Annotated in this window: 48 protein-coding genes (2 of these 48 cut by a window edge); 16 read left to right on the top strand and 32 right to left on the bottom strand. The window is 58.5% G+C overall.

Translation table 11 applies throughout. From position 1 onward, the window contains the following. Window positions 1-6 carry the beginning of an ABC transporter ATP-binding protein gene (locus LQ231_RS22435; protein WP_230174074.1) on the bottom strand. 804 nt of this gene lie to the left of the window's left edge, so only the first 6 of its 810 coding nucleotides appear in the window; it begins with the start codon at window positions 4-6; its stop codon lies off the left edge, out of view. A gap of 90 nt (window positions 7-96) precedes the next feature. Between LQ231_RS22435 and LQ231_RS22430 the strand changes: the two genes are divergently transcribed. The 7 genes from LQ231_RS22430 to LQ231_RS22400 all read left to right on the top strand — a co-directional run bounded on the left by LQ231_RS22430 (window position 97) and on the right by LQ231_RS22400 (window position 4,564). After that, entirely contained in the window at window positions 97-831 is a 735-nt protein-coding gene (locus tag LQ231_RS22430) for a GntR family transcriptional regulator (RefSeq protein ID WP_230174072.1), read from the top strand. A gap of 10 nt (window positions 832-841) precedes the next feature. Beyond that, window positions 842-1,195, top strand: a complete 354-nt coding sequence (locus LQ231_RS22425; protein ID WP_230174070.1) for a TIGR04076 family protein — start codon at window positions 842-844, stop codon at window positions 1,193-1,195. 2 nt (window positions 1,196-1,197) lie between these two features. Next, window positions 1,198-2,244 carry an aldo/keto reductase gene (locus LQ231_RS22420; protein WP_230174068.1) on the top strand — a complete coding sequence of 349 codons (1,047 nt, stop codon included), beginning with the start codon at window positions 1,198-1,200 and terminating at the stop codon, window positions 2,242-2,244. A gap of 19 nt (window positions 2,245-2,263) precedes the next feature. Beyond that, on the top strand, window positions 2,264-3,529 hold the full coding sequence (locus LQ231_RS22415; protein ID WP_230174066.1) for an ABC transporter substrate-binding protein: 1,266 nt from the start codon (window positions 2,264-2,266) through the stop codon (window positions 3,527-3,529). A gap of 259 nt (window positions 3,530-3,788) precedes the next feature. Beyond that, window positions 3,789-4,058, top strand: a complete 270-nt coding sequence (locus tag LQ231_RS22410; RefSeq protein WP_113140086.1) for a hypothetical protein — start codon at window positions 3,789-3,791, stop codon at window positions 4,056-4,058. A 140-nt stretch (window positions 4,059-4,198) separates the two neighbouring features. Beyond that, window positions 4,199-4,366, top strand: coding sequence for a hypothetical protein (locus LQ231_RS22405; RefSeq protein ID WP_230174064.1), 168 nt, complete (start codon window positions 4,199-4,201; stop codon window positions 4,364-4,366). A 45-nt stretch (window positions 4,367-4,411) separates the two neighbouring features. Further along, a complete protein-coding gene (locus tag LQ231_RS22400; RefSeq protein ID WP_230174063.1) occupies window positions 4,412-4,564 on the top strand; it encodes a hypothetical protein in 153 nt (50 codons plus the stop codon). A 97-nt stretch (window positions 4,565-4,661) separates the two neighbouring features. On the opposite strand, the gene LQ231_RS22395 is transcribed toward LQ231_RS22400, so the two are convergent. The 9 genes from LQ231_RS22395 to LQ231_RS22355 form a co-directional block, all read right to left on the bottom strand. Next, a complete protein-coding gene (locus tag LQ231_RS22395; protein WP_230174062.1) occupies window positions 4,662-5,765 on the bottom strand; it encodes an RHE_PE00001 family protein in 1,104 nt (367 codons plus the stop codon). A 151-nt stretch (window positions 5,766-5,916) separates the two neighbouring features. Continuing rightward, window positions 5,917-7,179, bottom strand: a complete 1,263-nt coding sequence (locus LQ231_RS22390) for a glycerate kinase (protein WP_230174061.1) — start codon at window positions 7,177-7,179, stop codon at window positions 5,917-5,919. A 185-nt stretch (window positions 7,180-7,364) separates the two neighbouring features. After that, a complete protein-coding gene (locus LQ231_RS22385; protein WP_230174060.1) occupies window positions 7,365-9,020 on the bottom strand; it encodes a GMC family oxidoreductase N-terminal domain-containing protein in 1,656 nt (551 codons plus the stop codon). A gap of 14 nt (window positions 9,021-9,034) precedes the next feature. Continuing rightward, window positions 9,035-9,814, bottom strand: coding sequence for a 3-ketoacyl-ACP reductase (locus LQ231_RS22380; protein ID WP_230174059.1), 780 nt, complete (start codon window positions 9,812-9,814; stop codon window positions 9,035-9,037). Then, window positions 9,811-11,319: a GMC family oxidoreductase gene (locus LQ231_RS22375; RefSeq protein WP_230174058.1), complete on the bottom strand. Its 1,509-nt coding sequence runs from the start codon at window positions 11,317-11,319 to the stop codon at window positions 9,811-9,813. Before LQ231_RS22375 ends, LQ231_RS22380 begins: the two co-directional genes overlap by 4 nt. 20 nt (window positions 11,320-11,339) lie before the next feature. Continuing rightward, window positions 11,340-12,455 (bottom strand): ABC transporter ATP-binding protein, encoded by a 1,116-nt coding sequence (locus LQ231_RS22370; protein WP_230174057.1) that lies wholly within the window; start codon window positions 12,453-12,455, stop codon window positions 11,340-11,342. A 4-nt stretch (window positions 12,456-12,459) separates the two neighbouring features. Then, window positions 12,460-13,344, bottom strand: a complete 885-nt coding sequence (locus LQ231_RS22365) for a carbohydrate ABC transporter permease (protein ID WP_230174055.1) — start codon at window positions 13,342-13,344, stop codon at window positions 12,460-12,462. Next, complete coding sequence (locus LQ231_RS22360; protein WP_230174053.1) at window positions 13,344-14,222, bottom strand: sugar ABC transporter permease; 879 nt, start codon at window positions 14,220-14,222, stop codon at window positions 13,344-13,346. Before LQ231_RS22360 ends, LQ231_RS22365 begins: the two co-directional genes overlap by 1 nt. A 183-nt stretch (window positions 14,223-14,405) precedes the next feature. After that, a complete protein-coding gene (locus LQ231_RS22355) occupies window positions 14,406-15,656 on the bottom strand; it encodes an ABC transporter substrate-binding protein (protein WP_230174052.1) in 1,251 nt (416 codons plus the stop codon). Between the two features lie 325 nt (window positions 15,657-15,981). On the opposite strand from LQ231_RS22355, the gene LQ231_RS22350 reads away from it, so the two are divergent. Beyond that, window positions 15,982-17,040, top strand: coding sequence for a LacI family transcriptional regulator (locus LQ231_RS22350; protein ID WP_230174051.1), 1,059 nt, complete (start codon window positions 15,982-15,984; stop codon window positions 17,038-17,040). A 64-nt stretch (window positions 17,041-17,104) separates the two neighbouring features. Here LQ231_RS22350 and LQ231_RS22345 read toward each other — a convergent pair whose 3' ends face one another. The 5 genes from LQ231_RS22345 to LQ231_RS22325 are packed head-to-tail and all read right to left on the bottom strand — an operon-like array spanning window position 17,105 to window position 23,057. Then, window positions 17,105-18,613 carry an aldehyde dehydrogenase family protein gene (locus LQ231_RS22345; protein WP_230174050.1) on the bottom strand — a complete coding sequence of 503 codons (1,509 nt, stop codon included), beginning with the start codon at window positions 18,611-18,613 and terminating at the stop codon, window positions 17,105-17,107. After that, window positions 18,613-19,392, bottom strand: coding sequence for an enoyl-CoA hydratase/isomerase family protein (locus tag LQ231_RS22340; protein ID WP_230174049.1), 780 nt, complete (start codon window positions 19,390-19,392; stop codon window positions 18,613-18,615). The genes LQ231_RS22345 and LQ231_RS22340 overlap by 1 nt, the downstream gene beginning before the upstream one ends. Then, on the bottom strand, window positions 19,385-20,998 hold the full coding sequence (locus tag LQ231_RS22335; protein ID WP_230174048.1) for an acyl CoA:acetate/3-ketoacid CoA transferase: 1,614 nt from the start codon (window positions 20,996-20,998) through the stop codon (window positions 19,385-19,387). The genes LQ231_RS22340 and LQ231_RS22335 overlap by 8 nt, the downstream gene beginning before the upstream one ends. An 11-nt stretch (window positions 20,999-21,009) precedes the next feature. Beyond that, the gene (locus LQ231_RS22330) at window positions 21,010-22,014 is read right to left on the bottom strand and encodes a Gfo/Idh/MocA family oxidoreductase (protein ID WP_230174047.1); all 1,005 of its coding nucleotides are present in this window, start codon (window positions 22,012-22,014) and stop codon (window positions 21,010-21,012) included. After that, window positions 22,011-23,057, bottom strand: coding sequence for a LacI family DNA-binding transcriptional regulator (locus LQ231_RS22325; RefSeq protein ID WP_230174045.1), 1,047 nt, complete (start codon window positions 23,055-23,057; stop codon window positions 22,011-22,013). Before LQ231_RS22325 ends, LQ231_RS22330 begins: the two co-directional genes overlap by 4 nt. 258 nt (window positions 23,058-23,315) lie before the next feature. Here LQ231_RS22325 and LQ231_RS22320 point away from each other — a divergent pair, with 258 nt between their 5' ends. Continuing rightward, window positions 23,316-24,482 carry a dihydrodipicolinate synthase family protein gene (locus tag LQ231_RS22320; protein ID WP_230174043.1) on the top strand — a complete coding sequence of 389 codons (1,167 nt, stop codon included), beginning with the start codon at window positions 23,316-23,318 and terminating at the stop codon, window positions 24,480-24,482. Window positions 24,483-24,973: 491 nt separating this feature from the next. On the opposite strand, the gene LQ231_RS22315 is transcribed toward LQ231_RS22320, so the two are convergent. Continuing rightward, window positions 24,974-25,120, bottom strand: a complete 147-nt coding sequence (locus tag LQ231_RS22315; protein WP_113140012.1) for a DUF1127 domain-containing protein — start codon at window positions 25,118-25,120, stop codon at window positions 24,974-24,976. A 431-nt stretch (window positions 25,121-25,551) separates the two neighbouring features. Between LQ231_RS22315 and LQ231_RS22310 the strand changes: the two genes are divergently transcribed. The 3 genes from LQ231_RS22310 to LQ231_RS22300 all read left to right on the top strand — a co-directional run bounded on the left by LQ231_RS22310 (window position 25,552) and on the right by LQ231_RS22300 (window position 27,872). After that, window positions 25,552-26,328, top strand: a complete 777-nt coding sequence (locus LQ231_RS22310; protein ID WP_230174041.1) for an amino acid ABC transporter substrate-binding protein — start codon at window positions 25,552-25,554, stop codon at window positions 26,326-26,328. A 105-nt stretch (window positions 26,329-26,433) separates the two neighbouring features. Beyond that, a complete protein-coding gene (locus tag LQ231_RS22305; protein ID WP_230174039.1) occupies window positions 26,434-27,114 on the top strand; it encodes an amino acid ABC transporter permease in 681 nt (226 codons plus the stop codon). After that, window positions 27,111-27,872 carry an amino acid ABC transporter ATP-binding protein gene (locus LQ231_RS22300; RefSeq protein WP_113140067.1) on the top strand — a complete coding sequence of 254 codons (762 nt, stop codon included), beginning with the start codon at window positions 27,111-27,113 and terminating at the stop codon, window positions 27,870-27,872. Before LQ231_RS22305 ends, LQ231_RS22300 begins: the two co-directional genes overlap by 4 nt. 76 nt (window positions 27,873-27,948) lie before the next feature. Here LQ231_RS22300 and LQ231_RS22295 read toward each other — a convergent pair whose 3' ends face one another. From LQ231_RS22295 to LQ231_RS22265, 7 genes are all read right to left on the bottom strand, one after another. Beyond that, entirely contained in the window at window positions 27,949-29,568 is a 1,620-nt protein-coding gene (locus LQ231_RS22295) for a dihydroxyacetone kinase subunit DhaK (RefSeq protein WP_230174037.1), read from the bottom strand. Between the two features lie 12 nt (window positions 29,569-29,580). Next, window positions 29,581-30,573: an ABC transporter ATP-binding protein gene (locus tag LQ231_RS22290; RefSeq protein WP_230174035.1), complete on the bottom strand. Its 993-nt coding sequence runs from the start codon at window positions 30,571-30,573 to the stop codon at window positions 29,581-29,583. Continuing rightward, entirely contained in the window at window positions 30,566-31,663 is a 1,098-nt protein-coding gene (locus LQ231_RS22285; protein WP_230174034.1) for an ABC transporter ATP-binding protein, read from the bottom strand. The genes LQ231_RS22290 and LQ231_RS22285 overlap by 8 nt, the downstream gene beginning before the upstream one ends. Window positions 31,664-31,666: 3 nt before the next feature. Further along, window positions 31,667-31,855, bottom strand: a complete 189-nt coding sequence (locus LQ231_RS22280) for a hypothetical protein (RefSeq protein WP_113140063.1) — start codon at window positions 31,853-31,855, stop codon at window positions 31,667-31,669. Beyond that, on the bottom strand, window positions 31,852-32,793 hold the full coding sequence (locus tag LQ231_RS22275) for a carbohydrate ABC transporter permease (protein WP_113140062.1): 942 nt from the start codon (window positions 32,791-32,793) through the stop codon (window positions 31,852-31,854). Before LQ231_RS22275 ends, LQ231_RS22280 begins: the two co-directional genes overlap by 4 nt. Then, window positions 32,790-33,737, bottom strand: a complete 948-nt coding sequence (locus tag LQ231_RS22270) for a sugar ABC transporter permease (protein ID WP_230174033.1) — start codon at window positions 33,735-33,737, stop codon at window positions 32,790-32,792. The genes LQ231_RS22275 and LQ231_RS22270 overlap by 4 nt, the downstream gene beginning before the upstream one ends. A 90-nt stretch (window positions 33,738-33,827) precedes the next feature. Beyond that, on the bottom strand, window positions 33,828-35,162 hold the full coding sequence (locus LQ231_RS22265) for an ABC transporter substrate-binding protein (protein ID WP_113140060.1): 1,335 nt from the start codon (window positions 35,160-35,162) through the stop codon (window positions 33,828-33,830). Window positions 35,163-35,458: 296 nt separating this feature from the next. On the opposite strand from LQ231_RS22265, the gene LQ231_RS22260 reads away from it, so the two are divergent. Continuing rightward, window positions 35,459-36,481: a LacI family DNA-binding transcriptional regulator gene (locus tag LQ231_RS22260; RefSeq protein ID WP_230174032.1), complete on the top strand. Its 1,023-nt coding sequence runs from the start codon at window positions 35,459-35,461 to the stop codon at window positions 36,479-36,481. Between the two features lie 255 nt (window positions 36,482-36,736). Here LQ231_RS22260 and LQ231_RS22255 read toward each other — a convergent pair whose 3' ends face one another. The 8 genes from LQ231_RS22255 to LQ231_RS22220 form a co-directional block, all read right to left on the bottom strand. Beyond that, window positions 36,737-37,378, bottom strand: a complete 642-nt coding sequence (locus LQ231_RS22255) for a carbon monoxide dehydrogenase subunit G (protein WP_230174031.1) — start codon at window positions 37,376-37,378, stop codon at window positions 36,737-36,739. 39 nt (window positions 37,379-37,417) lie between these two features. Then, the gene (locus LQ231_RS22250) at window positions 37,418-38,242 is read right to left on the bottom strand and encodes an XdhC/CoxI family protein (protein ID WP_230174030.1); all 825 of its coding nucleotides are present in this window, start codon (window positions 38,240-38,242) and stop codon (window positions 37,418-37,420) included. A 2-nt stretch (window positions 38,243-38,244) separates the two neighbouring features. Beyond that, a complete protein-coding gene (locus LQ231_RS22245; RefSeq protein WP_230174029.1) occupies window positions 38,245-39,432 on the bottom strand; it encodes a VWA domain-containing protein in 1,188 nt (395 codons plus the stop codon). Window position 39,433: 1 nt separating this feature from the next. After that, window positions 39,434-40,315 (bottom strand): MoxR family ATPase, encoded by an 882-nt coding sequence (locus tag LQ231_RS22240; protein ID WP_230174027.1) that lies wholly within the window; start codon window positions 40,313-40,315, stop codon window positions 39,434-39,436. Between the two features lie 13 nt (window positions 40,316-40,328). After that, entirely contained in the window at window positions 40,329-42,758 is a 2,430-nt protein-coding gene (locus LQ231_RS22235) for an aerobic carbon-monoxide dehydrogenase large subunit (RefSeq protein ID WP_230174025.1), read from the bottom strand. Next, complete coding sequence (locus LQ231_RS22230) at window positions 42,755-43,255, bottom strand: (2Fe-2S)-binding protein (RefSeq protein ID WP_230174024.1); 501 nt, start codon at window positions 43,253-43,255, stop codon at window positions 42,755-42,757. Before LQ231_RS22230 ends, LQ231_RS22235 begins: the two co-directional genes overlap by 4 nt. 10 nt (window positions 43,256-43,265) lie before the next feature. Next, the gene (locus LQ231_RS22225) at window positions 43,266-44,132 is read right to left on the bottom strand and encodes a xanthine dehydrogenase family protein subunit M (RefSeq protein ID WP_230174023.1); all 867 of its coding nucleotides are present in this window, start codon (window positions 44,130-44,132) and stop codon (window positions 43,266-43,268) included. Window positions 44,133-44,345: 213 nt separating this feature from the next. Further along, window positions 44,346-45,554: an MHYT domain-containing protein gene (locus LQ231_RS22220; RefSeq protein WP_230174022.1), complete on the bottom strand. Its 1,209-nt coding sequence runs from the start codon at window positions 45,552-45,554 to the stop codon at window positions 44,346-44,348. A 175-nt stretch (window positions 45,555-45,729) separates the two neighbouring features. On the opposite strand from LQ231_RS22220, the gene LQ231_RS22215 reads away from it, so the two are divergent. Both LQ231_RS22215 and LQ231_RS22210 read left to right on the top strand, forming a co-directional pair. Then, on the top strand, window positions 45,730-45,969 hold the full coding sequence (locus tag LQ231_RS22215) for a hypothetical protein (RefSeq protein WP_230174021.1): 240 nt from the start codon (window positions 45,730-45,732) through the stop codon (window positions 45,967-45,969). Window positions 45,970-46,268: 299 nt separating this feature from the next. Beyond that, complete coding sequence (locus tag LQ231_RS22210) at window positions 46,269-46,961, top strand: response regulator transcription factor (protein WP_230174020.1); 693 nt, start codon at window positions 46,269-46,271, stop codon at window positions 46,959-46,961. Here the strand turns inward: LQ231_RS22210 and LQ231_RS22205 are convergent. Next, complete coding sequence (locus LQ231_RS22205) at window positions 46,951-48,405, bottom strand: histidine kinase (protein WP_230174019.1); 1,455 nt, start codon at window positions 48,403-48,405, stop codon at window positions 46,951-46,953. The two genes, LQ231_RS22210 and LQ231_RS22205, sit on opposite strands and share 11 nt — an antisense overlap. 297 nt (window positions 48,406-48,702) lie before the next feature. On the opposite strand from LQ231_RS22205, the gene LQ231_RS22200 reads away from it, so the two are divergent. Continuing rightward, on the top strand, window positions 48,703-57,671 hold the 5' portion of the coding sequence (locus LQ231_RS22200) for a peroxidase family protein (protein WP_230174017.1). It continues 451 nt past the right edge of the window; only the first 8,969 of its 9,420 coding nucleotides appear in the window; its start codon is at window positions 48,703-48,705; its stop codon lies off the right edge, out of view.

The following is a 57,671-nucleotide window of genomic DNA, read 5'->3' as shown; positions in this document are numbered from 1 at the left end:
GATCATCGTGAAAAAGAGGCCTTGATTTGATTGGTGATGTTTGATCAAACTTTACACGTGAACGAAAATCAACCGATATTTCCTTGAAGGCACGCGATGGCAGGAATTACGGAAACGGTCGGCCCTGTAGATGCCCCCCTTACCCCCGGCCTGATACCCGTAGAGCGTGAGACGGTTCAGGACCGCGTTTATGGACAGCTACGCCGCACATTGATCAATGGCGGCTTTGCTGCCGGAGACATGCTGCGTATCGTCGATTTGGCGGATCGGCTGAAGACAAGCACCATGCCGGTGCGTGAGGCGCTCGGTCGGCTTGTCTCTGAACAGGCTCTGGAAGCTCTCCCGAACCGCTCCGTTCGCGTGCCTCTGATCACACGGGAAAGACTTGACGATCTTGAGCGGGCTCGCATCCTGATCGAAGGACGCCTTGCGGCATTGGCCTGCAAGCAGTTAACGGCAGCCGATCTCGAAGGCTTGAAGCAGACCAACAGGGACTGCGAGGCCGCCTTTGAACGACACGGCCAGGACGTCGGTCCGGTCACCTCAGAAATCAACCAGCGGTTCCATTTCCAGATTTACCGGGCTGCCTGTTCGCGGGTACTGATCCCCATGGTGGAAAGCCTCTGGCTCCAGTCGGGCCCGGTTGTGCGCGCAGCCGCCCATATCCACGACGAGCAAGGTGGACTGGCCGCAACCAATCACCACTGGTCGATCGTCGAGGCGCTCGAAGCGCGCGACGAGCAGGCAGCGGTCATCGCACTGGCCAACGACATCGGCCGTTCCTTTGACCTTGTGCGCGGGCGTCTCGATGCCGGCGAAGAGGCGGCGTAAGGAACCTGTCATGGGCGAAGTTGACGATATTTTCGAGCTTTTCGATCTCAGGGTCGACGTCGTGGTGCCGGACGGCGGCACCGTTTACTGCGGCGCAAAGCCGGGCGACTATTTCGAACTCCACGGCGAGATGCTGTATCTGCCGCCCGGACAGGGGATATCCATCTATTCGCTGGCTTCGGTCATGCCGCTTCTGGCGGCAAAGCAACGCCCGACCCATGCCCATGACTGGATGACCACGGACAGCGATATCGCCTGCCCCGATCCTAACTGCTCGACACGACTGAGGATCCGGCGCACCGGGCTCCGCCGCTTCAGCCATGCCGCAACCACGGCTGTACCCCTGGAAAAAGGAGAACCGTGACCATGCAACGCATCACCGTCGCCCCTGGCTATGAAATTTCGCGCGTCATTCGCGGCGGCTGGCAGCTGGCTGGCGGCCATGGTGCAGTGGATGAGGAGGTGGCGATCGACGACATGGTGGCCTTTGCCGATGCCGGCATCACCACCTTCGACTGCGCCGATATCTATACCGGCGTCGAAGACCTGATCGGCCGCTTTCGACTGCGCTACCGAGACCTACGTGGGCAGGCGGCCCTTGATCGCGTGCGCGTGCACACCAAGTTCGTGCCGGACCTCGGCGTGCTGCCGACCATCACCAAGGCCTATGTCGAAAGTGTCGTCGACACCTCGCGCAAGCGCCTCAATCTTGACCGGCTGGATCTCGTGCAATTCCACTGGTGGGACTACGAGATGCCGGCCTGGCTCGACACGCTCGGCTGGTTGAAGGAACTGCAGGCCGAGGGCCGGATCGACAAGATCAGCGGCACCAATTTCGACAGCGACCATGTCGACGCCATCATCGATGCCGGCATTCCCTTCACCTCGCTGCAGCTGCAATATTCGCTGCTCGACCGACGCCCGGAAAAACAGATGGTAACGCTGGCGAAACGACACGACTTTTCGCTGTTCTGCTATGGCACCGTCGCGGGAGGTTTTCTCTCCGATCGCTGGCTCGGCAAGCCTGAGCCCGAGCATCCGCTGGAAAACCGCTCGCTGACAAAATACAAGCTGATCATCGATGATCTCGGCGGCTGGGAGCTTTTCCAGACACTACTCTCGGCATTACGCAAGATCGCAGACCGCCATTCAGCCGATATTGCCACGATTGCCAGTGCCGCGATGCTGCGCAAGCCTGGTGTGTCGGCGGTCATCGTCGGCGCACGCAATCGCGAACATCTCGGCGCCAACCTGGCCATTGCCAGCGTCGAGCTGTCGGCCGCCGATCTTGCCGAGATCGATGCCGCGCTCGTCGGATCTGCGGAACTGGAAGGCGATGTCTACACGCTCGAGCGCGACCGGGCGGGGCGTCACGGCAGCATCATGAAATACAATCTCAACAAAGGGGAATGACATGAACAAGGGGAAAAACATGAAAAATCTTGTACTCGCATCGACAATGCTGACGGGCCTAGCGCTCAGCACATCGTCCGCACTGTCGCAGGACTGCGACATCACCGTCGGCGTCGTGATGGAATTGACAGGACCGGCCGGCGAATACGGCAAGGCAGGCGCAAAATCCGTCGAAATGGCCTTCCGCGATTTCAATGAAGCAGGTGGTGTCGGCGGCTGTAAACTCGTGATGGATACGCGCGACAGCCAGAGCCAGGGCAATGTCGCGGTCGACCAGGCGACCCAGCTCGTCAACATCAAGAAGGTGCCGGTGATCATCGGCGGCATCATTTCGTCAGTCTCGATCCCAATCCTCACCTCCGTTACCGCACCGGCGGGCGTGGTACAGGTTTCGCCCGCCTCTTCCTCACCGACCCTGACCGCACTCGGTCGCGACGGCAAGACCAATGGAGTCTTCTTCCGCACCATTACTTCGGACGCGTTGCAGGGCACTGCGGCCGCCAAATATGCGCTCGACCAGGGCATGAAGAAGATCGCGATCGTTCACGTCAACAACGACTTCGGCAACAATCTGATGGGCGAGTTCACCGCCGCCTTCACCAAGCTCGGCGGCACGATCACCTCGACCACGCCTTACAACGAAAAGCAGGCAAGCTATTCGTCCGAGGCCTCCGCTGCCATGACCGGCGAACCGGACGCGCTCTATCTCGTCTCCACCCCCGTCGACGGCGCGACGATTGCACGCGCCTGGATTTCCGGCGGCGGCGTGCAGAAATTCCTGTTCAATGACGGCATGAACTCCAAGGACTTCATCGCAAGTGTCGGCGCCCAGTATCTCAACGAAGCCTATGGCACGTCGTCCGGCACGACACCGACGGCCTCCACCGAATACTTCAACACCAATTACGAGCAGTTCTCCGGCGGCATTGCTCCTTCAGCACCCGCGGCCGACCGGTCCTATGACGCCGGCGCAATCGTGGCACTGGCGATTGCCAAAGCCGGAAAGCCGGACAAGGTCGCCATCAAGGCCGCCATCGCCGAGGTCACCGCGCCAGGCGGCACGCCGATCCATGCCGGCAAGGCGGAATTTGAAAAGGCGCTCGCTCTCCTCAAGGACGGCAAGCCGATCAAGTATGAAGGTGTCATCGGCCCGGTGAGCTTCGACCAGTATGGAGATATCACCGGTCCGTTCCGCCTGTGGAAGATCACCGATGGAGAAGTGACAACGGTCGGTGAAATGCCGTCCGACGACGTCTCCAAAATCAAGGCCGAGCTCGGCAAATAAGCCGTCACAGCCAATCCTTCCAGCGGGCAGCAGAAAGCTGCCCGCCTCCGATGGCGCTAAACAGACAGCAAACACTTGCAATCGAATATGTCCGGCCAAGGCTCACGCATTTCCCCGTGCATCGCAAATGGCCAGGTTTCAAAATACGCTAGCCAAAAGGAAGTATTCGCCTTACCTTTGGGGGCAGCATTACGTGAAACCCAATTATCAATGCCACTGAATCCAAAGCGTCCCGGCAGACGCGAAAAGGAGGCGTAGTATGATGATGCAATTCGAGTCCGAGCGCCCATTGGTCGACATTGGCCAGAAGGCAATATTCTTCGCGGAACACTTCCAAAAAATACCGACATTGTTCCAGCTTGACTACATTCCCACCCAAGTCACGCTGGCGAAATGGAGCAACATGCCGGAGATCGAGGCGGAGGTGTCCCGTTGCGGCTATACTTGGGGCATTGAAGCCACTGGGTTGCCGAAGAAAGGCATGAAGCCGCGCGGGTGTTACCTCAAAATCATGAGCGATCACGACTGAGCAGCCTCCACGGTTGCCGCATGATGCCTCGCACGCAAGGGCTTTGCGGACAGAGATCGTTGCACGATATCGCATGAGTCACCTGGCAGATTGGAACATTCTCTTGTTGATCGGCATTGCCCATCTCAAGGAGATCAGCCATGTCCAAAAAACCCAGCAAGTCGCCGTCGCCTCCAACTCCGAGCGCAAGCGATCCGCATCCAGGTAGCGTTTCCGACGGCACCCGCCGCGATGCGGGCGAAACCAACGGCACCAATGCCGGAGGAGGTGCCGAGAAGTCAGGAAAACGCGCACCGCCCTCAGCGTAAGTCACGTTCCTGGGCTTGAGCGGTACATTAATGGAGCAATTGAACATGGACGATGATCGTTCGGCGCGCGGCGAAGGATGGTGGGAAGCCATGGTGGGCGACAGCGGGACCAATATTGGCCTCGTGCGCATGCTGGTCTTAATTTTCGCATTCATCGTCATGCTTGGCATTACACTATGGGCGATCTGGCCAACATAGCGGACCCAGCGTGCGGGCTTAAGGTTGGCGATCCGTCTCACTATCTACTTTGAGACCATGGACAGTCACCGTTCCGCCAGGGACACCGTTTACGGTATCAAAGCACACCCCACGCACGAAACCTGCCTCGTCCGGTGAGCTCACGCAGATTGAGTTCAGCCGCAATCTTGAGCGCACCCTGTGGCGTAACGCGCAGTTCTTCTGCAATCATGCCCGCCGATACCATCGGCTTCGCAAGAACAAGCTCAATCAGTTGCGGCAATTTTGAAGAGGCGCGCCGACCGGCAAGCCGATGCTGCATCTGCTGACGCGCCAACAGCAGTCGGTCGTGATCCTTCATCCCCAGTTCGGCTGAAGCCTTCAAGGCATCGACGAATGCGGACAGCCTTGTATCGCGATCACGGCTGGCACGCCGTTCCCGCTGAACCTGCTTCATGCCAAGATTGACGGCAACCAAATGCGACGAGCTCACGCCTGTTTCGCGCAGCACCGCGCCAGCCAACAATCTGCCAAGCCAGGGTGCGTGCTGCAGCACCTGCAACTGGTGCCAGGCATCAAGCAGAAGCACAGCTCGCAAAACAGGCGGCAGTGCTTCGGTTTCCGTCAATACCGCACGCCATTCCTGCAACCGACTGTCTTCATCCCAGTCAGGCTCATAGACAAACGGATTGCGATCACGGCTTGCCGTGCGGGCCGGTTGGCTCGCGCCCGAAATCAAGGCTTCGCTGCGTGCAAGCACCGCATCCATCTCGGCCAGTTGCTTTGCAAGGGGATCATCGGCGTCATCCTCATCATTGTCCGGATCGACCACTCTCTGATATTCGGGCACCGTTGGGCCAGTATCGGCCGAACAATCCCCTGTGCTACGTCCACGAAGCACTCCGTCAGCACTGAGCGCCCACGCCGGTTCATGAAGAAGGATACGCCGTCGCGTCCGCAATACGTCGTGCGCAATGGTCAGTTCATGCGTCGGCGCACGCACGCCCATGCTGGCATCATGAAGGACAAGGTCTTCGAGATGGACCAGCTCGCCATCCACCCATAACGAGGCGACCGCATCGCTGAAATGCGACCGCGCGATCCAGCCTTCACGCAATGGGGAACGGGCAACGCGCTCATCAAGCCGCGTCAGCGCCGCCGTTGCCGCCGTGACGGGCGCAAACATTGTCGAGACGGGGAGCTTGGAAAGATCGTATCGCATGGAGCCGACCGTAAGTGACTCGCGCAACGAAAGCGAGAAGCCAGTTTTGTTTCGCTCGCACGAGGACGACATCACCGGGCCAATGGACTTCCCTCAGGACCGGCCGAACGGAATTCGCCGGCGCAGTGTATTTCTGTAGCTCAGAATGCCCTCATGTGATCAGAAACGCCCTGAAATCGTTGACATTGGTGCCCGTCGGGCCGGTTACAAACAAATCGCCAATGAGATCGAAGGCAGACCAGGCGTCATGACCGGCAAGAAAACTGCGCCCGTCACCACCTGCAGCGCGGATCCTGTCGGCGGTCGTCCCATCGCAGAAAGCGCCGGCGTTGTTTTCTGAACCATCGATGCCATCAGTATCGGCAGCAAGGCCCGTGACCTGCGCCAGGCCCTGCAAGTCGAGCGCGGCAGACAAAAGAAACTCGGAGTTGCGTCCACCCTTGCCAGGTCCCGAATTGCCGATCGTGACAGTGGTCTCGCCACCGGACAAAAGGACAAGGGGCTTGGCGAATGGCTTAGAACTGAGGGCGAACTCCCGCGCCAGTGCAGCATGCATGCGCCCGATATCCTTCGCCTCGCCTTCAATGGAGTCCGACAGGATCAAAATGTCGGCGCCGGATAGGCGGGCCTTGTCAGCCGCAGCAAGCAAGGAGACCCGGGCCGAGGCGATCACATGCACCTCGTTTCGCTCGAAAACCGGATCCGATGGATCAGGCGCCCTTTCACGCCCGATTGCATCAATGACCCGTTGCGGCAGGTCTATGCGATAGTCACGGATCAGTCCCATTGCCTCCTCCGCATCAGAGGCGTCCGGCACAGTCGGCCCCGAAGCAACCAACGCCGGGTGATCGCCTGGCACATCAGAGACAATGAGCGTGACGACCTTGGCCGGATGTGCGAGCGCGGCAAGCCGCCCCCCTTTGATGCGAGAAAAATGCTTGCGAAGCACATTCATGGCTGAAATCGGCGCACCGGACGCAAGCAACGCTTCGTTCAACCTGATTTCGTCCGACAGTTGAAACCCTTGTGGCGGGGCCGGCAAGAGAGCGGAACCGCCGCCGGAAATCAAGGCGACGACAAGATCGTCCTCGCACAAACCATGGACGTGATCCATCAGCGCTTGTGCCGCCTGCAAACCGGCAAGATCAGGCACTGGATGAGCCGCTTGCAGGATCCTTGTGTGCCGGCAGACCTCAATCGGGCCGTGGCGATCAACCACCAGCCCTTCGAACGGACCGTCCCAGGCTTTTTCGAAAGCCGCCGCCATCTTGGCCGCCGCCTTACCAGTACCGATGACGACGGTCCGGCCCTTCGGCTTTGGCGGCAGATGTCGGACGATGGCATCATAGGGATCGGCGGCCAATACGGCGGCCTGAAAGAGGGAGGCCAGAAAAGGCCTTTTGTCGGCTATCAACTCATTCTCCGTCTATCGCGCGATCATGGCGGCAATCCCGTTGCTCATTCGAAAACCGTAGAGAACGCCTATGCTCCAATCCAGTTCCACAGCCGCAAGCAAGGCAAATATTAAGCGCAGATGCACCGGTCGGCAGGTCTATCTGAATAAATATGAGGGTAACACATCGCGGTCCTATGTCCTGTTCACCTAATCTCTGTCCGCGCCCGCGGACGCGTGTCGTTGCGCTCATGGGAAAAGATCGTGCGGGACAAGGCAGGCAGATCACGGATCATGTCCGCCGCCTTTTCGCCGACCATGATTGTCGGGGCATTGGTATTGCAGGAAGGCACGCGCGGCATGACCGAACTGTCGCAAACCCTCAGGCCCTCCAGCCCGTGGACCTTCAGGTCAAGGCCGACGACCGCATCCGCCCCCCTGCCCATCTTGCAGGTTCCGACAGGATGATGGTCGGTCTTGGCGTTCGCGCAGCCGTATTCGAACAGTTCCGCCTCGGTCTGAACCTTTGCTCCGGGCAGACGCTCGGCGAGAATATAGGGTTTTAGGGCAGCCTGCTGGAAGATCTCGCGGGCAATCCGCAATCCCTCCAGCGACATCGTGCGATCATGCGGATCAGACCAGTAATTCGGGTCGATCAAGGGAGCTGAAGTCGGATCGGCAGATGAAAGCCTGACCGTGCCGCGCGATCGCGGATGCAGATACGCCGAATTCAACGTCACGCCGGCATTCCTCAACTTCTCGACGCCCGCCTCGATACCTGACCCCAGCCCCAGATGAAACTGGATATCCGGCGAACGCGCTTGCGGGTCGGCGTACCAGAAGCCGCCGGTCTCGAAGAGTGACGATGCAACCGGGCCCGATCTGAACAGCAAGTATTCCAAACCCGCCCAGAGCGTGCGATGCAATTTTGCCACGCCATCATAGGTATGATCGCCGGTGCATTCGGCAATGACAAAGAGATCAAGATGATCCTGCAGATTACCGCCCACGCCGGCGAGATCATGTTTGACATCGACACCCACCGCACGCAGATGATCGGCAGGACCGATGCCGGATTGCAGCAGCAGCTTCGGCGAACCAATTGCTCCGGAGGTGACCAGCACTTCGCGCTCGGCTCGGACGAGCTCAACACCCTTTGGGGTGACGATCTCAACGCCGACGGCGCGGCTACCCTCAAGAATGATCCGGGCCACCCTCGCACCGGTTCGGATCACCAGGTTCTGGCGGTCGCTGATCGGAGAGAGATAGGCAAGCGATGCCGACGAGCGACGGCGGTTGCGCTGCGTCAACTGATAGAAGCCGACACCGGCCTGTTGGCGACCGTTGAAGTCATGATTGTAGGGAATACCAAGCTCCTGGCCCGCCCGAATATAGGCATCGCAGATCGGCAGGGCCGACACCGGCATTGAAACGCCAAGCGGGCCGCCATAGGCATGGTAATCGTCGGCAAAACGCTGGTTGTCCTCAGCGCGCTTGAAATAAGGCAGGATCGAGCGATAGTCCCAGCCTTCGCAGCCGTCTTCGCTCGCCCATAGATCGTAATCTGCGGCATTGCCGCGCGTGTAGAGCTGGGCATTGATCGAAGAACCGCCACCAATGACCTTTGCCTGGGTATATCGCAGTACCCGGCCGTTCATGTGCTTCTGCGGCACCGTTTGCCACCCCCAACTCGCCACGCCCTTGGTCATCTTGGCAAAGCCCGCCGGCATGTGGAACAAAGGGTTCCAATCACCGCCGCCAGCCTCCAGCAACAGGATATTGACATCGGGATCCTCGCTCAGGCGGTTGGCTAGCACGCAGCCAGCCGGCCCGGCGCCTGTGATGATGTAGTCGAAACGCATCTTGGTCTGTCCTGTTACAAACGCGGGATCGAAAGGCCGCCATCGGCGTCGATCACGCTGCCCGTTGCAAATGCGAAACTGCCGGAGGCCAAAGCCGCGCAGATGTCGCCAATATCTTCCGCCTGGCCCCAGCGCCGCATCGGAACCAGGCCATTGTCAATCAAGGCATCGTATTTTGAGGTAACGGCGGCGGTCATATCGGTGCGAATAATCCCGGGGCGGACTTCGAAGACGGCGATACCTGATTGAGCAAGCCGCAAGGCAAGTCCCTGCGAGAAGGCGGCAAGCCCTGCCTTGCTGATGCAATAATCAAGGCGTTCGGGGGAGCTCGCCTGGGCCGATACCGACGTGATGTTGATGATCGACCTTGCGTGCTGCGGCTCGGCCACTGTCAGCATCGCTTTCACGACAGACTGGGTGAAGAATACGGTGCCTCTCAGATTTGTATCCATGATCGTGTCGAAATTCGCAGGCTCAAGCGCGAGAAAATCGCCTCGCACCACCGAAGCCATACCGGCATTGTTGACCAGACAGTCAATTCTGCCGAACCGCTCGATGACCGTCTTTACCGTTGCCTGATGGCCATCGACATCGGCCACGTCACCATGGACATAGATGGCGTCCCCGCCGAGCGAAGCCAGGAAAGACAGAGCCTCCTGTGCCGTCGAGGCATCGCCTATCCCGGTGATTGCCACGTCGTAACCGGCTTTGGCCAACGCGGTTGCGATCCCAAGGCCGATACCCCGGCGACCACCGGTCACCACAGCCACCGGTCTTTTCGTTTGATCGGTCATGATGCCAAATCCTTCGATGCAATATGATCCGCCACACGCAGTGCCTGGGCGGCGACGGTGAGCGCTGGATTGACAGCAGCTGACGTCGGCAAGAGGCTCGCATCTACGACAAACAGGTTTGCATGGTCGAACGCGCGGCAATACACATCAAGCGGTGACGTTGCAGGATCCTTGCCAATCCGGACCGTGCCGCATTGATGCGAGGGCGTTCGCTTGTCAAAGGGCCGCGACAGCACGATCGGGAAGCCCGCTTTCTTCAGCACAGACTTCAGCTTCTTGACGAGATCGAGATGCGCGTCCCAATTGGTCCGGTGCCACTTCAGGATGATCCGCTCGCCGTCCACCATGACGCGGCTTTCCGGATGCGGCACGTCCTCGCTCATCGCGTAGAAATCAACGGCATGGGCTGAGATCTGGTTGAGGAGCCACTCGGGCACCTGCGGCAGATTTGCCTTCAGGATTGCACCGGAAATTCGACCAAGCAGCTGGATATTGCCAAGCGGCGGCCCGCCATTGCCGTCGGACAGATAGAAGTCGTTAAAGCCGAGCGTCTTCTGATAGATGGAATCGTTGCGAAACGACGGCGAGATTGCCAGCACGGCGCTGGAATTGTGGTTCATGAAATTGCGACCGACCTGATCCGAACTGTTGGCCAGGCCTTTCGGAAAACGCGCATCGGTCGAACGCAAAAGCAGGACTGCGGATTGCACAGCGCCTGCTGCCAGGATCACGAGTTTTGGCGAGACCGATCGTACCTCTCCGTTTTGCCTGTAGTGGACGGTGTGGATGGTCTTGCCATCCGCTGCGGCCTCAAGGCGAACCACAGGCGAATTCGTCTGAAGCCTGACATTTGCATGCTGCAGGGCCTTCGCCAATGGCGCTGTCTCCGCATCCAACTTTCCATCGTCGGCGTTGGGATGCGCGTCCCATGGCGTGCGAGCCTTTCTCAACCATCTGTCGATGTCGATTGCGAGTGGCAGGGAAAAGGGGTGCATCCCGGCCGCCTCAAGGCGGGCGCGAACCTTGGCGATTGCCGGTTCGTCGGGAACCGGAGCAAATGCGTAGGGCTCCGAATGTCTGGGCTCCGTTGGGTCCTGGCTATCGTCACCGCGCACCTGGAAAAGCTTTTCGGCGCGGCTATACCAGGGTTCGAGTTCCTCATAAGCAAAAGGCCATGCTGGCGAAACGCCTTCACGATGCTGCATCTCGGCGAAGTCTTCCCGACGATAGCGCACCAGCACAGCGCCATAGAACTTCGAATTGCCGCCGACATAATAATAGTTGCCCGGATTAAATGCGGAGCCGCCATGCTCGTACCACATCTCCTTCGGTCGAAAGTGACCACGTTGGAAGATGGCTCGCGGGTCGCGGTTTTCCGGGCGGTCCGGCAGATGTTCGCCGGCCTCCAGGATCAGGATTCCCGCCCCGGTTGCTGCCAATCCGGCCGCTATCGTCGCACCACCAATACCAGAGCCGATGATCACGATGTCAGGTGACTTTGTCATTTCAATACACCTGCCCTCGATTACGCGATCCGCAATTGTGTCTTCGGATCGAAGAACACAGCCTTGTCGAGGTTGAACGCAAGCCTTGCCATCTGCCCGGCATGAATGCTGGCATCGGCGCGGAGGCGGGCAACCACTTCCTTGCCGCCAAGTTTGGTGACAGCAAATGTGTCCGAACCCGCCGGCTCCACCACTTCGATCAGGCATTCCCCTTCGGCCAACGACTTGGCATTGCGGTCGGCGCCATCTGGATCGGTCAGTGCTTCGGGCCGGATTCCGAAGATGATCTGTTGCCCGGCATGTGCCTCGAGCTGTCCCCTACCGCCGGCGACCGGGAGGCGGATGGGATTGCCATTTGGCCGCGACAGCGACACGGAGAGGCCAGAAGCATCCTTTTCGAGCGTGCAGGACAGGAGGTTCATCGCCGGCGAGCCCATGAAATCGGCGACGAACATATTGGCAGGATTGTTATAGATCTCCGCCGGCGAACCGAACTGCTGCAGCACGCCGTCCTTGAGAACCGCGATCTTCGACGCCAGCGTCATCGCTTCGATTTGGTCATGCGTCACATAGACGATCGTCGTCTTCAAGCGTTGGTGCAGACGCTTGATTTCGGTTCGCATGTCGACCCGCAGCTTGGCATCGAGGTTGGACAGCGGCTCGTCGAAAAGGAAGACTTGCGGGTTGCGCACCAGAGCACGGCCCATGGCGACACGCTGACGCTGGCCGCCGGACAGCTGGCTTGGCTTGCGATCGAGAAGATGACCGATCTGGAGAATGTCCGAGACTTCCTTGATCGCCTTATCGCGCTCGTCCTTCGTCACTTTGCGGATTTCCATGCCAAACGCGATGTTGCCGGCCACCGTCATGTTCGGATAGAGCGCGTAGGACTGGAAGACCATCGCGATGTCTCGCTGAGAAGGAGGAAGATCTGCAACATTGCGGCCATTGATAGCGATCTCGCCGGAGCTGATCGGCTCCAACCCGGCAATGGTATTCAGAAGCGTAGACTTGCCGCACCCGGACGGGCCGACCAGCACCAGGAAGCCACCTTCCTCAATCTCGATATTGATGTCCTTCAGAATCTCCAGCGCGCCATAGGATTTGCGCAGATGGGATATTTTCAGGAATGACATGATCTTATCCTTTCACAGCACCGGACATCAGGCCGCGCACGAAGTAGCGACCAGAGACGATGTAGACGATCAGGGTTGGCAGGGCAGCGAGGATCGCGCCCGCGAAATGCACGTTGTATTCTTTGACACCGGTGGAGGAGGAAACGAGATTGTTGAGTGCCACCGTCATCGGCGTCGAGCCTGCACCGGAAAACGAAGCACCGAACAGGAAGTCGTTCCAGATATTGGTGAATTGCCAGATGACCGACACAACGATGATCGGTGCCGAAGACGGCAGCAGGATGCGCCGGAAGATCTGGAAAAAGCTCGCCCCATCGATTTGTGCGGCACGCACCAACTCGGTCGGGAACGCCTCATAGTAATTGCGAAAATAGAGTGTCGTGAAACCGAGACCGTAGATCACATGGACGAGGATCAGGCCCCAGATGGAACCCGCCAGTCCGAGCATGCCGAGAATACGGGCCATCGGTATCAGCACGATCTGAAACGGGATGAAGCAGGACAGAAGCAACATTCCGAAGAAGATGTTTGATCCGCGGAACTGCCACTTGGTCAGCACGTAGCCATTCAGCGCGCCGACGATGGTCGAAATGGCAACCGCCGGGATGACCATCAGGATTGAATTGATGAAGTAGGGCTTCAGACCAGTGGGCGAGACGCCTATCTGCGCCGCAGACCAAGCTTGGGTCCAGGGTTCCGTCGTCCACACTTCAGGCAGGTTTAGCATGCCGCCTTGGCGGATTTCTTCGAGCGGCTTCAGTGAATTGACCACCATGATATAGAGGGGAAGCAGATAGTAGATCGCAAAAATGATCAGGGCCGTGTAGATCAGCACTCTGGTGAGCAGACCATGCGAGATTGCATTTTGGGGATTTGCTGCGCCGCTCATCAGCGGTTACCTCCGCGAACTTCCGAATAAAGATAAGGGATGATGATCGAGAAAATCATGATCATCATGATGATCGCCGACGACGCGCCGATGCCCATCTGGTTGCGGGTGAAGGTGTAGGAATACATGAAGGTCGCCGGCAGCTGTGTCGCCTGTCCTGGGCCGCCGCCCGTCAGGGCAATGACAAGGTCATAGGCCTTGATGGCCAGATGGGCGAGCACGACAAATGCCGACAGGAAGACCGGACGCATCAGGGGAATGATGATGCGCCGATAGATGGTGAAGGTCGAGGCCCCATCCATCTGTGCGGCCTTGATCATCTCGTTGTCGACGCCACGCAGGCCGGCCAGAAACATGGCCATGACAAACCCCGACGATTGCCAGACAGCGGCGATGACGACGCAGTAGATCGCCATCGTATTGTCCTTGATCCAGGTGAACGAAAAGCTCTCCCAGCCCCAGAGATGCATGGTATTTTGCAGCCCGATGCCCGGATCGAGGAACCATTTCCACGCCGTGCCCGTGACGATGAAGGACAGCGCCATCGGATAGAGGTAGATCGGCCGCAAAAACCCCTCGCCCCTAATCTTCTGGTCCAGCAGGATCGCCAGAAACAGTCCAAGCACCGAGCAGATCAGAATGTAGAGCGAGGCGAAGATTGCCAGATTGGAAATCGACCGCCACCAGTGGGGCAACGCCCAGAGCTTGGAATAATTGCTCAAGCCGACGAAATTGTAGGACGGCAGCATCTTGCTGTCCGTCAGCGACAGGAAACCCGTATAGGCGATGAACCCATATACGAAGATAACGATGACAACGAAGCTCGGCGCCAGGACAAGCTTGGGCAAAAACTCCTGAAGTCTGTCACGACCTTGCATCGATCTATCCACCCTTATTAATTCAATCAGTGAGACGGCGGATCCCGGATCCGCGCATTGTCGATCCGCAGATAGACAGGATCCATGCGTCGGCAAATGTGCCGACCGTCACCATTCCGTTGAGATTTTGTTGCTTGAAACTGCCGTGGGAGAATTTGCCTCCCACGGCGTTTGTCTGCATGCTTACTTCGCAGCCTCGACTGCAGAGACAAGTTCCTTGACGGCATCCTCTGAGGATAGCTCGCCGTTGAACTGACGGGTCACCACGTCATAGATCGCGTTCTTAACCGATGCCGGGTTCGCATGACCGTGTGCCATGGAGCCATACAGCGTACCGGCCGTGTTTGCCTCGGCAAGATCCTTGATTGCTTTCTTGCCGCAATCATCAAAGGCCTCGTCAGACACATCGGTGCGCGCCGGCGCAGATCCCTTGACCACGTTGAACGCAGACTGGAAAGCCGGGCTTTCGATGGCGGTTGCCATTTCGAGCTGCGACGGGATCTTGGCTTCAGCAACCTTGAACATCGCGAACTGGTCGGAGTTGAAGGTCACCATGCCCTGGGTGCCGGGGAAACGCATGCAGACGAAATCGGTACCCGGCTTCTTGTTCGCTTTGATGAATTCGCCCTTGGCCCAGTCGCCCATGAACTGCAGCCCGGCCTTGTTCTCGATGACCATGGCGGAAGCGAGGTTCCAGTCACGGCCCGAGAAATTGTCATCCACGTAGGAACGCAATTTCGTCATGCGATCGAAGGCTTCCTTCATCTTGTCTCCACCGAGCGCTGCCGGGTCGAGATCGATGAAGGCCTGCTTGTAGAAATCGTTACCAAGCGAGAGCACGACAGCATCGAAGATCGTCGCATCCTGCCAGGGCTGGCCACCATGGGCGACCGGGGTAATGCCCTGTTCCTTGAACTTGTCGAGAAGCGCGACAAGCTCGTCCCAGTTGGCAGGCTCCTTGCCGCCAGCCTTGTCGAGCGCTGCCTTGTTGATCCAGACCCAGTTGGTCGAGTGTACGTTGACCGGTGCAGCGATCCAATGGCCATCATATTTCGAGAACTGCTGGAGTGCCGTCGGGATGACCTTGTCCCAGCCTTCCTTGGCGGCAATGTCGTCGAGATTGCCGAGTGCGCCTTCCTTGGCCCAGTCGAGAATATCGAATCCAAGCATCTGCACGGCGGTCGGTGCATTGCCGGCCGTCACACGGGCACGCAATACGGTCATCGCTTCGGTACCGCCTCCGCCGGCGACCGGCATATCGGTCCAGCCGATCCCCTTGCCTTCCAGATCCTTTTTCAGAACGTCGAGTGCCGCAGCCTCGCCGCCCGATGTCCACCAATGCAGCACCTCGACGCCTTCGGCAGCGCGAGCCACCCCTTGCGTCACTCCCAGTGCCAATGCCATCGCTGCCGTCGTCATCAAAAACTTGCGCATCGTATCCTCCCGTTTGCAAGTCAACATTGCGGGGCAACTACCCCGCGTTCCCAAGCCGCCTGCCCAAGCGGACAGTTGGCAACTCCTCCCACGGCATACTGCCGATACCCAATTTAAAACGTTACAAATCCAGTTGAGTCAAGATACCGAGCCGGCTCAAAATTCACTGTATAAACGAACTAAAATTGCGGCAACGCAGCAATTTTGCGCCCTATTCCATCAGCGCCCTGAATTGGAAACGTTTTAAATTTTCTGTGCGAGCATTGTCCGCACACTTCCGTCGCGCTATCTTCGCGTCAGATTTCACACCAAAAGCAGTAACCGCGTGCCGAAAGAACAAATCCCCTCGCCGAGCAAGCAAACCACGACTCGAAAACGGTCGGGAAAGCCGACGCTTCGAACGATTGCCGAGCTCACCGGCCTTGCGGTGACCACGATTTCGCGGGCGCTGGCCGACGACCCTTTGATCAACCACGAGACCCGCAAGCGTGTGCGCGAAACGGCGATCAGCATCGGCTATTCGCCGGACCGGGCCGCCCAACGCCTGAAGACGGGACGTACCAATGTGATCGGCGTCCTGCTCGACCCGCATGAAGAAATCCTCGGCTTCGGCACCTCGCTGCTCTACGGCCTGACCAAGGCCTTGCAAGGCACTGCCTATCACCTGATCGTCATGCCCAATTTCGTCGACACCTCGAACATCGAGGCTGTAGAATATATTGTCCGCAACAACCTCGCCGATGGGTTGATCTTTACCCGCACAGAACCACTCGACGCACGCGTCCGCCTGCTGATTGAAGCCAACTATCCGTTTGTCAGCCATGGACGCACAGAGTTTTCCACGCCGCATCCTTATGTCGACTACGACAACTATGCCTTCGCCTACGAGGCGGCGCGTCGATTGATCGCCAAGGGTCGGCAAAAGCTCACGATCATCCTGCCCTCGCGCCGGCTCACCTTCAGCCAGCATATGTTGCATGGTTTCATGACCGCCGTTCGCGAAGCGGGCATTGCGCATGAACTTCCGGAAACCGTCACGCTCGATTCTGCCGCAGGAGAAGTGCGCGACTTCTTCCGCCTTCGCGCGCGTCAGCCAGCACCGCCTGACGGGCTGATCTGTCCTGGCGAAGTGTCTGCCATGGCGTCCATCACCGGGCTCGGCGAATCCGGTTGGGCACTTGGCAATCAGTATGACATTGTCGCCAAGCAGACCTCGCGCCTGCTTTCCGACATCCAGCCCGGCGTGGAAACCATCTACGAGGATCTTACGGCAGCCGGCGAACAGCTGGGGCGCCTTTTGATCCGTCGCATCGCCGATGAACAGGCGAGCGGCATGCAATTGCTCATGCCGCCTCAGATCGGTTTTGCCACCCCCAGTCATTGATCGGCTCCTTTCCCGACGATTTCGCATAGATGCTCCAGCCATGGCCAAACCTATATAAGGCGCCTCAGGCGCGCGGCATCCACCAATTGGTGCGGCCTCCAATATGCATGTTCAACGTCTTGGTCTCGGTATAGTCCTCGACGGCATGTCGGCCGAGTTCCCGACCGAGGCCCGACTGTTTGTACCCGCCAAAGGGCAGTTCCGAGGCGCCGTCCATGAAGGTGTTCATCCAGACCGTTCCAGCACGCACCTTCCGGCCGACCATCAGGCATGTGTCGAAATCCCGGCTCCACACCCCAGCCGAAAGGCCATAGTCGATGGAGTTGGCGATTTCGATCGCCTCCGCCGTCGTCTCAAATGTCAGAACCGACAGGACAGGCCCGAAGACTTCTTCGCGCGCGACCGCCATGCCGGATGTCACGCCAGTCAGGATCGTCGGCGCCATGTACTGGCCCATGCCAAGGTCAAGCACGTCGCCGCCATGAGCGATCGATGCCCCGCTACCAGTGGCGCCGGTGACATAGCCGGAGATCTTATCAAGATGCTGCGGCGTGATGATCGCGCCGACTTGGGTGGTTGGATCGAGAGGGTCGCCCACCCGCACCCGCTTAGACAATTCCGCAACGCGGCTGATCACGTCGCCGGCAATGCTCTTGTGCAGGATAAGCCTAGAGCCGGCGTTGCAGCATTCACCGGCATTGAAATAAGCGCCGAACACGGCGGCATCCACAAAAGCTTCAAGATCCGCATCCGGGAAGACAATCTGAGGGTTCTTTCCGCCGAGCTCCAGCGAAACCTTCTTCAGCGTCTGGGCCGCGTTTTTCATCGTCAGCTTGCCTACCCCGGTCGATCCCGTAAACGAGATCATGTCGACATCGGGATGTGATGTCAGAACCGCGCCCACCTCTGGCCCGGTTCCCGTCACGATATTGACGACGCCTGCCGGCACACCCGCCTCCTGAAGGATTTCTCCCAAGACGAGCGTCGATCCGGACGTCAGCTCCGACGGCTTGACCACCGTCGTGCAACCGGCGGCCAATGCGAAAGGGAGCTTCTGGCCCACGATTAGGAAAGGGAAATTCCAGGGTGTGATAATGGAAACGACACCGATCGCCTCGCGAAGCACGACGCCGAGCGTGCCGTCACCCAACGTATTATAGCTCTCGCCATGAAGGTCGCGGGCAAGGGCTGCCGCATAGCGCCATATATCGATGGAGCCAGCAATTTCACCGCGAACCTGGCTGATAGGCTTGCCGGCCTCAATCGCATCGAGATAGGCGAGTTCTTCCGCACGTGCAGCAATCAGGTCGGCCGCCTTTAGCAGGATTCCTGAGCGTTCGGATGCGGTCATGCGCGGCCAAGGGCCATTGTCGAATGCCTTGCGAGCCGCAGAAATGGCGCGCTCCGCATCGACCTTGGTTCCTGCCTGGAAGCGGCTGACCACGATGCCATGGCTCGGTGCCACGCGCTCGATCAGCGGAGCTGTGCCCTCAAGCCATTGTCCATCGACCAACATCTTGAAGTCGCGCGCAGTCGTATCATTCAGCGCTTTCGGGCTTACCAGAACCGTCATTACCACTCTCCCTTGAATTGCGCCGGGCGCTTCTCGCTAAACGCGGACACGCCTTCTTTTAGGTCACCAGTCTTTGCCGCAAGGATCGAACCAAGCGCCTCGACCGCCGCGCCGTTGTCTTCGCCGCTCGCAGCCGCGATCATCAGCTTGACGATTTCGACCGCGGAGGGTCCGCGCGCGACAACCCGCTGCGCATATTCCCTGGCCACGGCAAGCGCGGCTCCGGTTGACGTCACGACATCGACAATACCGAGCGCACGGGCCTCCTGCGCCGTGAAGATTTCACCGCCGAGCGCCATGCGCCGCACGACCTGCGAGCCGAAACGTTTGACCAGCCGCTGCGTACCCGACCAGCCCGGCACCATGCCAAGGCCAGTCTCGGGCAGACCAACCCGGATCTGCTCATCTGCGATGCGGATATCGGCGATACCGGCAAGTTCCAGCCCACCACCCAGCGCATCGCCGTTGATGGCAGCGATCAGCGGCATGCGCAGTGTTGCCAGACGTTCGAACACGCGGTGCCCGTAACGCACCCAGGCATGGCCGAACTCATCCGGCCGCATGCCGCCCCAAGCCTTGATGTCGCCGCCGGCGCAAAAGCCGCGGCCATCGCCGGTCAGGATGGCCGCACGCACTTGGCCATTTGCCTCCACTTCGTCGGAAGCATCGATAAGCGCCCTAAGCATGCCGAGGTCGAGCGCATTGCGCTTTTCCGGCCGCGAAACCGTCAGGATTGCAACATGGTTCTCGATATCGATCCGGACAGTGCCACTAGTCATGGAAACGCCCCTCCAGAACACGAGGGGACTTGCCCGGTAGATCGAGGCCGATAAGGCCCTCACCAAAGAGGATTGCGTCCATGACCTGCAGGTCTGGCGAAACGATCAGCGGGAATTCCGACTGGTCGAGAATATGCGTTTGCAGGTCTATACCTGGTGCGATCTCGGTGAGCACGATACCGGCGGACGTCAACTTCATCACGCAACGCTCGGTGACATAGGTGATATCCTGGCCTTGCTCGACTGCACGTTTTCCGGAGAAAGTGACGTGCTCGACCTCATTGACAAGCTTTTTCAGCTTGCCTTCCTTCTCGATCACCAGCTTGCCGGCTTCAATGGCTAGCTTTGCACCGGCGTTGAACATGCCGGAAAAAACAATCTTCTTGGCCCTGGCGGTGATGTCTACGAAACCGCCTGCGCCGGCCGTCACATGCGGGCGAAACGAGAGCTTCGAGACGTTAACCGAACCGTCCTTGCCGATCTCCAGAAAAGAAAGCAGCGACGCATCGAATCCGCCACCTTGAAAATAGGTGAACTGATAAGGCGACGGCATATAGGCATCGGCATTCGACGCGCAGCCGAATGCGAAATCAAGAAGCGGCACGCCGCCGACGGCGCCCTGTTCGATTACCCAGGTTACCGCGCCGTGCAAGCCTTCTTCCATCAGGATGCGCGGCACATTGGCGGAAATGCCAAACCCGAGATTGACGCAACTGTTGGCTTGCAGGTCCTGCGCTACGCGCCGGGCAATCACCTTCTGGATGTTGAATTCTGGCACGCTGAACGTTTCCAGCGGTCGGAAGATCTCGCCCGAGATCGCCGGATCATAGGGGGTCTGCGTCGTCTGCTTCTGGTCGGGATCCACGATGATGTAGTCGACCAGCATGCCGGGCACGCGCACATCATGCGGCTTCAGTGAGCCCTGCTTGGTGATGCGCTTCACCTGGGCGATGATGATGCCGCCGTTGTTGCGGGCGGCGAGAGCCTGATCGAGACCGCCGAGATAGGCGCCTTCATGTTCATAGGTCAGGTTCCCGTGCTCGTCGGCAGTCGTTGCCCGGATAATCGTCACCTGTGGGACCACAGACGGGAAAAACAGCCATTCCTCGCCCTCGAAAGCAACGCGCTTCACGACCGGCTCACTTTCGGCGGCCGCATTCATGGCGCAACCTTGACGCCTTGGGTCGACAAAGGTGTCCAACCCGATCTTTGTCAGAACGCCGGGGCGCTTGGCAGCAGCCTCACGATGCATGTCGAAAAGTATGCCCGAGGGAATATTGTAGGCCGGGATCTCATTGCCGGTGATCATCTGCCAGATCAGCGGTGGCTCGGCGGTCGACGGGCCCGACGGATAGGAGCCCCCCAGAATGCACTTCAGCAGACCTTTCTTGGCAATGTGATCGACACCCTTGATGCCGCTCATGTCTCCGGCTGCGATCGGGTGCAGGGTCGTGATATCGCGCGGGTGACCGGTCGCGTCAAAGCGTTCGCCGATCGCCTTTAACATCAGGTCCGGACAACCAAGACCGCTGGATGATGATACAGAGACGACAGCCCCGTCAGGGATCAGAGCGGCAGCTTCTGCAGGGGTGATGTGCTTGTGCATGGCAGTTATACTCAAAGCCCGGTTTCAATGTTAATGGCACGGCCCGTTCTTGCCGCTTCGATGACGGCCAAGCCCGTGGCCAGTGACCAGACGCCGTCCTCACCCGATGCCGAAGGCCTCCCTTTGCCCGCGATTGCCGCATGAAAGCTTTCGAGGCCCGCTTCATAGAGATTGCGCGTGCCAAGCTTCAGAGCCTGTTCGCCATCGGCATTGTGAAGCATGACCGTTCCGACGGAACGTTGCGTCATGACATTGCGCGCCACAAGAGAACCTTCCGTGCCGTGGACCTCGAAACCGGTCTCGGCGAATCTGGTGGTGAAACCGTCGTGGAACTGCGCGAGGATATCGTCTTCGAAGCGCATCACACCCATGACCGCGTCCTCGAGGCCATGCTTGCCCATGCCCCCGGATTGCGCAAACGCCACAACCTCGACAGGGTTGCGACCAAGCACGAAGCGCAGCGTATCGGCATCGTGAACGGTAATATCGAGAATGACGCCGCCGCCAGCCGAGGGCTTATCCAGACGCCAACCCTGTAGATGCGAGGGGAGATAAACCGCGTGAAAGACCCGTGCGGAAAGCGGCTTGCCGATTTTGCCAGCGGCGATCGCATCGCGCATGACGACATGGCTGGAAGCATTGCGCAGGTGATGATTGGTCGCGAGCACAGTCCCCGCTTTGCGGGCAGCTGCCACCATCGCATGGGCATCCTCGAGCGAGAGCGCCAAGGGCTTTTCACACAGCACATGTTTTCCGGCTTTTGCAGCCGCAACACACTGGTCGCGATGCAGTTCGTTGGTGGTCGAGATGTAGACTGCGTCGATGTCTGCGCTATCGAGGAGCTCTGCCATATCAGTCGACGAACTGCCAATGTCGTTCTCTAGCGCATAGTCTTTCGCACGCCGTTCGTCCGAGCTCAGGACCGTAACGACCTCTCCTCCCGTTGCACGGATTGCGCCGATCACCCATTCCCGCGCGATCGTGCTTGCGCCGATCAGACCCCAACGTACCGTCATGACGCCCTCCTCCCGGACAATGTCTTGGTGGCTCCGCAGCTTTCACGGACGACGAGCCGGACCGCACCAACAAGCGATTCTGGCTCCGCCTTGCCGGCATTGATCTGCTTCAGGAGAAGCTGCGCGGCGCGGCGCCCCATCCCCTGGGGATCGACGGATATCGTGGTCAGCGCAGGCACCGTCGACTTCGCCTCGATGACGTCGTCGAAGCCGACAACTGCAAAATCGGCACCCGGCTCCAGACGGTGTGACCTAAGACCGTCACAGACGCCAAAGGCGACCGCATCGTTGAACGACACGCCGGCTGTCGGGCGATCGGCAATGGAAAGCGCCCTGCCCACGGCCTCAACGCCGCCGGCCCGAGATGGAGCAGAGGAAAACACCAGCCCTTCATCAAAACCAAGGCCTGTGGCGACCATCGCATCCCGATAGCCAGAGATGCGCTCATCGAAGATGAACATGTCGGGAAACCCCCCAAAGAACGCGATGCGCTTGTGGCCGAGCGAGACCAGGTGCTCAACGGCCGCATAGATGCCGGCATGATTGTCTGACGTCACCGACGAAACCTTGGCGCCGGGGATATTGCGCACCATCAACACCACAGGAATGCCAGCACTGACCACAGACTTGAAATCTGCAGCCGTCGAGCCGCGCGCCGGTGACACGATCAGACCGGAAATGCCGTGCTCGCGCATGGAGGCGACAACCTCAAGCTGGCGATCGACGTTTTCATTGGTATTGGCAAGGAATTGGACATAACCCGCAGACTGCACGACCATGTCGACACCCACCGCGACCTCGGCAAAAAAGCCGTTGGTTAGGTCATTGACGACAACACCCACGATCTTCGACTTGGCGCTTGACTGGCGCAGGTTCGCAGCGCCGCGATTGTAGACATACCCCAGCTCGCGCATCACCGCCGTCACCTTGGCGCGCGTGACCTCATTGACCAGCGGCGACGCCTGCAAGACGAGGGAAACCGTCGACTTCGAAACACCCGCAGCCCTGGCAATGTCAATGACGGTGACCCGCGCCTTATTCATCGAATTCTCCCGAATTCCCCCAGACAAACCTTCAATAATTGGATCGTTCCAAATCGTCAAGCGTAAATATCGGCCACATCAGAGCTGACGTAAACTCATCCAGAATCGAGAACTTCTCTCCAGTAGGGCCCATATACCGCGTCATCTCGGGCTTTTCACTTAACAAACACAATTCCAGTTAAGCAAACTCTGGAACATCCGCCTTGAAATTTGGAACGATCTAATTTATTGGCGATTTGAATGGACAAGGAGGACGTGATGACCCTGAGCTTGAAACTGCCCGCTGCAGACGGAACGACAAGTTCATACGCACTAGTCGGAACACCGATCGCAAAAGCCACCGGCACACCCGCCTTCAACCGGATTGCCTATGCCGCAGCCCATGTCGTCTCTGCACCGCATATCGATTTCGACCCCTGGAACCGGCCGGCTATCGATTGGGACGCGACCATGGCGTTCCGACATCATCTCTGGAGTCACGGCTTCAAGATAGCCGAAGCCATGGACACGTCGCAGCGGGGCATGGGGCTTGATTGGCCAGGGGCGCAGGAGCTCATCCGCCGCTCCCTTGCCGAGGCAAAGGCCGTCGAAGGCGCTGATCTCGCTTGCGGCGCCGGAACGGATCATTTGGCGCCCACAGACGCCCGCACAGTTGACGACATCATCCGCGCCTATGAAACGCAGCTTGAATATGTAGAAAAGTTTGGCGGCCGCGCGATCCTGATGGCCAGCCGCGCGCTGGCCCGTATCGCAACATCAGCTGACGACTATGCCAAGGTCTATGGCCGCATACTTTCGCAGGCCAAGGACAAAGTCGTGCTTCACTGGCTGGGTGAAATGTTTGACCCACAGCTTGCCGGCTACTGGGGAAGCACCGACTTTGAAAAAGCACTCGACTGTGTGCTGAATATCATCTCCCAAAACAAAGACAAAGTTGAAGGCATCAAAATTTCGCTTCTGGAAAACAGCAAGGAAGTGCAGCTGCGCAACCGACTACCGGAAGGCATATTGTGCTTCACCGGCGATGACTTCAACTATGCCGAACTAATCGAGGGTGACGGGCAGCACCATAGCCACGCACTGCTCGGCATATTTGACGCCGTAGCACCCTCCGCCTCCAAAGCGCTCGCAGCCCTTGCCCACGGCGACACTAAAACCTTCCGTGCCGTCATCGAGCCAACCGTGTCTTTGTCGCGAAAGATCTTCGAGGCACCAACGCAGTATTACAAGGCGGGTGTCGTGCTTCTCGCCTGGCTGAACGGCCATCAGAACCATTTCAGCATGCCAGCAGGCATGCAATCCGCACGCAGCATCCTACACTACGCCGACATTTTTCGCCTCGCCGACCAGGCAAACGTGCTCGACAGGCCTGAACTGGCAACCAGAAGGATGAAAAACCTCGTAGGCGTATACGGCATAGAATAGCCAGGCCCGCCTGAAGACAATCGAGCCCGTTCAGCACTGGGCAGCATACCGGACACGCACAGAGGCGAACGGCCTTTCAAAGCATCTAAAAAAGCCCAAACGAAAAAGCCTGCCGCGGGAGGAGGTGCGGCAGGCTTTTCGAATTGATGAACAGCGACTGGGAGGAGGAGTGCCGCTGTTCCTACAGGCGCCCCTGGGAGGAGGAGTGGGTCGCCTGAAACACGAAGCTTTGCGGGAGGAGGTGCATCGCTTCGTTGAAAACCAACATACAGCATCGCCGTGCTTATAAAATACGCTTTGTTGCACTGCAGCCATGCAAAAATGATGGCACTGAAAACGAGAGGATCGCCGGGCGGAAATGCCTGCAACAAGCCAGCAGCGGTCAGCCAGAGCAGACGCACACCCAATGCGAGAAAAGAGAAATCGCCAACGCAAAGACGCCCGCGTCTAAAGCGGGCGTCGTGGACATCACATCAGAAAAGCGGCAGCCATCAGCGAGCGGCAGTTCCGCGGGCAATATTGTGGATGTCGGCACGATTGATGCCGAGGTCAGCCAGTTCGCGGCTCGACATGCGGCCAAGTTCGGCAACTGTCTGACGATACTTGCGCCAGTTGTTAAAGGAGCGGGCGACGTTCATGATGATCCCCTTTCGTGAGGTCTCTTAGACGCCAGCAACCTTTGCTTCAGTTCCAACGTCGTTTCGATAGCCAAGATATGGAGATCGCCCTGCCCTTTTAAAAGTGACGCGCTCGCAAGGCAGCCATGCAAATGGCGCACGGACTACCCGTCTGCAGCACAATTACATCCTTCGGACAAACGGATACAAAAGACTGAGCCAAGAGCCCCTGCGACGTAGCCTTTCCAGGTCATTGTGGGATGCAATCCGGACAGCATCGCCATTTTTTATCGGAAGGTCAAATTTTCCGCCCGACGCTCGGACCGAGACAAAACCTTTGCCATTTGTCGAAAACATTGGTGATCTGTCCGCCGCAATCATTGGCATGTCGTGCGAGATTTGCCCCAACGTCGGACATTGAGGCCGACCGATCAAGGAAATGGATCATCATCATGAAATGGTTGAACACAATCGTCGCCGCTGCAGCTTTAACCCAGCTTGTTTCCGCCGGCATTGCCCATGCGGGCGCCAACCTGGACGAAATCAAGTCCGCAGGTGTTTTGAAAATCGGCACCGAAGGAACCTATGCGCCTTTTACGTTTCATGACACGTCTGGCGCGCTGGTCGGATTCGATGTCGAGATCGGCAGAGCCGTCGCCGCAAAACTTGGCGTGACCGCAGAATTTCTAGAAGGCAAATGGGACGGCCTGATCGCCGGTCTTGACGCGAAGCGCTACGACGTGGTCATCAACCAGGTCGGCATTACCGAAGAGCGGCAGAAGAAGTATGACTTCTCCGAACCTTACATCGCCTCCAAGGCGGTGCTGATCGTCAAGGCTGACAATAACGACATCAAGTCATTCGCCGATCTGAACGGCAAGACGGCAGCACAGTCGCTTTCCAGCAATTTCGGCAAGCTCGCGCAACAGTCCGGCGCAGAACTCGTCGGCACTGACGGCTTTGACCAATCGATTCAACTGGTGCTCACCGGGCGCGCCGATGCGACGATCAATGACAGTCTGTCCTTCCTCGACTTCAAAAAGCATAAGCCTGAAGCCCCGGTGAAAATTGCGGCAGAACAGGCTGATGCTGACCATTCCGGGATCATTTTGCGCAAGGGAGAAACGGAGCTTCAGGCCGCGATCAACAAAGCGCTGAGCGACATCAAGGCGGACGGTACCTACGACGCGATTTCCCAGAAATATTTCGGAGCGGATGTCTCCAAGTAAGAGACATTCTCACGGTTTCGAACCGAACCACGCTCCGCTATAGTCTGATCCGCTCCAAGCACATAAGAGGCTTGGAGCGGATTGTTTCATTTGAGGGATTCTATCTTGCCCGCCTGGCTTCAACTCATGCTGGATTCGCTCCAGCCACTTCTCTGGGCGGGTCTGGTCTTCACCATACCGCTGACCCTTTTATCCTTCGGCCTCGGTCTCGCTCTTGGCCTGGCTGTTGCAGTCACCCGCCTCTTCGGGCCAAAACCACTGGTCGCGGCCGCCCGGTTTTATGTCTGGGTGATCCGCGGCACTCCGCTTCTGGTCCAGCTGTTTGTCATCTTCTACGGTCTTCCGAGCCTCGGCATTCTTCTCGATGCATTTCCCGCCGCCCTGATCGGCTTCACGCTGAATGTTGGCGCCTATACGTCGGAAATAATCCGAGCCGTCATTGCCTCGGTGCCGCGCGGGCAATGGGAGGCAGCGTACTCCATCGGCATGAGCTGGGGCCAGGCCATGCGGAGGACGATCCTGCCGCAGGCAACACGCGTCGCCGTGCCGCCGCTTTCCAACACATTCATCTCCCTCGTGAAGGACACATCCCTGGCTGCCGCCATCACCGTGCCCGAACTCTTCCAGACAGCGCAGCGCATCGTTGCAACGACCTACGAACCCTTGATCCTCTACATCGAGGCAGCGCTCATCTATCTGGCCATGAGCTCCGTGCTATCCGCCCTGCAAGTGCGACTTGAAAAGCGCTTCGCGCGATATGGCGGCTTTCTGGAGGCCAGAACATGATCGAACTATCCCATATCGAGAAACGCTTCGGCGACAATGTCGTCCTGAAAGACATCAGCGTCACGATCGCCGAAGGCACTGTGACGGCACTGGTCGGCCCATCAGGGGGCGGCAAGAGCACGCTTTTGCGCTGCATCAATCTCCTGGAAATCCCGACCTCCGGAACGATCCGCCTCGCTGCGGAGACCATCCAGTTCCTGCCTGGCAAGAAGCCAAGCTGGGATGCGACCCAACGCCTGCGGCGCCAGACCGGCATGGTGTTTCAGAACTTCCAACTCTTTCCGCACCAGACGGCGATCGAAAATGTCATGGAGGGACTGGTCACGGTGCTCAAATGGCCGAAGGCAAAGGCGCACCAGCACGCTCTGGAGCTGTTGCAAAAAGTCGGCATGGCGCACAAGGCCGACGCCTGGCCGGCAACATTGTCGGGTGGCCAGCAGCAGCGCGTGGCAATCGCCCGTGCACTGGCCCCGTCGCCGCGGGTGCTCCTCTGCGACGAACCGACCTCGGCCCTCGATCCGGAATTAGCCGAAGAGGTCGTCGAAGTATTGAGCCGGCTCGCGCGCGAAGGCACGACCATGATCATGGCCACCCATGACCTACGGCTTGCGTCGCGCGTCGCCGATCAGGTTCTATTCCTCGACGGCGGCCTGATCGTCGAAAGCGGCGCTCCGAAAAACATCTTCCAGACGCCAGAACGTGAGCGCACGAAGCGATTCATCTCGTCACTCAGCGCTGGACACAGCTACGACATCTGAAAGGATTAACGGTGCTCCTTCTCCGGTAACGGAAAATGTCGCTACATCCCAGCAACCCAGGCCGGGATGTAGAAGACTAACGAGCGACATACTCAAACAGCCGGGCCACCGCTTCCGCACCCGGATCGACATTTCCGTGCAGCTGTTTGGCATTGATGTAAGCGGCGCGTCCGGCCTTGGCACGTTCCAGCGTCGCGGTCAGATCCGCGCCTTCTCGTGCTGCCTTTGCAGCAGCCAGAATACCGTCGGCGAGGGCGTCAAGTGCTGGCGCCAGGGCGTCAACCATGGTGCGATCGCCAACCTGAGCGCCACCAATCTCCTGCATGCGCGACAGCCCCGCCTTCAGCGCATCGCGCATCGACAGACCACTTGCGGCACCGTCGCCAGCCGCCGTAAAGAAAATCGCCAAGAGTACCCCGGAGGAGCCACCCATCGTCTGACTGAGTTCCTGGCCAATGGCGCGGTAAAGCTGGGTATGATCCGAGAGAGGCAGGCGATCCATCGCCCTGATCAAGGCCCTTGCCGCCCCCGCCAAAGTCGACCCGGTATCGCCGTCACCCGATTTGGCATCCAGCATGTTCAAGTCCTGCTCCGCCGCGATCATCACGTTGCAGCAATTGGTGATGAACTGCCTGGTTTCCGGATGATCCGAGGCCAAAGGCGTGATCGGGGTCAGGCCATCCGGAAGCGAGGCAACATTGATGGGCATGATCGCGGCAAGCCCAGGCCATGCGGGAAGCACGACTGGACGAGAAAGGGCATCAAGCTCCTGCGCCTCGACCGGCAGCAGCGAGATCGAAAATCCGCGCATGTCGAGTGAGGTCATCATCGGGGCTGGCCCAACGACATGCGAGATCTTCGGGCCAAGCACCGAATTCAGCAGTTCATGGGTGAGCACCGACATCTCCAGAACCGATGTTCCACCTAGATTGTTGATCAGTGCCACATGCGACTTGTCTTCAACATGCGGTGCCAGTTTCGCGGCGACGGCGGCAATTGCAGTTCGGGCATCGGAAAAATCAATCTGCTCGACGCCCGCTTCCCCATGAATACCAAGTCCAAGCTCGACCATGCCCGGGGGAATTCGATCCTCTTTTGGGGAACCAGGCACGGTGCAGGTGTCAAGTGACATACCGATGCTCATTGTCGAGGCGACAACACGTCTGGCGGCGGCTGTCACGGTATCGAGATCAGCGCCGGTCTCAGCCAGCGCGCCGGCAATCTTGTGAACGAACAGGGTGCCGGCAAGCCCACGCGCTTGGGGCAGATCCGGCAGTGCAATGTCATCATCGACAATAACCATGCTGACATTCAGCCCGAAGGCGCGGGCGCGTTCCGCAGCCAGTCCAAAATTCAACCGGTCACCGGTATAATTCTTGACAATCAACAGGCAGCCCGCGGGGCCGGTCACTGCTAGAATGCCGGCCAAGACGCCATCGACGCTGGGCGAGGCAAACACGTCTCCACAGACGGCAGCCGTCAGCATACCCGCGCCGACAAACCCAGCATGAGCAGGTTCGTGGCCAGAACCGCCACCGGAGACGAGAGCCACCCGCGACTTGTCCCAATCATTGCGGATGACAACGCGGATATGCGGATAACCGTCCAGCCGTGCGAGCATGCCACGCGACGTTGCCAGCAAACCATCGATCGCCTCGGTGACGACATCTTCTCGTCTATTGATGAACTGGGCCATTTTGTTCCTCCCTTAAATACGCATGCCGTCCGCATCAAAATAGAGCGGGCTGTCTGGCTGGATTTTGACGATATCGCCATGGCGCAACACGCTATGGGGCTCGGTGACGGTGACGAGTTGATGATTGCGAAACGACAGATGCAAGCGGGTCTGGTCTCCCAGATGCTCGACACGCGTGACCAGACTGTCTTCACCGCGCCCTTGGAGGATTTGCTCGGGCCGCAACCCGATTGTGACGGCTCGTGGCGGCGCGCCAGCGAAAACGTCTGCAGGAAGAAGATTGATGCGTGGCTGTCCCAGGCGCGTCGCCGCATAGGTGCTGACAGGCTTCTCGTAGAGGTCACGCGGGGACCCGAACTGAATGAGTTTGCCATTCTGAAGGACACCAACATGCGTCGCCATGGTCATCGCTTCAATCTGGTCATGTGTCACGTAGAGCAGTGTTGCCCCGGAATTCGCCTGAATGCTCTTCAGTTCAATACGCAAGTCGGACCGCAGTTTTGCGTCGAGCGAACTCAGTGGCTCATCCATCAGATAGACTTGCGGATTTCGGACCAGCGCACGGCCGATCGAAACGCGCTGCATTTCGCCACCGGACAGGGCTGTCGCCTTGTTTTCCAGTTTATGGGATATCTGAAGCATCTCCGCTATCGCACTGACCTTGCGCTCGATTTCGGCCTGCGCCGTAGTAAGCAGTGGCGACTTCAACGGAAATTCGAGGTTCTGCCGCACCGTAAGGTGCGGATAGAGCGAGTACTGCTGGAACACCATCGCCACATTGCGCTGGGCGGGAGTCAGACCTCGCATCGACTGGCCAGCAATCAGGATTTCGCCACTATCGGGCTGATCCAGCCCTGAGACCAATCGCAACGTTGTTGTCTTTCCAGCACCGGTCGGGCCGAGAAGAACAACAAAGGAGCCATTGGGAATGGTCATCGACACATTCTCGAGTGCATTGTGATCGCCGAAGGTTTTGGTAACGCCCCTCAAAATGACTTCAGCCATGACGCAGCACTCCCGCATTGGCTTCCGACAAGAGCGCCAAGCCCCTTTCCTCTGTAAAGATGGTCAGAGTTCGCGCATCGAATTCGAGGCCGATGAGGTCGCCTGGATTGACCCCCTTGTTGGAGGATATCCGGGCCTTCACCATTCCGTTGGCTGTCGACATGGTGACGATCTGCGTTGTCCCGAGATATTCGGTGGCGATGACCCGACCGCGAAATTCGGACGCATCGGAAAAATGGATGTGCTCGGGGCGAACGCCGAGTGTCAACCTGCCCTTGGCGCCTTGCCTGCTCACAGGGACTTGGACTTTCTGTCCGGACAAATCGATGCTGTCGGCGCCGTTGCCAATCATGCCGTCGAACTCGAGAAAGTTCATCGCCGGCGAGCCGATGAATTTGGCTACGAATTTGGTTGCGGGCCAATCATAGATATCCTGGGGACGGCCGAACTGCTCGACCACACCATGGTTCATCACCACGATCTTATCCCCCATCTGCATGGCTTCGAGCTGGTCATGCGTGACATAGACCGTCGTGGCGCCCATGCGATCATGCAGTGCGCGAAGCTCTTCGGCCATGTGTTCGCGAAACTCGGCGTCCAGCGCGCCCAGCGGTTCATCCATGAAGAAGGCCTTGGGTCGGCGTACGATTGCTCGACCGAGCGCCACGCGCTGACGGTCACCGCCTGAAAGCCCGCCAACGGGCCTTTCCAGAATGTTTTCGATCTTCAGGATATTGGCGACCTCGGCAACCCGCCGCCTGACTTCTGCCTTCGCAACACCTTGGCTGAGCAGTGGATAGGAAATGTTGCGCCGCACGTTCATGTGCGGATAGAGCGCAAACATCTGGAAAACGAAGGCGATGTCGCGCTGGCTGGCCCGTTTCATCCCGACCTCTTCGCCGTCGATATAAATCTCGCCGCTGGTCGGAAGCTCAAGGCCCGCCATCATGCGCAGGGTGGTCGTTTTGCCACAGCCGGAAGGACCAAGGAGCATGAAAAACTCGCCATCCTCGACGGTGAAGCTGGAGGATTGCACGGCCGTGAAGCTTCCAAATTCCTTGCGCACATTTTCAATTCGAATCTGGGCCATGCTTCACTCCGGAAAATGGCTGACGATGATGAACATCACCGTGCCAATCAGGGTGACAACAAAGGAATAGGAAAACATCCAGAGCGCGAAAGGTTGCATCAGCATGATGACGCCGGCCGCGATCAGGACGGAAGCGACCAGCTCCCAGGCGCCGCGTCGCATATGCAGTAGTCCGTTCAGGAATTCAGTCATTTACGGACAGCTCCGAAAGTGATGCCGCGCAGCAGATGCTTGCGCAGGAGAATGGTGAAGACCATCACGGGAACTAGGAAAAGCGTGGCGCCCGCGGCAACCGCCGGCCAGTCCTGTCCGCCAACGCCGATGATGGTCGGAATGAAGGGTGGTGCCGTCTGTGCCGTGCCGGACGTCAGGAGGACGGCAAAGGCATATTCGTTCCAGGCAAAAATCAGGCAGAAGATGGCAGTCGATGCGATGCCTGTCGCCGCCTGTGGCAGCACCACCTTGTAGAAGGCCTGAAAGCGTGTGTAGCCGTCGATCAGCGCAGCCTCTTCATATTCAATGGGTATCTCGTCGATGAAGCCCTTCAACAACCAGACCGACAGAGACAGGTTGACCGCGGTATAGAGCAGGATCATGCCGGCATGGGTGTCGCTGAGCCCGAGCGAGCGGAACATCAAAAAGATGGGGATGGCCACGGCGATTGGCGGCATCATCCGGGTTGAGAGAATGAAGAACAGGAGATCGTCCTTCAATGGCACCCGGAATCGCGAAAATGCATAGGCGGCGGCGGTTCCAAGTACGATGCAGAGCACAGTCGAGCCGAAGCCGATGATCACCGAATTGGTGAAACGCTCGCCGAAGCGTGACGGACCGGCAATGACCAATCCATCCTTGCGAACGATCCGCTCGTACCAGGTCTGCGGCTCGCCCAGTTGCTGCAGCGTTTCTTCAGACACGCGCGTGCGAGTGGTGAAAAGGTTCACATATCCTTCCAGGGTCGGTTGGAAAACGACCTTGGGAGGATAGGCGATGGCATCGGACGGAGACTTGAAGCCGGTGGTGATGATCCAGATCAGCGGCAGGATCGTCACAACCGCATAAAAGACCACGAGGATGCCGGCGAACCATTTCTGGCGCAACGAAGGCTCTGTGACGGAGTAGCTGGTCATCTCTGCTTCACCTTGTTCAGGGCCTTGACGTAGATCGATGCCAGTCCAAACACGGTCACGAAAAGAATGACGGCATAGGCAGACGCATAGCCGGTCCGCCATTTCTCGAAGGCTTCTCGCTTCAGGTTGATCGAGGTCAACTCGGTCACGGAGCCAGGACCGCCGCCGGTCAGTTGCACAACCAGATCGAACATCTTGAAGTTCTCGATGCCGCGAAATAGGACTGCCAACATGAGGAAGGGCAGAACCAGGGGTATCGTGATCGTCCAGAACTGCCGCCATTTGCTGGCGCGGTCACATTCTGCCGCTTCATAGATACTGTCTGGAATGGAGCGCAGACCGGCCAGGCAGATCAGCATGACAAATGGCGTCCACATCCAGGTATCGACGATAATGATCGCCCAAGGTGCGAGATTGACACTGCCGATCATCGAAAAGCTGGAAGGATCAATGCCGGTAAAGAAGCTGACGGCATAATTGAAGAGACCGATCTGCGGCTGATAGAGGAACGTCCAGAAATTGCCGACTACAGCGGGGCTCAGCATCATCGGCAGGACGATCAGCGTTGTCCAAAGGTCATTGCCGCGAAACTTCTTGTTGATCAGGTAGGCGAGCGAGAAACCCAGCAACACCTGCAGGACGATGGTCCAGATCAGAAAATGCGCCGTCGCCTGCATCGTCAACCAGATATCGGGATCCGTCAAAATCCGGCGATAGTTCTGCAACCCGACGAACTCGATGTCTGCATTGGGGCGGTTGACGCGGAAGTTGGTGAAACTCAGTCGGATCGTCCAGATGAGCGGGAAGATATTGACCGCGAGCAGAAGAACAATCGACGGCGCCACGAACAGCCAGGCTATAGAGCGGTCAGACAGGCCGGAGATCCGTCGCGCCATTGCCGGCGGGGTCGCCTGCGCAATTCGGTCTATCGGTGTATCGGACATGATACCCCCTCAATAAATTTCTGATGAATGGCAGGGCCGGATGTCAAAAACCGGCCCCGCCCTGCAAGTTCCCGACAAGCGGGGGAGCAGTTAGTATTTACCTTCGTCTTCGAAGACGTCGGTCCAGTCCTTCACGAGGCCATCCAGGGCTTCCTTTGCGGTGCCCTGCCCGGCCACGACATAGTCATGAAACCGTTTCTGCGAGGCCTGCAGCAGAGACGCATAGGAAGGCTCGGCCCAGAAATCCTTTACGATCGCCATGGAGTCGAGAAAGGTCTGAGCATAGGGCTGACTGGTGGCAAAGCCCGGATCTTCGACCACCGCGCGCAGGGCCGAGTAACCGCCGAGGCTCCACCATTTCGCCTGGATCTCGGGCTGCGCGAACCACTTAATGTATTCGAGTGCTGCTGCCTGCTTTTCCGATGCGGCAACGACGGATATGCCCTGGCCACCGAGCTGGGCGAACTGCTTTCCGCCAGGGCCGGCAGGATTGGCAAAATAGCCCGACTTGTCGCCGCCGACCTTGGCGTCGGCATGGATGCCTGGCCAGATGAAGGCGAAGTTCATCTGGAGCGCGACCTGTCCGGATTTATAGGCGTCGATGTTTTCAGACATATAGGCATCTGACGAGCCGGGCGGCGTGCAACAATCGTAGAGCGCCTTGTAGTATTCCAGACCGGCGACGGCATCCGGAGAATTGACGAAGCCTTCCAGTTCGTAGGGCTTATCGGGATTGTCGTAGCTGAAGCCATAGCTGTAGAGCACATCCATAGCCCCCATGGTGATGCCCTCGGAGCCACGCTCCGAATAGATGGCAGCCCCATAGACCTTGGTCCCGTCGATTTCGCGGCCCTGGAAGAATTCGGCTATATCCTTCAATTCGGCAAAGGTCTTCGGCACAGCCAGGTCACGGCCATACTTGCTCTTGAACTCACCCTGTAGCTCCGGCCTTGCAAACCAGTCCTTGCGGTAGGTCCAGCCGACAACATCGCCAAAGGCCGGCAACGCCCAATAATTCGGGGTGTTTTTCGGCCATTCGGAATAGCCAGTCACTGTGGCGGGAATGAAATCGCTCATCTTGATGCCTTCCTTGTCGAAGAAATCATTGAGCTTGATGTATTGGCCATTTTCGGCGGCACCGCCGATCCACTGGCTGTCTCCGATCATCAGATCGCAGAGCTTGCCACCCGAATTCAGCTCATTGAGCATGCGGTCGGCAAAGTTCGGCCAGGGCACAAATTCAAATTTCATCTTGTGGCCGGATTTGGCCTCAAAATCCTTGCTGAGCTCAACCAGCGCATTGGCCGGATCCCAAGCCGCCCAGCACAGGGTCAAGTCATCAGCCTTGGCCGACGTGGCAGTCGCCGCACCAAAGCCGACCAATAGGCCGAGGGTGGCAGCAGAATTCAATAGCTTGGATCTCATGATCGAAAACCTCCCTTGTGTTTCCCGACCTCCATCAGGAAACGAAAACGCCCCGTGCGGAGCTCTTGGCGCAGAATTCAAGATTGCGACAGGCCGCCATCCTCCCTGGCCCCAACAGCAAAGCGCTCCGCCGATCCCCATCGGCAAGGTCGCTTGATGCTGAATATAGTCGTAATTGAGGTGCGCACCTCAATGCAAGCGTTTTTTGAGGTGCGCACCTCAGTTTCTTGCATTTTGTCGAAATCTATCGCAAAAGCATCCATCGAACCGGTGACAATGTGCGCAATGGAGATGACATGCGGCCGACAGCGAAAGATCTTGCCGAAGCGGCCGGCGTCAGTCTGGCAACGGTTGATCGCGTGCTCAATGACAGGCCCTTCGTCAGCAAGACCTCCTCTAAGAAAGTCAACGAAGCGATTGAACGAATTGGCTTTATTCGCAATCCTGCTGCGGTGAACCTTGCCCGCAACAAAACATACCGCTTCCTCTTTATGCTGCCCTTGGCAGGAGACCAATATCTCCGGGAATTGCTCCAGAGGGTGGATGAAGCACGCGAAGCACTCAAATCCGACCTCACGCTTGTCGATGTTGAGCAAATCCCGGTCAACGATCCGCATCAGGTCGCCAGATACCTGTCTGCGATCGACAGCAGCCGAATCGATGGCGTTGCCATCATGGCACCGGAATCACCCCAGGTTCGCGACGCGATGGCAAGGTTGCTTGAACGCGGCACCAAGGTGGTGCAATTTCTCTCTGGCCAAGAGAAGCTCGAAAATACCGATTTCGTCGGCGTCGATAATTTTGCCGCCGGCGCCACGGCCGGAAAGATCATCGGACGATTTCTCAAACATGAGACTGGAAAGATCATGGTCATTGCCGAAACCATGATGGCTCAAGACAGCATCGAACGCAGGCTCGGTTTCGACAGCATCATCAACAGCCAGTTTGGCCACTTGAAAGCGCTTCCCTCGCTCGAAACCTACGGCGACGAGCGCCGCGCAGAGACGATCATCCAGAGGACCCTCGAAAACAATCGCGAGATCAAAGCAGCATATATCCTGAGCGCCGAGGCTCGCATTCCGGTCGCGTCGATCGAGCGCTGTAGCGACATCAGAGCGCTGACGGTTGTCGTGCATGAACGCACTCCGTTCACCGAAGAGGCACTCAGGGGTGAAAAGATCGACACGATTATCGCGCAAGACCCCGGACACGCCGTCAGGAGCGCCCTCAGGATCATGCGCGCCCGCACAGATCTTCGCACGCCTCTAGCGTCACAGGAAAAAATCCGCATTGAAATTCTGCTCAAGGAGAACCTGTGAGCCGCACGCAGAGGTGTCACTGAAAGTTCGATTGCTTGCAGCGATCGTTAAAGCCTCCCCATGACCGCCTGACTGCGGCGCGCACCGCCACCTTCTGCTGCGCGGACATCTCTGCTGATACCAAAGATAGACAGGCGCTCAACGTCAGCATCGGCGCAAAAAGGTGCACGCGGATAGTTCCCCGGCGCGATCAGGCCTTCACCGCAAACGGGCGACAGGGGTCATCGCCGGGGAATGCCGAAGGATATCCGGATTCTAAACGACAGGCTGTGATGTACAGATCGAAAACGCCACCGCGTCTTCAACTGCGTGATGCTGCCCTAACAGACAACACGCGTCCGCGCTCAAGGCAACCAGCAGCAACGCCGCAGACGTCGTGCCGGTGAGCCGACCGAGCCAGCTTTTCTTGCCTACTTCACCACTCGGCGGCGTCTCGACTGTCGTTGCGTCTGCAGGTGGCGCCGCAACGATTTCACCAAACTTCGCGAAAAAGTCGCCTGCCAGCTTCTTGGCGGTGCTGTCGATCAGACGGCTACCCATTTGCGCCAGCTTGCCACCGATCTCAGCCGCGACCGTATAGTGCAATATGGTTGCGTCACCGTCGGGTTCCAGCGTCACCTTGGCACTTCCCTTGGCAAATCCAGCCATGCCACCGGACCCCTCGCCGGAGATCGTATAACCATTCGGAGGATCGAGATCGGAAAGCAAGACTTTACCGGCAAAACTCGCCTTGACCGGACCGATGCGTAAAGTGACCTTGGCAACCATCTCTGTGTCGGATGTCTTTTCAATGCTGTCGCATCCCGGAATACACTGGCGAAGCACATCGACGTCGTTCAGTCCGGCAAAAACAGTCTCCCGCGAGGCCTCGATACGCTGTGACCCGTTCATATCCATCTTGTCTCTCCCACTCCCGATATCGTATCATATTTTCGTTTAACGTTTGGTCATTCTCTGTCCGCGTCGGCGAACTTCGATCATTTCCGCGACAATCGAAAAGGCAATCTCATCCGGCGTGATGCCCCCCAGATCGAGGCCCGCTGGTGAACGTATCTCATTCATCGGCTCTGTTGCGATCCCTGACGCCTCAAGATCATGACGCAGCGCGGCAAACTTTTTCCTCGAGCCTACAAACCCAGTATAGCGCGCTGGGGCGCCGAGAACAGCCTTTAACGCTGCGCTGTCGCCACGGCCCTGTGTGGCAATGACGATGAAGTCGCCAGAATTGTGATCGGCAGGAATATCGAATCCGTCAATCGAGCGGTCGACACCGCCAAAATCAGCTTGATCTGCCAGAGGCGCACATAGCGTGACGAAAAAACCCATGCGGCGGCCGATGTCGGCAAGTGCCACGGCCACCGGCGAAGCACCGAGAATGATGAGATTGGGCCGCGGCAAAACCGGCTCGACAAATACATCCATCGTACCCTGGCTCGGGCACATGTTGCGCGCATAGACAATACCGTCTTTAAACTCTCCCGGCTTCACATGGTTCACATCCAGCAGATCCTCCGGCTGGATGCTGACCAGCCGCGGCTGGCCATCGCGGATCGCGTCGCATGCAGCCCTCAGCACAGCCCCCTTGGCGCAGCCGCCACCGATCCAGCCCGCGGACATGCTGCCATCAGCCAGAACAATCGCTTTCGCACCGGCCTTTGCGGCAGTGACCGAGACCGTTCGCACTACGGTGGCGATTGCGAAAGGTTCACCGCGTGCCCTCGCTTCGCTGACCAGGTCAAGAATGTCGTGTGGAGCCTGCATGATCAGATCCTCGCGAGATAGGGTTCAAGTGCGACAAGGCTCTCGACATTATGAGCCGGTGCGAACAGATCGACATAAGACAGCGCCGCCTTCATGCCGGCCGCCTCCGGTGCGTAATCCTGCCAACCGATCATCGGATTGAGCCAGACGATCCGTCGGCAACGCTGACGCAGAACTTTCATTTCCCCAGCCAGAATAGAGGATGGGCCTGTGTCGTAACCATCGGAGACGATCATAACGCAGGTCCGCGAATGAATGCAGCGTTTGGCATGCCAGCGATTAAAGGTGGCAAGACTGTCACCGATCCGCGTACCGCCCCCAACACCCTCGGCGATCAGCGACATGCGTTGCATCGCCCGCTCGGGATCGCGCTCGCGCAGGGCCGGCGACACATGGATCAAGCGGGTGTGAAAAATAAAAGCCTCAGCTTGGCGAAATGCGTCCAGCACGCCATGCATGAAGCGCAAAAACACTGCTGAATAAAGGTTCATCGAACCCGATGCGTCCAGCAGCACTACCAGCCTGAGCGGCTTGTCCTTGCGCCGGCGATGGACCAGGTCGATCGGAGTACCGCCATGCGCAACGCTCTTGTGGATGGTGCGCCGCAGATCGAGGCGCTGGCCGGTGTGCCTTGCCCGCATCCGCCGCGTCAGCCGCGCCCGCATGCGACGCGCCAGCCGTGCGGCCAGATCATGGGCGGCCGCCAGATCGTCCGGATCGGTCAGGTGGCGAAAATCTGTCTTGGTCAGCAATTCGGTGCGCGAGGCGCCCTCGCGCTTGGACTGGCCGACCTCGGACTCCTCGCTGCCTTCGCCACGCTGCACATGGTCGGCATTCTGGTTGTCGCCCAGGCCGCGGTTGCCGGCCGCAACGGCCTGCAGCCCGTTGGGCGCCTTCTGCGGCGCGCCAGACATTCGGGTGGCCGACTTCATGCCGCGGCCCGTCCACCAGGCGTCGAAGATCTCGTCAAACTTCTGCCAGTCCGACTGACGGCTGCAGAACAGAGCCCTGAGGGCCGGCCGGAACTGTGACGGACGCGCAGCACTGGCGCCGCTCATCACACCAAGTGCGTCCCGCGTCTCGGCCAGGCCGATCACGAAGCCATTGTCGCGCAGGACCGCGACAAAGCCCGAGAGCTTGGCCCGCATCATCTCGCCGAGATCTGAATCCATCTTTCGCAATGCGTTCATCTCACGCCACCTTACCCAGCAGCCGGTCGGTGACTTGGCGTGTCATTCGCGCCTTGTCTTCGGCTGTCTTGATCAGGCACATCAACGTTTCGAACACCGCCTCCGGTTCGTCGCGGAGGTGGCGAATCTCAAGCCCCGAAAGCGTCGCGGCCCAATCCAGTGTCTCGGCAACGCCCGGCGCCTTGCGCAGCTCTTCTTTGCGGATCAGGCCGACCATGCCGGCGATCTGCAACGCCAACGCCGTATCGATCTCAGGCAGTCGCGATAGGATGATGCGCGCCTCCCGATCGACATCAGGGAAATCGACATAGTGATAGAGGCAGCGGCGGCGTAGCGCGTCGGAGAGCTCGCGCGTGCCGTTCGATGTCAGGATGACCATTGGGATCGTCCGCGCCGTGATTGTGCCGAGTTCCGGGATCGACACCTGGAAATCCGACAGCAGCTCCAGCAGGAAGGCCTCGAATTCCTCGTCGGCGCGGTCGACCTCGTCGATCAGCAGCACAGGCGATTTCGCCTGGCGGATCGCCGCCAGCAAAGGCCGCTCGAGCAGGTATTTCTCGGAAAAGATCGCTTCCTCGACCTCGTCGGCATTCAGCCCTTCGCGCGCCTTGATCGCCAGCAATTGCCGCTGGTAGTTCCATTCATAGAGCGCCGAACTCTGGTCCAGCCCCTCGTAGCATTGCAGCCGGATCAGCTTGGTTTCGCGCGCCAGCGAAAGCGCGCGTGCCACCTCGGTCTTGCCGACCCCCGCCTCGCCCTCCAGCAGCAGCGGCCGCTTGAGGCTGTCCATCAGCCATAGCGCGGTGGCCAGCTCGCGGTCGGGAACATACCCGACCGCGGCCATCTCCGTCGCAATCCGGTCCTGTGGAAGCGTGATCGCCATGCTCTGTCCAACCTTACGCGTGCAGGCCTAGCCGCTCGCCCACCTTCCAAAGACGCCACGCATCGTGCGGCATCTGGATGTGACCAGCGTCGAGGAAGGCATAGGCATCGTTGACCGCATTGGAGAAACACGGCACGCCGCCGACATGCGGGCTTTCGCCAACGCCCTTTGCACCGATCGGGTGATGCGGCGATGGTGTGACGGTGAAGTCGGTTTCCCATTTCGGCGTCTCGACCGCGGTCGGCAGGAAGAAGTCCATGAACGATGCGCCCATGACATTGCCCATCTCGTCGTAGCGGATCTCCTGCCCCATGGCGCAGGCAAAGGCCTCGGTCAGTCCACCATGCACCTGGCCCTCGATGATCATCGGATTGATGCGGGTGCCGCAATCGTCGAGCGCATAGAAGCGCCGTGTTTTGGCAACGCCGGTGTCGACATCGATGTCCATGACGCAGAAATAGGCGCCGAACGGATAGGTCATGTTGGGCGGCTCATAGTAGTTCACAGCTTCCAGGCCCGGCTCCATGTTCGGTGGGGGAGCATTATAGGCGGACCAGGCGATCTCCTTCATCGTCTTGAACTTTTCCGGCAGACCCTTGACCCGGAACCGGTCGACATCCCATTCCAGATCGCCCTCGTGCACTTCCAGCATATGTGCGGCGATCATCTGCGCCTTGGCCTTGATCTTGCGGGCCGCGACGGCTGTGGCAGCGCCTGCAACCGGGGTAGAGCGCGACCCATAGGTGCCGAGACCATAGGGCGCCGTGTCGGTATTGCCCTCTTCGATCATGATGTCATCGGCGGGAATGCCGAGTTCGGTAGCGATGATCTGGGCATAAGTCGTCTCATGCCCCTGCCCCTGGCTCTTGGTGCCCATGCGGGCAATGATCGAGCCGGTCGGGTGGATGCGGATCTCGGCAGAATCAAACATCGCGATGCCGAGGATGTCGCAGTTCTTGGCCGGGCCCGCTCCGACGATTTCGGTGAAGAATGAGATGCCGACGCCCATGATCTCGCGGGTCTCGCCACGCTTGAAGGCTTCGCGTTTGGCCGCCTGTTCCTCGCGCAACTGCTTGTAGCCGATAGCGTCCATCGCCTTCTGCATCGCGGTGTGGTAGTCGCCGCTGTCATATTCCCAGCCCAGCGCCGAGTGATACGGAAACTGTTCGGCCTTGATGAAGTTCTTCATCCGGAGTTCGGCCGCATCCATGCCCAGCTTCTGAGCCAGCACTTCCACAGCCCGCTCGATGGCAAACACCGCTTCGGTCACCCGGAACGAGCAGCGATAGGCAACGCCGCCGGATGCTTTGTTGGTATAGACGCCATCGACGGCCAAGTGCGCCACCGGGATATCGTAGGAACCGGTGCAGATATTCATGAAACCGGCCGGCCATTTCGATGGATCGGCGCAGGCATCGAAGGCGCCGTGGTCGGCGAGCACATGCACGCGCATGGCCAGGATCTTGCCTTCCTTGGTGGCGGCCAGTTCGGTGGTCATGTGATAGTCGCGGGCAAAAGAGGTGGTAGAGAGATTTTCCATCCGATCTTCGACCCATTTGACCGGCACGCCAAGCACGATCGAACCGACCACCGAACAGACATAACCGGCATAGGCGCCGACCTTGTTGCCGAAACCACCGCCGATATCCGGCGCGATCACATGGATCTTGTGTTCCGGCAGGCCGGAAATCAGCGAAACCACGGTGCGGATGACATGCGGCGCCTGGAACGTGCCCCAGAGCGTCAACTCGCCCTTGACTTTGTCGAAAGAGGCCAGTGACTGGCAGGTCTCGAGCGGCGACGGATGGGTGCGGTGATCGACCAGCATTTCCTTGATCGTGACATCGGCATTGGCAAACACATCATCGGTTGCCTGCTTGTCGCCGATCATCCATTCGAAGATGTGGTTGGGGTGTTTGCGCGGCCCATGCGCGCCGACCATCTTGTCCTTTATATCCTCGCGCAAGATGGGCGCGTCCGCATCCATGGATTTGAACGGATCGACGATGCACGGCAGCGCCTCATAGACCACGTCGACCAGTTCGGTGGCATCGGAGGCGATATAGCGATCCTCGGCGATGACAAAGGCAACTTCCTGGTTCTGGAACAGCACCTTGTGTTCGGCCAGCACCGCCTGGACGTCGCCGGCCAGCGTCGGCATGTAGTGCAGGCCAAGCGGCTTGAGGTCGGCGGCGGTCAGTACCGCGACCACGCCGGGCAAGGCCTTGGCCCTGGAGGTATCGATGCTGACGATACGAGCATGCGCATGCGGCGAACGGACGAAATCGCCGAACAGCATGCCCGGCAGCTTGATGTCGTCAACGTAATTGCCTTTACCCTGGGTGAAACGAATGTCTTCGACGCGCTTGCGCTTGCAGCCCATTCCCTGCAGCTTTTCTGTGCGCTCGGCGCGATCGATGTCGACCTTGACTTGCTCGTTCATTCTGCCGCCTCCAGATAGGGTGTTCCATTGATCTTGGCCGCCGCATACTGGATGGCCTTGACGATATTGACGTAACCCGTGCAACGACAGAGGTTGCCGGCGATGCCGTGACGGATCTCGTCCTCGCTAGGATTGGTATTCTCCTGCAGCAGGCGATGCGCGCGGAGAATCATGCCCGGCGTGCAGTAGCCGCATTGCAGGCCATGCATCATGCGGAATCCCTCCTGCAGAGCACTCAGCGTGCCATCGGGATTGGCGACGCCTTCGATTGTGGTAATGGAAGCGCCATCGGCCTGCACGGCGAACGTCATGCAGCTTTTGACCGACATGTCGTCCATATCGACCGTGCAGGCGCCACAATGGCCCGTATCGCAGCCGATGTGCGCACCGGTGAGGTTCTGCTGCTCACGCAGAAAATGGATCAGCAAGGTGCGCGGCTCGACCAGCGCTTCGACAGTCTTGCCGTTGATGGTGACTTTGATATGCGATTTGGTCATCGTTTCCCCCTCAAGCGGTGGCGCGGGCGCGAGCCCGCTCAAGCGCGCGGCGCATCATGACGCCGGCCATCTTGGTGCGATATTCAGACGGTCCACGCATGTCGGACGCCGGATTGGTGATCGCTTCGGCAGCAGTCACGGCCCGGTCAATCGTTTCAGCATCAAGCGTGCTGCCAGTCAGGATCAGGCCTGCTTCTGCCGCCCAAAGCGGCGTCTCCGACACATTGGTCAGACCGATCGAGGCACTTGTGCAGGTACCGGCTGCAACTGTGATCACCACGGCTGCGGCGGCCGTGGCGTAATCTCCGACTTTACGCTTCAGTTTTTCATAGGCGTAACCGTGGCCGGCCGGTGGGATGGGAATGCGCACGGCCGTGAGAATTTCGCCCGCAGCAAGTGCAGTCTCATAGGCACCAAGATAGAACTCGCGGGCTGGGACTTCCCGCGTACCAGTGACACCCGTCAACGCGTAACGGGCGTTCAGACACTGCATGAGCGCCGGCATATCATTGCCTGGATCACCATTGGCACAATTACCGCCGATCGTGCCTTTGTAGCGGATCTGCGGATCGGCAATCATCAGCGCCGTCTCGCGAACTATCGGCACAAGCTCGGCCAGCAACGGCGAGCCTATCAGGGCGTGCTGCGAGGTCATCGCGCCGATGACGATGTCGTCGCCCGCAAGCTCGATGCCGCTCAGGCCTTCGATACCGGCGAGGTCAATCAGGTGTTCGGGTGCCGCCAGCCGCGTCTTCATCAAGGGAATAAGGCTATGGCCACCCGCCAACGGCCGGGCGTCTTCGCCGAGTTCGGTGAGCAGAGCGACCGCAGCGACAATGGTTGTCGGCCGATGGTAATCAAAGCGTCCAGGTATCATGATTGCGCTCCTCCCAAAGCACGTCTCACCCACATCCACACCGCCAAATATTGGCGAAATGCCTCCAAGAAAATCACCGTAATTCCTCAGTCACGGCGTCCGGTTTACAAAGGAGGAAGCGATCGAAGCCCTGACACAAGCAGAAGCACACCAAATGCCTGCAAATGCACGAAATGCGGGATTGTTTGCACGAACTGCGACAGGTGCTCTGACCTAAGCGTTGGATAAATCCGTTGCCACTGACGACTGGTAACTCTGCAGTTCCTGTCGCAGCGTGGCCAGACGGGCGCGGCTGACGGGAACCGTCCTACGCACCGGTGTATCCAGCTCGGCGATACCGGCATCACCGACCTTCTTGATCCGAAGGACAAAGTCGAGATTGACGATGTAGCTGCGATGAGTACGGAAAAAGCGAGCCTTGTCGAGGCGCGATGCGATCTCGGTGATCGATAGAGGACAGAAAAGGTCGTCGCGCCCATTGAAGACATAGGTGTAATGCGCATTCGAGTGGATCGACGCAACATCATCCGGCGCTATATGGAAACGCGAACCATTCTTCTCGACGGGCAGCAGGACAATCGAAGTCTCGGTGGCAGGCGCGGCCCAATGCCCCGCGTGGCCGCCGTGCTCTTCCCCCATCGCCTTTTCAAGACGCATCGGCGCCAACGCATCCGGCGTATTCCATACGGCATCGCTGGACGCATCCCTTGGCTCTGATGGAATGAGTGCCAGCATGAAGACTGCAGAAATTGTGCAGGCGACAATGCTGACGATGATCGCGAGCATATCGCTTGAGATCACGGACTTGGCGACTGTCCCATGGCCGACGGTCGGATGAATGGTCATGCCAGCCATGGCCATGTAGTGCATGCCCGACACTGCGCAGCCGAGCACCGCAGCACAGAGAAACAGCGGCGGCCTTCTGTCAGCGGAAAACGCCAGCCACAAGGCAAGACCGGAGGCAGCAATTGCAATGGTGATACTGGCCAGGACATAACGCGGATCATGATTGACATGCACGACGGAATGGATCGCGATCATGCCGACATAGTGCATGGTGACGATGCCGAGACCCATTGCAAACGCGGCAAGGATCAAGAGACGCTGCGAGCGCAGGCTTGCCAAGTATATGGCAATGCCGGTGACAAGCCCACAGACGAAGAAGGACAGAAGCGTCGGCAGGACGGCATAGTCGATGTCAATGGAAGTGGTGACGGCCAGCATGCCGATGAAATGCATGCCCCATATGCCAACTGCGAGTGTTGTTGCCGAACCGGCGATCAGCAGACGACGCCGATTGGCAAAAGCGCCGGGTATCAGAAGTGCCAGACTGATCCCGACATAACTTGCCTGGATCGCCACAAGGACAGAAAGTGCGACCAGGATCGGACTGTAGCTGAAAGAGGCCACCATTTCTTTCATCGCTATCGCCACCAACCTCTTCACCCGAAACACCGCGCATGTTGGGACACGAGCGGACGAAGATTCACAGCCTGATATCTAGGACGACATGCCTCCTGGCCGCGCTCCCAACATGGCCGTCGCCAACCTATCGATCTCCCGCCCATCTTGTCGAGTGCAACTGGCGACGTTTCCAATGACCCCGGCCGATCCTTTGTTTGAATATCGGCAAGAAAAGCTCAGCGAGCTTGATCGTAAAAATAGCACCCAGCGAGATCACCCAATAATGGTACCACCAGCCCATCACTTCAGACAGATTGCAATTTCGTCAAAGCTGGCGATTTTGGCCTTCAGACGCCGTGGCTGTTTCTGCAATCCATGGGAATGCGTTTCCAAACATGGCGAAATCTTAAACGACAAAGCCACCAACACGTGACCAACTCCAGCCGGCAAGCCAGCACGCGAGCAGCAAACTAAAATGTATTTTTCATTTGATATCAGACGGATAGGATCCCAGCAATGCAGTCCATAGCTAAGCTTCCTGCCGATAAAATCGGTAGCTGTCCATTGACAGACCAAGCGCAGAATGGGTCATGACGAGCAAAGCTGGAACACACCATCGAAGGTTGATTTTTCCAAGCAGATCAGCACAACCACAATTAACCACTCTTTTACCATCCACTTTATCTAATACAATAATAACGCTACATATAAAAAAAATAGACAGGTTGCGTTATGAAAATACGTGTCGCTTTTGTTGACGATCACCATGTTTTGCTTGAGGGGCTTGTGAGCCTCTACAGCGAGAAGAGCGATCTTGAAGTTGTCGCGATGGGTCACTCAGCTTGTGACGCGGTTCGAATCGTCGAGGAATTTCAACCTGACGCGATTGTCATGGACTTGACGATGCCGGGCGACACTTTTGCTGCAATCGAACAGATCATGAGTGGATTTCCAACGACCAAGATCGTAGTTTTTACTGCGAGCAACATGATACAACCGGCAATAGAACTTTTGGAAGCCGGAATATCTGCCTATGTGCTCAAGGGAAGTTCTTCGTCTGAACTGCACGACGCCATCAAGATTGCCTGTAGGGGTGAAACCTATGTGACGCCGGGCTTTGCGACCAAGGTGATCGTCTCGATGAAGACCGACCAGCTGCGTCGAAAGAACCAGCCCTCGCCGGCACGGCTTCATCATCGCGAAGAGCAGATTGTCAGCGGACTGCTTAAAGGATTGACCAATCGCGAAATTGGCCAAGCGATCAATATCAGCGAAAAAACCGTCAAGCATTACATGACGTCACTCATGCAGAAACTGAATGTACGCAACCGGGTACAGCTTGTTATTGCCGTGAAGAACCGTACAGTCCCCCGGGATCGTTTGGCTGACTCCACACAGTCACACGCGGGTGAAACTAGGTACTGATCGGCAGCATCGCTACGGCGATCGAGCCGCTGGAACGTGGAAAATAACGCATCCTTCCGCCGAATGAACGAATACGCCTCTTCTGGCTTACCTTGCCCAACCTCGCCCTCTGCACTTCCTTAGCTGACGACAGAACCGGTCTAGCGCCGAAGTCGGCGACACTTACATAGAGCCGGCCACGGTTGAACCCGCACCGGACCATCTGCCGATTGCCCTGAGCATGGCGATAGCTGTTCATCAATCCCTCAAGCACGAAGCGGTAGAGGCAGATCGACAGATCATGCACCCGAAGCTCGATGCCATCATCGACCTCGAGCTTGACCTCGCAACCGGTAATTTCGAGGTAACGCTTAAGTGCGAGTTCGATCGCCTCGCGTACGGACACGTGTTCAAGTTCCGGCAGAATCAGGCCCGCAGAAACATTGCGCAGTTCCTCCAAGGTCATGGAGACAAGATCCAGAAGCTTGCCGAGCGAGCTCCTCTTGCAATCAGGCAGGTCATCCGAGGAAAGAAGGTCACTCAGCCTGAGTTTCACGAGAGTGAGAACCTGCAGTGAGCCGTCGTGCAGATCTGCACCGATCTGATCGAGGATGCGCTCGTTCAGCTTTCCGGCTTCGACGCGCGCATTGTCAGCCATGACGCGCAGCCGGTTGTTTTCGATCGAAAGATCGATCGCGTTGCGCAGGCTCTCGCGCAATGTCTGCCTCTGTTCATCGATTACCCGACCACTGCGACGGACGATGAGATAAAGCAGCGAAAGCATGGGGACGGACACAAGAAAGACAACGATCATCGAGATCGCGCGGGAGCGGGAGATCTGGGCTTCAAGCATGTTTGATTCCAGATAGATCTCACCCGCCAGGAGGACTTTGCCGCCAACGTCCGTCACAAGCGGCGCATAGATTTCCAGATGCGCGCCGTCCATCTCTTCTTGCGAATATTGGTGCTTATCCTCCCCTGTCCGCGACACTACGGTTTCGCCAGCCAATGCCGCTTCCAGTTCTCGAAACAACAATGTTTCACCGACGTGCTCGCCGCGAACCGCAAAAGCCGTCGTCCCATCGGCCAGCCATATCTTAACATTGGTTATGCGCTGGCCTTCCGGCCCCTGGCCGACAAGAAGATTGATGTCGCGACTGAACTGGGCATCGAACTGAAACGTCCCGTCGCCACTTCGACGCAGGAGTGGAGCAATTGAGATCTGCATCCGGGCTGCCCCAGCGGAACCTGCCGCACTCAATGCCGAATGCTCGATCTGGGCTGCAGTATAGAAACCGACAGCGGCCATGAGACCAAAGACAACAACAGAGGCGGCGATCAGAAACTGATTGGCAATCGAAAGGTTGGAAATCGCTGCCGTAGCATTCTCGAGCCACTTCCAAGACCGTCCCTGCTTTAAGGACAATGTCGCTGAGGTTTCCGCAGGCCCTGAAGTCTCACGCATGTTTCCCCCCACGCGAGCATCGAACAGAAGAGTAACTTTAGGCCAAGGTGTTTTAATCAATCATGAAAAGCAACGTCATCCTGTCATTCGTACCGCAATTTCCGGCATCGCGTCTTCCTACCATGGTCTGAAGAAATCTCAGACCATGCGCCGAATCTTCGTTGGACCATGCTCCCTTTGAAAAACATGAGGTTCTGGCATCGTCGTAGGTGGGATGCCAGCTCCAGATGTCCATGGGGGACCAGGCGGCGCATCGGGTTCGAAACTTGGGAGGCGGGGCAAGGCCCCGGATATCAGATGGTTCAGCTGAACACTCACGACCTGGAATTCATTCTCAAGCAGATCAAGATCGCCGAGGCACATACCTCCGCCATCAACAATGGCGCCGACCCTGCTGAAGCGATTGCAGCGCTTGTGAACGCAGCCGGCGGTTTGCCGACCGGCGCGACCGGCGCGCAAGCGGCACTTGTTCCCTACGGTCTTCGCACCGTTGACGGCAGCTACAACAATTTCACACCCGACCGTGAGCTCCTTGGCGCATCCAGCCAGATCATGGACCGACTGCTAGATCCGGTCTTCAACAGCGCCGAGACGAATTTACGCAACGGTCAGCCGACCAGTTACGCGCAAACTTCCGGCGACGTCTATGACAGCCAGCCACGCGTCATTTCAAACCTCGTCGCTGATCAGACGCTAAACAATCCAGCTGCGATTGCTGCCGCACTTGCAGTTGGCGGACTTACCGGACAGGAGCTCTACGATGCGGTCAACGAGATCCGATTGGCATTCACCAGCAGCGACCCCAACCTGAGCGCCATTCTTGATGCGCATGGCATTGTGATGGATGGCACTAATGTCTCCGTTCCCAATGTCTCGGCCGACCTTGGTGACACCGCACCTTACAACAGCTTCTTCACGATTTTCGGCCAGTTCTTCGACCACGGCCTTGATCTGACCACCAAGGGTGGCAGCGGGACCGTCATCATTCCCCTGCAACCCGGCGACCCGCTCTATGTCGCAGGCAGCCCAACCAATTTTATGGTACTTACCCGTGCCACGAACCAGCCCGGCGTGGACGGCGTGCGTGGCACGGCTGATGATGTCCGTGAAAATGCCAACGAAACGACACCCTGGATCGACCTGAACCAGGTCTACACCTCCAATGCTTCGCATCAGGTCTTCCTGCGCGAATACAGCGACCTCGACGGCAAGCCCGTTTCATCCGGCCAGATGCTTGCCGGCTCCACCGGCGGCCCGCCGACCTGGGCTGATGTCAAGAACCAGGCACTCGAACTGCTTGGCATCGAGTTGAAAGACATCGACGTTCACAGCGTTCCGCTGCTGGTCACCGATCTCTACGGCGAATTCGTCCGTGGCGCCAATGGCTATCCGCAGGCGATGATCGCCGTCACCTTTACCTCCAGCACGGGCACAGTCCTCGGACGCACTGCATTTGCCATGGAGGGCCGAGCGACCGGCCTTCACCCATCCGAACTGACGCTCGCTGACCTGCCCGCCGGTGTCACTGTGCCCGCAGGCGCAAGTGTTTCGTTTGCCTTCGCCTCGGCCGGACGTGCGTTCCTCAACGACATCGCACACAATGCCGTACCCAAAGGGTTTATCGACCAGGATCGCAACCCGGGGACACCAATGGTTGAGGTGACCGCCGATACCGACGACGTAACCGGCAATGCCATTCAGCCCAATATGATGGGCTTTAACCTGACCTACGACAACGAGCTGCTAGACCGCCACTTCGTTGTCGGAGATGGCCGCGGCAATGAAAACATTGCGCTGACCTCCATCCATACGGTCTTTCACGGCGAGCACAATCGCCACGTGGATGAGATCAAGAAGACATTGCTGGAAAACGGTGACGTCACCTTCCTGAATGAATGGCTGCTTCAGGACGTGACCGCTGTGCCGACCGATCCTGCGGTAATCTCCGGCCTTGTCTGGGATGGCGAACGCCTGTTCCAGGCCGGCCGTTTCTCGACTGAAATGGTGTATCAGCACCTGGTTTTCGAGGAATTTGCCCGCGCCATCGCCCCGCAGGTCGATGCCTTCCTGTTCTCCAATACCGTCGATATCGATCCGGCCATCAGCCAGGAATTCGCCCAGGTTGTCTATCGCTTCGGCCACTCGATGCTGAACGAACATGTCGATATCTTCGGCATCGAAGGCAACGCAGCAGATCGCGACCAGATCGGCCTTATCCAGGCCTTCCTCAACCCGGTGATGTTCGACAGCTTCGGCCCCACAGCAGAAGATGCGGCCGGTGCAATCCTGCGCGGCATGGGACGTCAACGCGGCAACGAGATCGACGAATTCCTCACCGACGCCCTGCGCAACAATCTCGTCGGACTGCCTCTCGATCTGGCAGCACTCAACATGGCGCGCGCGCGAGAAACCGGCATTCCTTCGCTCAATGAAGCGCGCCGCCAGTTCTATGTGCAAACCAATGACACCTATCTGAAGCCTTACGAGAGCTGGACGGACTTCGCCCAGAACATCAAGAACCCGCTTTCGATCGTCAACTTCATCGCAGCTTACGGCACCCATCCTGCCATCACCGGCGCTGTCGGTGCCGAGGCCAAGCGCGATGCAGCCTGGCTGCTTGTCCTGGGTGACGGCAGTGACGTCGATGGCGTCGACATCAACGGTGTGAACTACACCAACCGTCTGGACTTCCTCAACGCCCGGGGCACTTATGCTGGCGGCGATCTTGGCGGTCTTAACAAGGTCGACTTCTGGATCGGCGGTCTTGCCGAGGCGAAGATGGCGTTCGGCGGCATGCTCGGCTCCACATTTACCTTCGTCTTCGAAAATCAGATCGAACGTCTGCAGGATGGTGACCGTTTCTACTACCTGAGCCGCACGCAGGGCCTCAATCTGCTCAACCAGTTGGAAGCCGACAGCTTCGCCGAACTGGTTCGCCGCAATACCGATACCGAACACAGCGAACTGCATATCAATGGTGCGGCGTTCCAGACCGCGGATTTCATCCTGGAAATGAACCAGGCGAAGCAGTGGAATGATGGCATCGGCGCTGCGGATCCGACAGGCGGTGACCCGGTGCTCGGCAGCATGCTTGGCGGCAGCGCGCTGGTTCAGCGCTTTGACCGTGACAATGACGGCGATATCGATGAAATCCGCTTCCTGGGCGGCCAGCATGTGGTTATTGGCGGAACGGCCGAAAACGACATCATCATTGGCGGCTCCGGCGACGACACGCTCTGGGGCGAAGGCGGCAACGACGACATCGAAGGCGGATTCGGGGTCGATCACATCTTCGGCGGTGCCGGTGATGACGTCATCACCGACAAGGGCTCCGATATCGGTGAATTCGACGTTATCCACGGCGACGCCGGCAATGACGTTATCAATCCGGGCATGGGGCTTGACCTCGTCTTCGGCGGCGCAGGCCAGGACTTCATCTTCGGCGGAGCCGAGGACAAGGACATCACGGCAGGAGCAGGTAACGACTTCATCCGTGGTGGCTCGGGTTTCGGCTTCCTCAAGGGCAATGAAGGCGACGACTGGATCGAGGGAAGTGACAGCTTCGACACGCTGGCCGGGGAAAACTCCGAACTGTTCTTCAACTCGACAATTATCGGCCACGACGTATTGAACGGTCGCGGCAACGACAATGACTACGACGCCGAAAGCGGCGACGACATCATGTTCCAGGGACCCGGAATCCAGCGCAACAACGGCATGGCCGGTTTCGACTGGGCCATCCACAAGGGCGACACGGCGGCTGCCGATAGCGATATGAACGTCGCGATCTTCACCAACCAGCAGGCCAACATCCTGCGCGACCGGTTCGACCTCGTCGAAGGTCTTTCCGGCTGGGATCATAGCGACAAACTGACCGGTCGCGATGTTGTCGTTGGCGGCTACGACCCAAATGGCAATGCTGCCCAGGTTGATCCGACTGCGCCGCTCGACTCCTTTTCCAACGCGCTGCTCGAAAAGAACGTTTCTCTGATCGACGGACTGGATGCGCTCGTTGCGCACCGCGCCCGCACCACGGTGACGGTGGCCGGCAGGACGGAAACCATCGTGATGGAAACCGCCGATGCCTCCGACATCCTGCTTGGCGGCGGTGGTTCCGACACCATCCGCGGCATGGGCGGCGACGACATCATCGACGGCGACAACTGGGTCAATGTCCGTATCGGCTTTGTCCATCAGGGCATTGCCTACACAGTCGATGGTCTCGACGACTTTGTCTGGCGGCTTTCCGACTACGTCGATGGCAAACCCGTCACCGGCGCCCTGCCCGCCTTCAGCGGACAGACGCTCGATCAGTTGATGTTCAACCGCACCGTCAATCCCGGCTCGCTCAACATCGTGCGTGAAATCGTCAATGGCGGCCACGATGGAGACATCGACACTGCTGTCTATTGGGATGCTTTCGAAAACTATGAGATCACCGCAAACAGCGATGGCAGCTTCACCGTCGCCCATATCAATCCGACGGTGGGCGCAATCGATCCGGCCACGGGCAAGAACCTTGAGGCAGACGGCATCGACCGCCTGTGGAATATTGAAAAGCTGCAGTTCGCCAACCGCACGGTATCGCTGATCGCACCGGAACTCGAGCTTAACGGCTACGATATCGTCAACCGCAACTGGGCCGACACGTTCAGCACCCGCAGCTACGGGAACAACAACGGGACCAATAGCAGCTTTAATGGCGTCTGGAGCGAGACCGGCGACGGTACTGCCAGTGCGACAGCTGGCAGCGTGCAGGTAACCAATGCCGGTAACTTGACCTTCGCGGCCGGCAATGCCGACAATGCAGCGGTGACCCGCGCGCTCAACCTCGAGGGCGCATCCTCCGCTGTCGTCAACTTCACCATCAGCGATGTCGGTGTAACTGCCTTCCTCGGCCTTCTGGACGATGAAGAAATTCTCTTCGAATTCGCTGCCGACGGCATAAACTTCAGCACTCTGCGGACGTTCGATGGCAACAATGGCGGCGGTATATCGGTGACGTTGCCAACCACCGTGCCGTTCACCAATGCCGCCGCCATCCGCTTCCGCGCCAACAATACCCTCGATAACGGCGAATCCTTCTCAATCGACAACGTCTCCATCAACGCGGTCTTCGAACTCCCGGCCAATCCGGCTTCCATCGACATCGAGACCACGTTCGCCGAAAATGGTGCAGCGACGGCCATCGCCTCGCAGCCGCGAATTACCGATGATGGCGAAACCCTGACATCGGCCAGCATCGTGCTGACCAATGCATTTGCCGGTGACCAGTTTGTCATCCCGGCTGCATTGACCGCACAGAATGCGGTGATTACGGCCACCACGCAGGTTATCGGCTCGACGATCGTCGTGACCCTCGAAGGCGTAGCATCGCTGGCAGCTTATCAGAACGCCATCCAGTCGATCAGCTATCGCAATACATCAGAAAACCCAGACACGACGCAGCGCGTAATCGAAGTGACGGTCAACGACGGATTGCTCTCGTCGAACGTGGCTGAGACCAGGGTCAATGTCACGGCCATCAACGATCTGCCCAATGCCAGCAATGACATTGTCATCACCAATATCCAGGGCAATTTCAACGTACCGGACTGGGCATTGCTGGCCAACGACGTGGATCCGGACGGAACGCTCTCGATCAGCGGCATGACCGAAAACTCGACCTCGTTCACGGTCGGGCGCGCCGGCGGCGTAACAACATTCGGCTACACCACAACACAAGGCCGGTCGGCCACCTATACAGCAACGGATGGCATCGCCAACGACACCGCATCGGTCTCAGTGAATTATGATGGCAACGACATCAATGGCGGCGGCAATTCTGAAATCATCGTCGGCGGTGTGGCGGCAAGCGCGATCAGTGCGGGCGGCGGGAATGACATCATCTTCAGCGGTGGTGGCAACGATACCGTGACGGGCGGTACGGGTGACGACATCATGGTCTGGAATGTCGGCGATGGCCGCGACCGGTTCAACGGCGAGACCAACAACAACGCCGGCGATACCGTCCGTATCGAAGGCGATGGCACAAATGAAGCTTTCGTCGTCTACAGCCGGGCCGCCGCTCTGGCCAACGGCATTACCGGCCTTGCTGGAACTACGGAAATCGTCATCACACGGAATGGACAAGTTGCTGTCGAACTCGACAATGTCGAGGAAATCGTCATCAACACCGGTGCTGGCGATGACAATGTCACCACGCTTGGCAACTTCAATGGAACTAGCCTGAACTTCAATACGATAACCATCAATGGCTCGGAAGGCGACGACACGGTCAATCTGAGTGGCATGGCATCGGCGCATCGCATCCTGTTCCGCTCGAATGGCGGCAACGATACGCTGATTGGAACGCTGCGTTCTCAGGATCGTATCGAAATCCCCGAAGGCGCCGATCCGGCCGATTATATCGAGACAGTGAATGCCAATGGCACCAAGACCCTGTCTAATGGCACGCACTCCATCACGTTTACCGGTCAGACCCCGACACTTTTGCCGATCGGTGCAAACGGCGACGACGATGACGGCAACAGTGGCAGCGAGCCGAGCGGTCCGTTTGCGCTGACCGCCAGGGACGTGGCTGGCATCACCAACCTCGTGCGTGGTTTGCCAGCCTTTGCCGACGATGATGATACCGACGGTGCCGTCGGTGTCCGCAGTCTGTCTGGGCAAGGCAATAATGATGGCAATGCAGGATTTGGCGCCGCCGATCAGCCATTCATTCGTCTGACCGAGGCACGCTATGGCGAAGGTGTTATCACCGACAGTACGGGTGCGATCATCAACAGAGCGCTGAATCCGATTTTTGATGGCCTGGATCCACGGCAGATCTCCAATGTCCTGGGTGAACAGGAGCTTGATCTTCCGAGCAATGCCAACAAGGCCAATACCTTCTTCATGGCATTCGGCCAGTATTTCGACCACGGCCTCGACTTCTTGCCCAAGGGCGGCGCCGGGCAGGTCGTCATCGACGGAGTGGATATACCGGGGCCGGCCGCGTCCAACTTCATCGACCTCACCCGTGGTTCGCTGGCCGAACCGTTGACATCGGCTGACGACATCCCGCAGCACATCAACAAGACCTCGGCCTATGTCGACCAGAACCAGGTTTACGGCTCCAACATGATCGTCGGCCAACTGCTGCGCGAAAGTGACGGCAATCACGGATATGGGTCGCGGATCCTGATGGGAGAGGACGACCCGTCGGCACCCGGCTTTGAGCTGATGTCCACCCTAAGAGAACTTCTCGACCACCACCGCGAGGCAGGTACCCTGTTTACCGGTCCCGGCCTACCAGCCGGCGGCATCACCATCGATGGCTACTATCCCACCCTGTGGAACAGCGCCACAAACAGCTATGACGGCGCGACAGTGCGTGCCCTTGCCGGCAACTTCATGGGCTCGGACCATGCCTTGTTGCTCGACACCAACCCGGTCATCAACCTGCTCGACCACTATGTCGGCGGCGATGGTCGCGCCAACGAAAACATCACGCTGACCTCGATGCACACGATCTGGGCTCGCAACCACAATTTCCATATCGACACATTGGTTGATGCGGGGTTTGCCGGCACGACAGAGGAACTGTTCCAGGCCGCGAAGATGGTCAACGAGGCGGAATACCAACGCGTCGTGTTCACCGAATTTGCCGATGCGCTGATCGGCGGTATCCAGGGCGATGGCGATCATGGTTTCGAAGCATACAACCCCGAGGCCACGGCAAGCATCAGCCACGAGTTTGCTGCTGCGGTCTTCCGCATCGGCCATTCGCTGATCGGCGACACGATCACAGTCAAGGGCGATGACGGACAGAACTACTCGGTCAATCTGTTCGACGCCTTCCTCAACCCGAGCAATGACGGGTTCACGCCGGAGCAGCTCGTTCAGCTGCAGGCGATCGGCTACGATCCGCAGCCCGGCTATGAGCAGCTTGGCACCGGCGCGATCCTTGCCGGCATCGTCGAGCAGCCCGCGGAAGAAGTCGATTTCAACGTTGTCGATGCGATCCGCAATGACCTGGTGCGCATTCGTGCCGACCTCTTTGCCTTCAACGTGGCCCGCGGTCGCGATGTGGGCCTCGGCACGCTCAACCAGGTCAAGGCAAGCCTTCAAACGTCGACAGACCCCTACGTCAAGTTCGCCGTCGACTTCCTGATTGCGAACGGCGGTTCGGTGAACCCTTACTCCAGCTGGCAGGATTTCCAGACTCGCAACGGCCTGACCGATATCGTCATTGCGCAGTTCATGGCGGCCTATCCCGACCTCGTCCTGCGTGCCGACCAGATTGCGGCCTTCAAGGCAATCAACGGCGAAATCGTTGCCGTCCAAGCCGACGGCTCGGGGCTCGTCAAGGGTATCGACCGCGTCGACCTCTGGGTCGGCGGTCTGGCCGAAGCCCATTTCAATGGCGGCATGGCAGGTTCGACCTTCTGGGCCATCCTGCACGAACAGTTCGACCGCCTCCAGGAAGCCGACCGCTTCTACTACAAGGAGCGCTTCGACAATTTCGATCTCTATGAGGACTTCATCGACGGTCAGAACTTCGTCGACATCGTTGAGCGCAATACCGGGCTCACCGGGCTGCCCGAAGACGTCTTCTCATCCGACCTCGAAGATGGAGCGGACGATGAGGGAGATGATGACGACCAGGATGACGACGACAACAACGATGACGGCGAAGACGACGATGATGGCGTCGACATTGGCGACGATGATGATGACAACGACGACGACGGCAATGGTGATGGTGATGATGATGATGACGCAGATGGGGAGGACAGCGACGGAGATGAGGATAGTGATGGAGACGATGACGGCGGCATAGTGACGCCTCCGGCAGCCATCGCTGCCCAGACACTCATCGGCACAGGCGCAAACGACATTCTTCAGGGCGCTGCCGGAAACGACGTCGCACTCGGTGGGGACGGAACCGATGTACTCTCCGGCGATGGTGGTGCCGACATTCTGCGCGGCGAAACCGGCGATGATGTCATTCTCGGCGGCGACGGCGAGGACGTGATTACAGGCGGTGCAGGTGCTGACGAAATCCATGCCGGTTCTGGCAAGGATGTAATCTTCGGCAGCGACGGTGACGATTTGATCTTCGCAGATGCCGGCGACGACATCATCGAGGGTGGCGCCGGGGCCGAACGGGTCTGGGCAGGAGCCGGAAACGACACCGTTCTCTCGACGGCAAACGACGGAAACGATGTTTATCACGGCGAAGACGGCATCGACACGCTGGACTACGCCGTCAACAGCAGCGG

The sequence above is a fragment of the Rhizobium sp. CECT 9324 genome (assembly GCF_918741265.1).
Classification (GTDB): Bacteria; Pseudomonadota; Alphaproteobacteria; order Rhizobiales; family Rhizobiaceae; genus Allorhizobium.
This window is presented reverse-complemented; position numbering and strand designations above follow the sequence as displayed.

Excerpts from the sequence above, each read along its gene's own strand:
- LQ231_RS22285 (WP_230174034.1), bottom strand. The coding sequence starts at position 31,663 with ATGGCCCAGATTCGAATTGAAAATGTGCGCAAGGAATTTGGAAGCTTC.
- LQ231_RS22420 (WP_230174068.1), top strand. The coding sequence starts at position 1,198 with ATGCAACGCATCACCGTCGCCCCTGGCTATGAAATTTCGCGCGTCATT.
- LQ231_RS22415 (WP_230174066.1), top strand. The coding sequence starts at position 2,264 with ATGAAAAATCTTGTACTCGCATCGACAATGCTGACGGGCCTAGCGCTC.
- LQ231_RS22315 (WP_113140012.1), bottom strand. The coding sequence starts at position 25,120 with ATGAACGTCGCCCGCTCCTTTAACAACTGGCGCAAGTATCGTCAGACA.
- LQ231_RS22205 (WP_230174019.1), bottom strand. The coding sequence starts at position 48,405 with ATGCGTGAGACTTCAGGGCCTGCGGAAACCTCAGCGACATTGTCCTTA.
- LQ231_RS22405 (WP_230174064.1), top strand. The coding sequence starts at position 4,199 with ATGTCCAAAAAACCCAGCAAGTCGCCGTCGCCTCCAACTCCGAGCGCA.
- LQ231_RS22275 (WP_113140062.1), bottom strand. The coding sequence starts at position 32,793 with ATGACCAGCTACTCCGTCACAGAGCCTTCGTTGCGCCAGAAATGGTTC.
- LQ231_RS22310 (WP_230174041.1), top strand. The coding sequence starts at position 25,552 with ATGAAATGGTTGAACACAATCGTCGCCGCTGCAGCTTTAACCCAGCTT.
- LQ231_RS22270 (WP_230174033.1), bottom strand. The coding sequence starts at position 33,737 with ATGTCCGATACACCGATAGACCGAATTGCGCAGGCGACCCCGCCGGCA.
- LQ231_RS22360 (WP_230174053.1), bottom strand. The coding sequence starts at position 14,222 with ATGCAAGGTCGTGACAGACTTCAGGAGTTTTTGCCCAAGCTTGTCCTG.
- LQ231_RS22210 (WP_230174020.1), top strand. The coding sequence starts at position 46,269 with ATGAAAATACGTGTCGCTTTTGTTGACGATCACCATGTTTTGCTTGAG.
- LQ231_RS22335 (WP_230174048.1), bottom strand. The coding sequence starts at position 20,998 with ATGCACAAGCACATCACCCCTGCAGAAGCTGCCGCTCTGATCCCTGAC.
- LQ231_RS22245 (WP_230174029.1), bottom strand. The coding sequence starts at position 39,432 with ATGAACGCATTGCGAAAGATGGATTCAGATCTCGGCGAGATGATGCGG.
- LQ231_RS22365 (WP_230174055.1), bottom strand. The coding sequence starts at position 13,344 with ATGAGCGGCGCAGCAAATCCCCAAAATGCAATCTCGCATGGTCTGCTC.
- LQ231_RS22410 (WP_113140086.1), top strand. The coding sequence starts at position 3,789 with ATGATGATGCAATTCGAGTCCGAGCGCCCATTGGTCGACATTGGCCAG.
- LQ231_RS22295 (WP_230174037.1), bottom strand. The coding sequence starts at position 29,568 with ATGGCCCAGTTCATCAATAGACGAGAAGATGTCGTCACCGAGGCGATC.
- LQ231_RS22230 (WP_230174024.1), bottom strand. The coding sequence starts at position 43,255 with ATGACCAAATCGCATATCAAAGTCACCATCAACGGCAAGACTGTCGAA.
- LQ231_RS22425 (WP_230174070.1), top strand. The coding sequence starts at position 842 with ATGGGCGAAGTTGACGATATTTTCGAGCTTTTCGATCTCAGGGTCGAC.
- LQ231_RS22355 (WP_230174052.1), bottom strand. The coding sequence starts at position 15,656 with ATGCGCAAGTTTTTGATGACGACGGCAGCGATGGCATTGGCACTGGGA.
- LQ231_RS22385 (WP_230174060.1), bottom strand. The coding sequence starts at position 9,020 with ATGCGTTTCGACTACATCATCACAGGCGCCGGGCCGGCTGGCTGCGTG.
- LQ231_RS22375 (WP_230174058.1), bottom strand. The coding sequence starts at position 11,319 with ATGACAAAGTCACCTGACATCGTGATCATCGGCTCTGGTATTGGTGGT.
- LQ231_RS22235 (WP_230174025.1), bottom strand. The coding sequence starts at position 42,758 with ATGAACGAGCAAGTCAAGGTCGACATCGATCGCGCCGAGCGCACAGAA.
- LQ231_RS22220 (WP_230174022.1), bottom strand. The coding sequence starts at position 45,554 with ATGAAAGAAATGGTGGCCTCTTTCAGCTACAGTCCGATCCTGGTCGCA.
- LQ231_RS22325 (WP_230174045.1), bottom strand. The coding sequence starts at position 23,057 with ATGAATAAGGCGCGGGTCACCGTCATTGACATTGCCAGGGCTGCGGGT.
- LQ231_RS22340 (WP_230174049.1), bottom strand. The coding sequence starts at position 19,392 with ATGACTAGTGGCACTGTCCGGATCGATATCGAGAACCATGTTGCAATC.
- LQ231_RS22215 (WP_230174021.1), top strand. The coding sequence starts at position 45,730 with ATGACCCCGGCCGATCCTTTGTTTGAATATCGGCAAGAAAAGCTCAGC.
- LQ231_RS22260 (WP_230174032.1), top strand. The coding sequence starts at position 35,459 with ATGCGGCCGACAGCGAAAGATCTTGCCGAAGCGGCCGGCGTCAGTCTG.
- LQ231_RS22330 (WP_230174047.1), bottom strand. The coding sequence starts at position 22,014 with ATGACGGTACGTTGGGGTCTGATCGGCGCAAGCACGATCGCGCGGGAA.
- LQ231_RS22225 (WP_230174023.1), bottom strand. The coding sequence starts at position 44,132 with ATGATACCTGGACGCTTTGATTACCATCGGCCGACAACCATTGTCGCT.
- LQ231_RS22240 (WP_230174027.1), bottom strand. The coding sequence starts at position 40,315 with ATGGCGATCACGCTTCCACAGGACCGGATTGCGACGGAGATGGCCGCG.
- LQ231_RS22255 (WP_230174031.1), bottom strand. The coding sequence starts at position 37,378 with ATGGATATGAACGGGTCACAGCGTATCGAGGCCTCGCGGGAGACTGTT.
- LQ231_RS22400 (WP_230174063.1), top strand. The coding sequence starts at position 4,412 with ATGGACGATGATCGTTCGGCGCGCGGCGAAGGATGGTGGGAAGCCATG.
- LQ231_RS22300 (WP_113140067.1), top strand. The coding sequence starts at position 27,111 with ATGATCGAACTATCCCATATCGAGAAACGCTTCGGCGACAATGTCGTC.
- LQ231_RS22395 (WP_230174062.1), bottom strand. The coding sequence starts at position 5,765 with ATGCGATACGATCTTTCCAAGCTCCCCGTCTCGACAATGTTTGCGCCC.
- LQ231_RS22280 (WP_113140063.1), bottom strand. The coding sequence starts at position 31,855 with ATGACTGAATTCCTGAACGGACTACTGCATATGCGACGCGGCGCCTGG.
- LQ231_RS22265 (WP_113140060.1), bottom strand. The coding sequence starts at position 35,162 with ATGAGATCCAAGCTATTGAATTCTGCTGCCACCCTCGGCCTATTGGTC.
- LQ231_RS22290 (WP_230174035.1), bottom strand. The coding sequence starts at position 30,573 with ATGGCTGAAGTCATTTTGAGGGGCGTTACCAAAACCTTCGGCGATCAC.
- LQ231_RS22370 (WP_230174057.1), bottom strand. The coding sequence starts at position 12,455 with ATGTCATTCCTGAAAATATCCCATCTGCGCAAATCCTATGGCGCGCTG.
- LQ231_RS22320 (WP_230174043.1), top strand. The coding sequence starts at position 23,316 with ATGACCCTGAGCTTGAAACTGCCCGCTGCAGACGGAACGACAAGTTCA.
- LQ231_RS22345 (WP_230174050.1), bottom strand. The coding sequence starts at position 18,613 with ATGACGGTTCTGGTAAGCCCGAAAGCGCTGAATGATACGACTGCGCGC.
- LQ231_RS22380 (WP_230174059.1), bottom strand. The coding sequence starts at position 9,814 with ATGACCGATCAAACGAAAAGACCGGTGGCTGTGGTGACCGGTGGTCGC.
- LQ231_RS22250 (WP_230174030.1), bottom strand. The coding sequence starts at position 38,242 with ATGCAGGCTCCACACGACATTCTTGACCTGGTCAGCGAAGCGAGGGCA.
- LQ231_RS22430 (WP_230174072.1), top strand. The coding sequence starts at position 97 with ATGGCAGGAATTACGGAAACGGTCGGCCCTGTAGATGCCCCCCTTACC.